Source organism: Sphingopyxis sp. TUF1 (genome assembly GCF_036687315.1).
GTDB classification, from domain to species: Bacteria; Pseudomonadota; Alphaproteobacteria; order Sphingomonadales; family Sphingomonadaceae; genus Sphingopyxis; species Sphingopyxis kveilinensis.
The window spans coordinates 2,099,904-2,156,087 of record NZ_CP144683.1; the positions used below are offsets into that span (position 1 = coordinate 2,099,904).

Here is a 56,184-nt window from a genome sequence, read left to right on the forward strand (position 1 = left end):
AACCGAACCGGGATCGCGCAACAGCGCGATCATCGCGGCGATTGTTGCGCTGGCGGAGGCGCTCGACATGGAAACCACCGCCGAGGGTATCGAATCACTCGACCAGCTCGACCTGGTCCGCAAACTCAATGTCAGTCATGTCCAAGGCTATATTTACAGCAAGCCCATATCGCACGCCGAACTGATGGCACATCGGGACGCCAAGTCTTGGACGATCAAGCCGTCGGGCCCCGCACGCCAGCGCAACGACCGGTTTTCGATGTTCCGGAAGGTGGCGGCGATCCACGACAATCATCGCTATTCGGTGGTCATCCGCAACCTGTCGGCGACCGGCGCTTTCATCGAGGGTATATTGGATGTGCCGATCGGCACGCGCTTCGTGATCGATTTCGGTGAAGGTCAGCTTGTGACGGCGACCGTCCGTCGCTCGACAAAGCATCAGCAGGGCATCGAATTCGAACAGACGATGGTGAGCGACGGCAATGGCGGGCTTTGTACCCGTCACCGCGTATCGCCCTACCTGATCGCGGCGGCGGCGCAGCAGACGAGCACGCTTGCGCTACCGGCCTTCACGACCACGGGCGACTGGAATGCCGGCTGACGCCGGAACCCGATAGGCGGCGCTTCGTTCTGTCTTCGACCGCCAACGGACGGAGACCATAATGACTGAATCCAGAATTTTTGAACGGCTGAAGGCCGACCACGACCGCCACCGCGATCTGCTCGACAAGATCGACGCGACGCACGGTGACAGCAACGAGCGCCGCAAATTGTTCGAGGCATTTCGCGTCGAGGTGACGGCGCACGCTGCGTCGGAAGAAATGTCGCTCTACGCCACGATGCTCGCCGATCCCGATCTTCGCGACGAAGCACAGCACAGCGTCGCCGAGCATAAGGAGATCGAGGATTTCCTGACCGAATTATATGAGATGGATTTTGCGTCGAGCGGATGGCTGACGCGCTTCCGAACGATGAAGGATCGCTACCTCCACCATATTGACGAAGAGGAGGAAGAAATGTTCCCCGCCGCGGAGAAGGACTTGTCCGACGCGCGGAAGAAGGAACTCATCGAAATATTCGAGAAGGAGAAGCCGAAGGAAAAGGCCAAGGCGGCCGCCGAAGAGCCGTCGAGCGAACACGCGCGGGATTAAGGCTTGTTCCAATCCTCCCTGTGGCGAAGCCATGGGGAGGTGGCAGCGCGAAGCGCTGACGGAGGGGCAGTTGCGCGACGTCGCGGCCCCTCCACCACCGCCTGCGGCGGCGGTCCCCCTCCCATCGCTTCGCGACAGGGAGGATCGCCTGACCTCGACTTTCCGCGCTTTCCCCGCCATAGGCGCGCGCCATGACGACAAGATTCGCCTTTTCCATCGCCGCTACCGACGGGGCTGCGCGTACCGGTACGATCACGATGCAGCGCGGCGAAATCCGCACCCCGGCTTTCATGCCGGTCGGCACAGCAGCGACGGTGAAGGCCATGCGCCCCGCCGAAGTGCGCGCGGCGGGCGCCGACATCATTCTGGGCAACACCTATCATCTGATGTTGCGCCCAGGAGCGGAGCGCATGGCGCGGCTGGGCGGGCTGCACAAATTCATGGGCTGGGACCGCCCGATCCTGACCGACAGCGGCGGTTATCAGGTGATGAGTCTGTCGGCGCTGACAAAGCAGAGCGAAGAGGGCGTGGCCTTCCAGAGCCACCTCGATGGCTCGCGCCATATGCTGACCCCCGAACGCTCGATGGAAATCCAGCGGCTGCTGGGCAGCGACATTGTGATGGCGTTCGACGAATGCCCGCCGAACGGCGTCGATGCGAAGCGCGCCGAGGCGAGCATGGAGCGTTCGATGCGCTGGGCGGCGCGGAGCCGCGCGGGTTTCGATACCCGCGAAGACCATGCGGCGCAATCGGCCTTGTTTGGCATCCAGCAAGGATCGCTCGACGAAAAATTGCGTGCGCGCTCGGCCGCGGCGCTGATCGACATCGGTTTCGACGGCTATGCGATCGGCGGCCTCGCGGTGGGCGAGGGGCAGGAGGCGATGTTCGGCGTGCTCGACTTCGCGCCCGCGCAGTTGCCTGCGGACAAGCCGCGCTACCTGATGGGCGTCGGCAAGCCCGACGATCTGGTCGGCGCGGTGGCGCGCGGGGTCGACATGTTCGATTGCGTGCTGCCGACGCGGTCGGGGCGCAATGGGCAGGCCTTCACGCGCGATGGGCCGCTCAACATCCGCAACGCGAAATTTGCGGAGGATGAGGCGCCGCTCGATGCGGCGTGCCATTGTCCGGTCTGCTCGACCTGGTCGCGCGCCTATCTGCACCATCTGGTTCGCGCGGGCGAAATGCTCGGTGCGATGCTGATGACGCAGCATAATATACATTATTACCAGGATTTGATGCAGGCGATGCGCGAGGCGATCGCGGGGGGGCAGTTCGCCGCATTTCAAGTCGATTTCGCGGCGCGTTATCGCCGCGCCTGATCAGTCGAGTTTGCCGAGCAGGTCGAGCATCGACTGCGGGATTGCCTCATCGACAGTTGATTCATACGCACGGCGCAACGCGCCGTTGACGTCTTGCCCCTTGGCGGAAAGCTTTTTGTCCCCGTCCTTCGCCGACGTCTCGCCACGAGGCGAACCGGTTTCAGGCGACATTATAAGTGCATCCGCTCGACATGGGACCTTTTGCTAACGGCGCGCACACCAAAGAGCAATGGCGTGTTTCACCTTTCCCATGAAACCATTTTCGGGCTAAATCGTTCCCTTACGTTGAAATATGCCGGACGCGGGCGGGGGTAGCGCCGCTGTCTGTCCTTTTTTTGGACGATCCGACCGGCATTTGGGCGGCTTTCAGGAGGAAATTTATGTCATTGGGTCAGTCGATTGCGCCGCATCTTCCCTATCTGCGGCGTTATGGCCGGTCCATTTCGGGAAGCCAGCAGAGCGGCGATGCGCTGGTGGCGCGGATGCTGGAAACGCTCGTCGCGAATCCCGATGCGGTCGATACGGGCAACGACCTGCGTATCCAGCTCTATCGGATGGTGCACGACAATTTCGGGTTGCTGGCCGAGCAGGCAGCACCCGGCGCCGATGTGGAGCGGAGCGACATGGCGATCGCAGACGCGCGGCTGCGCCGTATTCCGTCGCTCGCGCGGCAGGCGCTGCTGCTTACCGCGGTCGAAGGTTTCAGCATCGAGGACACGGGCCGGATCATCGGCCGTGACGCCGAAGCGGTGCGGGCGCTGATCCACGATGCGACCGACGAGATCGAACGCCAGACGCGCGCGCGTATCCTGATCATCGAGGATGAACCGATCATCGCGATGGACATCGAAATGATCGTCCGCGACTTGGGTCACGACGTCGTCGCGGTCGCGACCACCCACGCGGAGGCCGTCGCCGAAGCGCAGAAGCACCAGCCGGGACTGGTCCTCGCCGACATCCAGCTCGCCGACAACAGCTCGGGGATCGAGGCGGTGCAGGACATCCTGTCGGACGTGAAGCTGCCGGTCATCTTCATCACCGCCTTTCCCGAACGGCTGCTCACCGGCGACCGTCCCGAGCCGGCCTTCCTGTTGACCAAGCCCTATCAGCCCGCGACGTTGCGCGCGGCGATCTCGCAGGTCCTGTTCTTCGACGAAAGCACGGTTCCGGCCTGAGGTCGGCCGAGCCGAACAAACTCGTCATTGCAAGCGAAGCAATCCAGAGTAGCGTAAACCGCTCTGGATTGCTTCGCTTCGCTTGCAATGACGGGGTGGGGGTTGCTACCTCATTGGCGGCGGGCGATAGCGGCTTTCGATGACCATCCTCGACGCTTCCGCGCGCCAGTCCGCGCTCGACCGGCTGACTGCCAATGCGCCTTTTCTCGCGCGGCTGGCCGATCTCAACCCCGATGATGTGACGCGCTTCCTGGCCGACGGCACCGATGCCGCGCTCGCCGCGGTATCGCCGCCCGCGACCGACGACGACATCGTGCGCACGCTTCGCCAGTGGCGCGGACGGACTGCGCTGCTCCTTGCGCTCGGCGATCTGTCGGGCGAGCATGACGTCAGGACGACGACGCGCCTCCTGTCCGATTTCGCCGACCGCGCCTGCGACATCGCGCTCACCGCGGCCTTTGCCGAGCGCGTCCCTGACGAGCAACCGCGCGGGCTGTCGGTGATCGCGCTCGGCAAGCTCGGCAGCCACGAACTCAACTATTCGTCGGACATCGACCCGATCCTGATCTTCGACCCCGAAACGCTGCCACGGCGATTGCGCGACGATCCGGGCGAGGCGGCGGTGCGGATCGCGCGGCGGATGGTCGAGATATTGTCGGCGCGCACCGCCGACGGCCATGTGCTGCGCGTCGACCTGCGCCTCCGCCCGCACCCCGAAGTGACGCCGATCGTGCTGCCAGAAAACGCCGCCATCTCTTACTATGAATCCGAAGCTCTCGCGTGGGAGCAGGCGGCCTTCATCCGCAGCCGCGCGTCGGCGGGCGACCGCGCGCTCGGTGCGCGCTTCCTGTCGGCGATTCAGCCCTTCATCTGGCGGCGCAGCCTCGATTTTCGCCAGCTCAAGGAAATCGGCGCGATGAGCGACCGGATCCGCGACCATTTCGCGCAAGGGCAGGCCTTCGGCCCCGGCTATGATCTGAAGCGCGGCCGCGGCGGCATTCGCGAGATCGAATTTTTCGCGCAGGTTCACCAGCTCATCTATGGCGGGCGCGACCCGTCGCTGCGCGCCCCCGCAACCGTCGATGCGCTTGCGGCGCTCGCCGCGGCAGGCCGGATCGAGGGCGATCTCGCGGCGCGGCTGTCGGGCCATTATGCGACGCTCCGCCGGATCGAGCATCGGCTGCAGATGATCGAGGACCAGCAGACCCATGGCCTGCCGACGCAGGCCGCGGCGCTCGATGGCGTGGCGCGTCTCGATGGCCTCGCCGATGGTGCGGCGCTGCTCGCCGCTCTCGAACCCGTCGCCGCCGATGTTGCCGCCTGTTACGACCGGCTGGTCGTCGAACGCGCGGCGACGACCGGCCTGCCGCGCGACGACGAAATGCTGGCGGGCCGCCTGGCCGCGGCCGGGTTCGATCCGCCCGAGGCCGCACTGCGCACGATCGCCGAGTGGCGCGGCGGCAAGCTGCGCGCGCTGCGCAGTCCGGCGGCGCTCGAGGCGCTGGAGACGGTGCTGCCCGAACTCGTCCGTGCGATCGGCGCCGCGCCCGATCCGCAGGCAACGCTGCTCCGCTTCGACAAGCTCGTCGCGGGGCTGCCTAGTGCAGTGGGTTTTTTCCACCTGCTCGCGGCGCAACCCGAACTGGCGAAGGTCGCGACGCGCATCCTCTCGCTCGCGCCGACGCTCGCCGACGCGCTGGGCGCGCGCGTCGAGCTGATCGAGGGGTTGATCGACAAGCGCGCGTTCGAGGCACCGGCGACCAAGGCCGATCTGCTTGCCGAATGGGCGCCGGGGCTGGCGGGGCTCGACTATGAACGCTTGCTCGACCGCGTGCGCGACCGCGTAGGCGAGCGGCGCTTTGCCTATGGTGTCCAGCTGATCGCCGGGGCGAACGACCCGCTCGCTATCGCCTGCGGTTATTCGGAGCTGGCCGAGGCAGCGCTGCAGGTGCTCGCCGATGCGACCGTCGCCGAATTTGTCGAAGCGCACGGGCGGGTGCCGGGTAGCGAACTGGTCGTGCTCGCGCTCGGGCGGCTCGGCGGGCGCGCGCTCACCCACGCGTCCGACCTCGACCTCATCTACCTTTTCACCGGCGATCATCTTGCCGAATCGAATGGACCGCGTCCCCTGGGTGCGACGACCTATTACAATCGCCTCGCGCAGCGCGTGACCGCGGCGATGTCGGTACCGACCGCGGCGGGCAAGCTGTACGACGTCGACACGCGGCTGCGCCCGCAAGGGGCGCAGGGGCCGCTCGTCGTCACGCTCGACAGCTTCGCGCGCTACCAGCGCGAGGAGGCATGGACGTGGGAGCATATGGCGCTGCTGCGCGCGCGGCCGGTCTATGGGTCGGACGCCGCGCGCGCCGAGTTGCAACGCATCATCGACGATCTGCTCGCCGCGCCGCGCGATCGCGACGCCGTGGCAAGCGATGCGGCGGCGATGCGCGACAAGATCGCCGCGCACAAGCCGCCGCAGGGCCCGCTCGACATCAAGGGCGGGCCCGGCGGGCTCGTCGACCTGGAGTTTGCGATGCAGGTGATCCAGCTCGCAACCGGGCGCTGCCACGATCCCAACATCGGATCGGCGCTCGCCTGCATGAAGGTCGACGGGCTGGCGCCGGCCGCGATCTGCGACGCATATGGCCTGCTCGCGCGGATGCTGGTGATGCTGCGCCTCACGGCGCCCGAGGGTGAACCTGCGACGGCCGCCGCGCGTCAGCTGGTCGCCAGCCAGTGCGGCGAACCCGGCTGGTCGCAGCTGCTTGCCGCGCACGATGCGGCGCGGCAGGAGATTGCGAGCTGGTGGGCCTCGATTCGGCCTGCCGCCCCCGCGGAACAGGAGAAACAGACATGAGCACGCTCGCGATCGGCGACCCCATCCCCGAGGTGAAACTTCTCGATGCTGACGGCGCGGCAATCGACCTTGCCGCCATGAAAGGTGCGCCGCTGGTCGTCTATTTCTATCCCAAGGCCGACACGCCGGGCTGCACCACCGAGGCGCAGGATTTCACGCGGCTCGCGCCTGATTTTGCGCACCTGAATGCGCAGGTGCTCGCCGTGTCGCGCGACGCCCCGGCGAAGCTCTGCAAGTTCCGCGACAAATATGGGCTGACCGTCCGCCTCGCCTCGGATGAAGACGGCACGGTGTGCGAAGCCTTTGGTACCTGGGTCGAGAAGCAGAATTACGGACGCACCTATATGGGCATCGAACGCTCGACCTTCCTCTTCGGCCGCGACGGGAAACTGGCGAAAGAATGGCGCAAGGTGCGCGTGAAGGGTCATGCCGACGCAGTGCTGGAGGCGGCGAAGGCGCTTTGATGACCACGCTCGGCGAAGCCGCGCGCGCGGTGCTGACGACCGCGGACCCGCACGCAAAGCGCCGCGCCGCGCGCGGTTTGGCGCGCGCGTGGCGGCGCGGCGAGCTTGCGCACCGCTGCGACACGCCTATGCCCGACCGGCCCGCATGGCCCGACCGGCCCGAATTGCTCGCGCCCGCGCAGATGCCGCGCCGCCGCAAGGGCGGGTCGGAGCGCGGCCGGATCGCGATGCTCCACGCGCTCGCACATATCGAATTCGTCGCGATCGATCTGGCGGTCGATCTGGTCGGGCGATTCGGGGGCGAATTTCCGCGGGGGTTCGTCGACGACTGGATCGGCGTCGCCGCCGACGAGGCGATGCACTTTGCGCTGCTCGACCGGCGGCTGCGCCAGCTTGGCAGCTTTTACGGCGACCTGCCTGCGCACGCCGGATTGTGGGAAGCGGCCGAGGTGACGCGCGACGATGCGCTCGCGCGGCTCGCGATCGTGCCGATGGTGCTGGAGGCGCGCGGGCTCGACGTCACTCCGGCGACGGTCGACCGCTTCCGCGCCGTCGGCGATGAGGCGTCGGCCAGGATTTTATCGCGCATTTACAACGACGAAATCCGCCATGTGCGCGCGGGCACAGACTGGTTCCGGCAAAAGTGCGATGAAATGGGATTCAACGTCGTCGAAACGTGGCAGGCGCTCGTAAAATCGCGCTTTCGCGGCAGCTTGAAACCACCGTTCAACGACTCGGCGCGCACTCGCGCCGGTTTAACGCAAGAATTCTACGCTGTTATTGCTTCGTAAGGATTGGAGCAGCACACAGGCTTCCGCGGGGGATGAGCAATCATCCAAACCAAGAAAACCGGCACCAAGGCCCAGTTTCGGGTTTTGGCGACATGGCAAACGCGGGGTCGTTGTTTTGAAGAACATTCTACTGGCGCAAAAGTTGCACCAAGTCGCAATTTTCTGCGCGGCAGCCTGTTTCGGATTGGCCACGCCGGCCGTCCACGCCGCCGAAACCAGCGCCGATGCTGGCATCATCGTTCCCGACGAACCCGATGACGACAGCTTCACGGCTGGCACCCCGGCGGTTGGTGAAGACAGCGAAGCACGCGCGATTTTTCAGGCGTGGAAGCGCCTCGACACCGGACTGACCGCGTCGATCGGCGTTGCGGTGCCCTCGCGCCGCCCCATTGAACAGATGTCGCTTTCGTCATCCTATGGGATGCGCGTCCATCCGATCACCGGCAAGGTCGCGCGCCACAATGGCATCGACATTCCGGCCGCGCACGGCACCCCCATTTTCGCCACCGCCGACGGCATCGTCGGCCGCGCCCAGCGCCTTGGCGGCTATGGCAATTATGTCGAAATCGAACATGGCAACGCGATCCAGACGCGCTACGGCCATATGTCCTCTTACGTTGTCCGTTCGGGGCAACAGGTGAAGAAGGGCGAGATCATCGGTTACGTCGGCTCTACCGGCCGCTCGACGGGCAACCACCTCCATTATGAAGTCCGCATCGAAGGCGCACCGGTCAATCCGATGCCGTTCGTCCGCTCGGACCAGATGGCGATCGCTGCGATCACCGGCAAGAATGTCGCGATGGGCGGTCCCGAATAAAGATCAGTAAGGCTTAAAGAGGTCGGAGAGGAGAGGGCGCTCGACGGTTGAAGCCGGGGCGCCCTTTTCTTTTGCGCACGACGCCCTATCTTGCCGCCATGGCCACACAGATTTCCGACATCACGCTGTCGCCCGCCGCTGCGGCGCGCGTCCGCTGGATCGCCGACCGCAAGGGTGATGCAGAGGCAGCGCTCCGCCTCGCGGTCGATGGCGGCGGCTGTTCGGGCTTCACCTATCGCTTCGGCCTCGCCGAAAGCATCGATGCCGATGACATCGTCACCGAAACCGACGGGGTAAAACTGGTCGTCGATCCGGTCAGCATCGACCTGGTCCGCGGCTGCACCGTCGATTTCGTCGATTCGCTCGGCGGATCGTCTTTCAAGGTCGAAAATCCCAACGCGGCGTCAGGCTGCGGCTGCGGGTCCAGTTTCGCGATCTGAGCCCGCCTGTCTTCCGTTCGTGCAGAGTCCCTCGACTGCCTTGCAGGCGCTCGGGAGAGCCTTGTCGAAGCACCGTCCTTCTTTTAGGCAGAAGAAAGAACGGCCCTTCGACAAGCTCAGGGCGAACGGAAAGTGACGGCATTTCGTGTCCCTGAAAATCGCGACCTTCAATATCAATGGGATCAAGGCCCGGCTGCCGCGCCTGGTCGAATGGCTCGAAGAAACGCAGCCCGACGTCGCCTGCCTGCAGGAACTGAAATCGAGCGACGAGACGATGCCGACCAGGGAGATTGAGGCGGCGGGTTACGGCTTCCTCTATCACGGCCAGAAAGGCTTCAACGGCGTAGCTATCCTCGCCAAGGGCACGCAGCCGGTTGAGGTGCAGCGCGGGCTGGCGGGCGAGGATGAGGACGAGCAGTCGCGTTATCTGGAGGCCGACGTTCACGGCATCCGCGTCGCGTCGATCTACCTGCCCAACGGCAATCCGCAGCCGGGGCCCAAGTTTGATTACAAGCTGCGCTGGATGGCGCGGCTGCGCGAACGCGCGAAGGCCTTGCTCGCTGCCGAAATCCCGACAGTCCTTGCCGGCGACTATAACGTCATCCCGCACGACGACGACGTCTGGGACCCACGTGCGATGGCGACCGACGCGCTGATGCAGCCCGAATCGCGCGACGCCTATTTTCGCCTGCTCGGCGACGGCTGGACCGACGCGCTGCGCAGCCGTCACCCGGCTGGGCATGTCTGGACCTATTGGGATTATCAGGCAGGGGCCTGGCAACGCGACCACGGCTTCCGCATCGACCATCTGCTGCTCAGCCCCGCACTCGCCGACCGGCTGATCGATGCCGGCGTCGACAAGGATCATCGCGGCCGCGAAAAGGCGAGCGATCACGCGCCGACCTGGGCGGCACTGTTGTGAACCGTCAGGTTAGCGGCTTGTCGTAAATCTGATACACGCGGTTCACGCGCGCATCGATTGCGGCCGCGACCGCGTTCATTCCCTGATTGTCGTCGAGGACCCAGCCGATGTCGCCCTGTTCGGCGGCGTAATCGCGCACCGCGTCGCGGCGGATAAGCTCGATCATCATGAAGGCGAGCGTGCTTGCCATGCGGCTGTTCTGCAATTTCTTGACCACGCCCATCAGCGGCACGCGCAGGCGGCGGCTCTTGGGCCTGCGTAGCCACCAGAGCAGGCGCGCCCAGTTGAAGGGCAGCAGCGATCCGTCCATGTCGATCAGCAGCTGATTGATGTCGGGCAGCACGATCATGAACGCCACCGGCTCGCCGTCGAGTTCGGCGACGCGGATGAGATCCTCGAACACAATGTCCTTCAATTTCTTGCCGACAAAGGCGATCTCGCTGTCGGTCAGCGGAACAAAACCCCAATTGTCCGACCAGGCATCATTCAAGATGCCCATGATCAGCCGCGCTTCGGCGTCGAACTTCCGTTTATCGACGCGGCGGATGCGGATGCGCTCATTCTTCTCGCCCGCGGCGACGATGCGGTTGACCAGCGGCGGAAAGCCGTCGACGATATCCACGATGAAATTCTTGAGCTGCTTGACGGGATTATATCCCGCCCCCTCGATCCATGCGCGATAGAGCGGGCTGTTGTGGCCGAGCATGATCGTCGGCGGCGTTTCGAATCCTTCGATCAGCAGGCCAGGTTCATCCCAGATTGAAATTGAGAGGGGGCCGAGCGCGCGCGTCATGCCTTGTCCGCGCAGCCAGTCCTCCGCCGCGGCGATCAGCGCCGCCGCGCTCGCTTCGTCCTCGGCTTCAATCAGCCCCCAGTTGCCCGTGCCCGGCCCCATGCCCTGATCGGCGGGCTGCGCGAGCGCCAGCTCGTCGATATGCGCCGAAATGCGCCCCACCGTACGGCCGCTTCGCAGAGCAAGGAAATATTGCGCCTTGCCATGTTCGAACCACGGATTCTTGCCGGGGGTCAGCAGGCCGTAAACCTCGCCCTTCAGCGGCGGCACCCACGCCGGATCGCCGCGGTTGAGCCGATACGCCAGCTCGACGAACTCGCGCAGGTCGTTCTTGTTCCTGACCGGATGGATCGTGACCGGGCCTTCGTCGTGCGCGCTCATATTGGTTCCTGAAAAGCCAATCCTATATTTGAAGCGACGCATTAGGGCATAGAATTGGCGCTGGCGACCCGCTTTCGGCCATTTTGCTGCCACGAAGCTATGGTTTTGGAGCCGCTATGACGACGATCAATCCCTCCGCCGATCGGGTCGCGACTCCTTTTGCGCCCTTGGCCCCGAAGATTGCCAAATCCGCAATTGCGGACGACATGGCGATGCTCCGCGCGGCGTCGGAACTGACGCGCGATCTGGTGCAGCCGAGCGCGCGGATTTACTGGACCGACTTTCTCGCGTCGACTCTTATCGGCTATGCGGGCGTCGCTGCGGCGATTTTCGCGCCTTCGATCGCCTGGACGCTGGTGGCCGCAGTCATTGCGATCGTCGCGCTTTACCGCGCGGGAAGCTTCATCCATGAACTCACCCATATCCGCAAGAACGCGCTGCCGGGCTTTCGTTTCGCGTGGAACCTGCTCGTCGGCGTGCCGCTGCTGATCCCCTCCTTCATGTATGAAGGCATCCACAGCCTGCACCACAACCGCACCAAATATGGCACGGTCGAGGACCCCGAATATCTGCCGCTCGCATTGATGAAGCCGTGGACGGTGCCGCTGTTCGTCGTCGCGGCGGCCTTCGCGCCGATCGCGCTCGTCTTTCGCTATGCGGTGCTCACCCCGCTGTCGTTTCTGATCCCGCCGCTGCGCCGGATCGTCGTCGAACGCTATTCGGGGATGATCATCAACCCGCTGTTTCGCCGCAAGGCGCCCGACGGCGACTTCCGCCGCATGTGGGCGTGGCAGGAGGGCGGCGCCTGGGCCTGGTCGACCCTGCTGATCGCCGCGGGCGTCTTCGGCTGGGTGCCGCTGCGCGCGCTCGCCATCTTCGGTGCGATTGCGGCTGCGACCTTGGTGCTCAACCAGATCCGCACGCTCGTGGCGCATCTGTGGGAAAATGACGGCGCGGTGCTGACCGTCACCGGCCAGTTCCTCGACAGCGTCAACGTGCCGCCGCCGGGCCTGCTGCCCGAGCTGTGGGCGCCGGTCGGGCTGCGCTATCATGCGCTTCACCATCTGCTGCCGGGCGTGCCCTATCATGCGCTCGCCGAAGCGCATCGCCGCCTGAAGGACGCGCTGCCCGCCGATTCGCAATATCATGGCGCGAATTACGACAGCCTGCCGAAGCTGGTGGCGAATCTGGTGGCGGGTTCGGCGCGTGGGGTTGCTGCCTGAACCCAGAAAGGAAGCTCTATTGCGCCTTCGTTTCGGCGACTAACAGGGGCTGACGTCGGAGTGATCGGTCGAACAGCTTCGACGTTTTCCTGTTACCTCTGCACATCCCGATGCGCGAACGATGGCATCCAAATCCTCAAAGCCGTCCTTGGGAATGGGGCCATATTCAATGACACCACGTCCCCCTCCCCATTCAGGAAAGCGCGCCACCCCAATTCCCGCCTCCGCCATTTCTTGTGTCAAGTCACCCAGACACGACGAACTCCCGCTGACTGCAATTCGCCAATACGTTGCTTTCGGCGTCGCAGGATCACCACATGAAGAAAATAGAAGGCCGGATGCCAACATCACGGCTTGAGGGAAGTTTACGGTCCGTTTGGCCGATCCGGACACGCCCTATTCCTCGGTCCTGATCAAAATCATCTCGCCGATCAGCGCGAACAGGATGAATGGCCCCCACGCCGCCAGAAACGGCGAATAGGCGCCCAGATCACCCATCGCGAGCGCGAAATTGTCGGCGACGAAATAGGCGAAGCCCAGCGCCATGCCAATGATCGCGCGCACGAACAGCTTGCCCGATCGTGCCAGCCCGAATGCCGCCACGGCGCCCAACAGCGGCATCAATATCGCCGACAGCGGCCCCGAAATCTTGTGCCACAATACGCCCTTCAGCGCATCGACCGGGCGTCCCGCCGCCTCGAGATCGTCGATCGCCGCCTTCAGCTTCAGGAAGGGCAGCTCGTCGCCGTCGACCTGCGCCAGCGTGAACTGGTCGGGGCGCACCTCCCTTGCAGCGACGATCGTGCCCAAAGGTTCGACCGTGCCGGACCGCCTTAGGAAACGCCGCGCGTTCGTCATTTCCCACCCGCCGCCGGGCAGCGCGCGCGCTGTCGGCCGACAGCATCGACGACAGGACGCCGCCGGAGCGTTCATAGATGGTGACGCCACGCAGCACGACCGCGGGCCCCGCGGTTTCGACCGTTTCGGCGTTGATCAGGTCGTTGCCATCGCGCACCCAGATGTTGCTGCGTACCCCGCTGTCGGCGGGCACACGCTTATATTCGACCTTTTGCCAGGCGCTGAGCGCTGCGGTCGAGCGCGTGACGATGCGTTCGTTGAAGGCAAAGCTGATCCCCGCGACAAGCAGCGCGGCAAGGAACAGCGGCGCCAGCACCTGATGCGCCGACATGCCCGCCGCTTTCATCGCGACGACCTCGCTGTTCTGGTTGAGCGTGACCATCGTCAGGATCGTGCCGAGCAGCACCGAAAAGGGCAGGAAGGTCTCGATAATCTGCGGCATCCGCATCCCGACATAGCGCCACACGTCGCTGTCGCTGTTGCCCGCGACGGCCAGGATCTTGCCGCTTTCGCCGAGCAGGTCGAGGGTCTGGAGGATGAGGACGAGCGCGAAGAGGATCGCAAAGGTACGAAAGAGGAACAGCCGCCCGACATACAGCGCCATCGTGCGCGAGGGGAAGAAATGAAGCTGGTGCATCAGCCCGGCCTTTGCTGGCGCTGAAACAGGCGGACGAGGCCGCGGACCCGCGCCGCACCCTTCGCCGCGACGCGCTCGAGCGCACCGATCGGCTGGCCGCCCGGAACATGCGCGATCGTATAATACATCCAGATCGCGAGCGCCGCGAACAACAGGAAGGGCACCCAGAGCGCGATCAGCGGATCGACTGCGCCGCGCGCGCCCAGATCCTCGGCATATTGGTTGATCTTGTGCTGGGTGACGAGCAGCACGATCGACAGGAAGACGCCGAGCGACGACGTCGATCGCTTCGGCGGCACCGCGAGCGCGACAGCGATCAGCGGGATCAGGAACATCGACATCACCTCGACGATGCGGAAGTGGAAATTGGCCCGCGATTCGAGCCGCGTCTGTTCGGGCTGATTGCTGTCCTTGCCCGCGACGAACAGTTCGGGGATCGTCATTTCGCGGTCGGCGCCGCCGCGCAGGCGGAACGCCTCGATCTTGGGCAGCGGGATCGGCAGGTCGTGATTGTCGAAGGTCAGCACGCGCGGGACCGAAAATTTGGGCGATTCGTGGATCAGCACGCCCTGCGACAGGCGAAGGATGATCGTGTTGGGATCGTCGGTCGCCAGGAATTGCCCGCGCGACGCGGTCGCCGACACGCGCTGGCCGTCGCGCTGTTCGCCGCGCACGAAAATGCCGCGCAGACTGCGGCCCTCGTCATAGCTTTCCTCGATGCGCAGCGTCATCCGGTCGCCCAACTTGGTGAATTCGCCGACCTTGATCGACGCGCCGAGCGCGCCCGAGCGCAGCTCGAACTGCAACCCTTCATAGGCATAGCGGGCATAGGGCTGGATAAAGCCGACGATCGCAAGGTTCAGTGCCGCCAGGCCGACGGCATAGGCGAACGGGACGCGCATCAGCCGCCCGAAACTCATGCCGACGCCTTTCAGCACGTCGAGCTCGCTAGACGTCGCAAGCCGCCGGAAAGCAAGGAGAATCCCCAGCATCAACCCGATCGGAATGCCGAGCGAGAGATATTCGGGGATCAGGTTCGCGAGCATCCGCCACACGACGCTGACCGGCCCGCCCTCGGTCGCGACGAAGTCGAACAGGCGCAGCATTTTTTCGAGCACGAGCAGCATCGCCGACAGCACGAGCGTGCCGACCATGGGGAAAAAGATGAGCCGCGCGATGTAGCGGTCGATGGCAGGAAGCTTATTCAATCTTTCGTCGCCCCATCACCATGTTTTGGCCGCAAATGTTTCCGATATGCCGATTCAAGGGCGACAGGGACCCATATCGGCGCGCGCGGTGCGTGCGCGGATGTGGCTATAGCCTCTGGAGGTTTTGAGGTCATGTCGAAATTTGTATCGGGGCTGCTGGCCGTCGCATTGATGACCGCAGGATCCACGGCGCACGCGATGGGCCGGGTCATCTCGAACGATCTGTCCAACTGCCGCAGCGGTCCGTCGACGCTTGTTAAGATCGACGGGATCAAGGCGTCGAGCGGCAAGATTCGTGTGCAAAGCTATCGCGGAACGTCGGCCGACTGGCTGGAAAAGGGCCGCTGGCTCTCCCGCATCGAAGTGCCGGCGCGCGCCGGATCGATGACGATCTGCGTGCCGTTGCCCGAAGCGGGCGTGTACGGCATCGCCGTGCGTCATGACGTCAACGGCAACGGCAAGACCGACATCAGCAAGGATGGCGGCGGGATGTCGAACAATCCCAGCATCAACGTCTTCAACCTCGGCAAGCCGAGCTACAAAAAGACCGCCTTTTCGGTCGGCGATGCGCCGCGGACGATCTCCATCTCGATGAAATATATGTAACGCCGATGGCCAGCGTCGCCCTCCTCTCGAATCCTCGCTCGACGGGCAATCGCTCGCAATTGCCACGGGTTCGCGAGTTTTGCGCGGCGCACCCCGACATCTTCCACTATGAGGTGGAGGATGTCGCGCAGATCGGCGAAGCGATCCGCACGATCGCCATGGTCAGCCCGCGCGTCGTTGCGATCAACGGCGGCGACGGCACGGTGCAGGCGGCGCTGACCGAGCTTTATTCGGGCGGTCATTTCGGCGGCGCGCCGCCGCCGGTCGCGGTGCTGCCCAACGGCAAGACCAATCTGATCGCGCTCGACCTTGGCGCAGAGGGCGACCCGATCAAGGCGCTCCAGCGCGTCCTCGATCTCGTCCAGGCGGGCGAGCTTGGCGATCATGTCATCGAACGCCAGCTCATCGCGCTCGACAGCGGCGGCGATACACGGCCGGTGCTCGGCATGTTCCTCGGCGGCGCCTATCTCGCGGACGTTATGCTTTATTGCCGCAACCGCATCTATCCGCTCGGCCTGCCGAACGGCATTTCGCATTTCCTCGCGGCGATCCTCGGGCTGTTCGCAATCGTCTTCGGCATCGGCGGCGGGCGCTTGCCGCCCAAGCCCGAACCGATGACGGTGTCGCTCGTCCGCCAGGGCGAGTTCAAGGGCAAATTTTCGCTACTCATCGTCACGACGCTCGAAAAACTGCTGCTCAGCATCCGCACGAGCGACAGCCATGGCAGCAACGGCCATATGAAACTGCTCGCGACCGACAGCAATGTCGGCGCGCTGTTCCGGATGCTTGGTGCGACCTGGCGCGGCACGCTGGGGCAAAAGCAACTCGCAGGCGTGCATTTCCAGCAAGGCGATGAAATTCGCATCGAGGGCGAGCGGTCGAACGTCATCCTCGACGGCGAAATCTTTCAGGCCAAGAACGGCATGCCGATCATTCTCACCTCGACGCAGCCGGTTCCCTTCCTGCGCCTCGCTGCCTGAGCGCGCGATGGCCAGCCTGACCGATCTCGTCCGCGAAGAGCTGGCGGTCCCCGTGGATCCGCGCGTCGCGGCGATGGGGGCGGCGATCGCGGCCGAATATCCGGGCAGCGCGCGCGCGGTGCTGTTCTACGGCAGTTGCCTGCGCGAAAGCGTGCTCGACGGGCTGATGCTCGATTTCTACCTGATCGTCTCCGATTATGGCGACGCCTATCCCAAACGCTGGATGGCGGCGGCTAACCGGCTGATCCCGCCCAACGTCTTTCCGTTTCAGCACGGCGGGCTGATCGCCAAATATGCGGTGCTGAGCGAAGCCGATTTCCACCGCCTCAACGGCACGGAAACGCGCAACGTGTCGGTGTGGGCGCGCTTTGCGCAGCCCGCGCGCCTTGTCTGGGCAGTCGACGATACCGCGCGCGAGCGCGCCGTGGCTGCGGTCGCGCGCGCGGCGCCGGCCCTGCTCGCCGCCGCGGGGCGGCGGGAGGGCGAAGCGCCGCTCGACTGGTGGCGCCGCGCCTTTCGGCTCACCTATTCGGTCGAGCTGCGCGCCGAGCGCAGCGGGCGCGCGCAGTCGGTCGTCGATGCCGATCCCGCGCGCTACGATCGTTTCAGCGCCCCGGCGATCGCCGCGGTGCCGGCGCCGGCGCACAGCGGCGGTTGGGCGCGCCGCCGCATCGAAGGCAAGCTGCTCAGCGTCGTGCGCCTTGCCAAAGCCAGCCTGACCTACGCCGGCGGGATTGATTATCTGGCGTGGAAGATCAACCGCCACGCGGGCACCGCGATCGAGATCAAGCCGTGGCAGCGCCGCTGGCCGCTGCTCGCCGCGCTGACGCTGGTGCCGCGGCTGATCAAGGGCGGCGCGATCCGCTAGCGCGGACCGGGATGACGAAGTCGATTGGCGATCATGCTCTTACCGTAAGGAGGCTCCACGTCGTCATTGCGAGGAGCGCAGCGACGAAGCAACCTCAAGCCATCGTCCGGGGTACCACGCAAGCTGGAGATTGCTTCGCTACGCTCGCAATGACGCCTATGGATGCGAGGGGATACGCGCCAAGGCAATTCAGCTCGCCAGCCGCTGTCCCTCCGCCCGGGCCTCGCCGCAGCGCCGGATCGCCTGATCGAGCGCGGAGAGGGTGAAGGGCTTGCGCAGCACGTCATGGTCGCCGAATGAGGCAATCTCGCCGGCATCGCCAGCATATCCGGTGACAAACAGCACCGACAATGCGGGCCAGCGCTGCTTCAGCTTCGCTATCATTTCGGGTCCGGTCAGGCCTGGCATCAGAACATCGGACAGGATCAAATCGAACCCGTTCTCGCCGGCGGCAAGCTGTCGCTCGACAAGCGCTTCGGCCTCCAGCGGGTCGCTGCAGGCGATCGCGCGGTGACCCAGTTCGCTCACGGCGTCGACCGTTGCCGCGAGGACGCGCGCATCATCCTCGACCACCAGGATGCTGAGTGCATCGGCAGGGGCCGTGGACGCGACGACCTCGCCGGGCGCCTCAGCGGCGGCGACTTCCGGCCGCGCCTTGGCAATCGGCATCAGCATCGCCACCCGCGTGCCTTCGCCTTCGGTCGATGTCAGCTGCACTTCGCCCCCCGACTGGCGGCAAAAGGCAAAGACCTGGCTCATGCCCAGCCCGGTTCCCTGGCCCGCGGGCTTGGTCGTGTAAAAGGGGTCGAAAACGCGCTCGAGCACCTCGGGCGACATGCCGCACCCCGTGTCGATCACCTCGACCGCCAACCCGCCCGGCTTCTTCTTGCCATCGCTGCGGCTGCGAATCGTCAGCGACCCGTGGCCGTCCATCGCGTCGCGCGCGTTGACGGCAAGGTTGAGCAGCGCATTTTCGAACTGTTGCCGGTCTATCCAGCACGCGAGCCCCGCGGCGTCGAGGTCGAGCTTCAGCGCGATCCGGTCGCCGATCGTGCGCTCGATCAGCGGCGCAAAGCTGGTAACGCTCTCGTCGATCACGGTCATTTCGGGCCGCGCGGGTTCGGATCGGGCAAAGGTAAGCAGCCGCCGCGTCAGGTCGGCGGCGCGATTCGCGCCGTCGAGCGCGTTCGCCAGGTGGCGCTGCGCCTTGTCGGGTTCGCCCGGCAGCCAGCGCTCGGCAAGTTCCAGCCCGCCGACGACGACCGCAAGCATATTGTTGAAGTCATGCGCAATGCCGCCCGTCAGCTGGCCCACGGCCTCCATCTTCTGCGCCTGACGAAGCTGCGCCTCGGCCGCCTCGCGCTCGATCATTTCGCTGCGCAGCGCGTTGTTGGCCTGCTCCAGCTCCGCGGTCCGCGCCTCGACCGCGGCTTCCAGCTGCATCGCGCGGTCGCTTTCGGCCGCCTGTTCGCGCCGCGCCACCCGCCGCTCGCCTTCGGCACGGATCAGCGAGAAGGTCGCCCCGACTGCCAGGATCGCCGCGGCCGCACCAAGCAGCGAAAAGAGCAGGATCGCCTGATTGAGGCTCGCGCGATCGGCGGCGGCGATGCGGTTGCGTTCGCGCAGCAGTGCGCGCTCGTTGGTGATGATCTGCGTCAGCAGCTTGTCGATCTTGGTCAAGCCGTCGCCCTGGCCCGAGGCATAATATTTGGAAATGGCGGCAACGGTCTGATTGTAGTTGGCGCTGAGCGCTGCGTCGCCGAGCTGCCTGCCGCGGCTGTCCATTTCCTGCGTCAGTTGCTCGACCAGCCCGGCCTGCGCGGGGTTGTCGCGCACATTGCGCTCGAGTTGGGCCAGAAATTGCCGTGCGCGGCCCCATTGCTGTTCATAGATGCGCCCGTCTTCCTTTTGCAGGCCGACGGCGAAACGCCCGAGCGCGGCCTCGGCGCGCGCCAGCGCGGCGTCGACCGAGCGCGTCTGCGCGATGACCTCCAGGCTTTGCGCCTGCCATCCCAGCGAGCGGTCATAATCATCGTTCGCGCGCGCCAGCAGCAGCACGAGTGCGGTCACCACCCCCGCCAGGATGGTTGCCACGCCGATCGTCAGCCAAAAGCGTACCCGCTCGCGCCGCCCCTCGGTTTCGCTGTCATGATCCCGCTCGAACACCGGCGTGTCTTACCGGACAAGCGCCCGGCCGAAAAGTGGCCAGGCCGCCGTCACTTCTCCGCGCGCTCGTTTCGCCGCAAAAAAGAATCCGCTGGTCGGCCTCGGCGCTCGCTTCAACCGATAATCCCGGTGCGTTTACCCGCGCGTTCGAAACGCGACAGGATTTCGCCAACCTGGTCCGCCGAATGTTCGGCGCACAGCGAACAGCGAAGCAGGGTCATGCCCGCGGGGGTTGCGGGCGGGCGCGCGAGGTTGACGTACAGCCCTTCTTCCAGCAGCGCCTCCCACATCATCGCGCCGCGTTCGAGGTCGGGCATGATGACCGCGATAATCGCCGACTGGGGCTCTTCGGTGCCCAGCGTGAAGCCCAGATCTCTCAGCCCCTTGTGCAGCCTTTTCGAATTTTCCCACAGATGCGCGCGCTTGTTCGACCCGTGCATCAGCTTGCGGATGCTCGTCGCGGCGGTCGCGACGACGCTCGGCGGCAGCGACGCGGTGAACACATAGGGGCGGCAAACGAGGCGCAGGATTTCGAACTTCGGGTGGTTCGACACACAGAAACCGCCGACGGTGCCCACGCTCTTGCTGAACGTGCCGATGATGAAATCGACGTCGTCGATGACGCCCTGCGCCTCGGCGACGCCGCGGCCGTGCTCGCCGATGAAGCCCATCGAATGCGCTTCGTCGACAAGGACCATCGCGCCATTTTCCTTGGACACGCGGACCATCTCTTTCAGCGGCGCAACGTCGCCGAGCATCGAATAGACGCCCTCGAGCACGACGAGCTTGCCCGCCTCGGGCGGCAGGCGCTTCAGGCGCTTTTCAAGCGCCTCGACATCATTGTGGCGGAATGCGACGATTTCGGCGTCGCCCATCTTGCACCCGTCATAGATCGACGCATGGCTGTCGATGTCGAGGATGACATAGTCGCCCTTGCCCGCGATCGTCGAAATGATGCCAAGGTTCGCCTGGTATCCGGTCGAAAACACCATGGCATGATCCATGGCGTAAAATTCCTTGAGCGCGTCCTCGCACGCCTTGTGCCCCTGATAGGTGCCGTTGAGCACGCGGCTGCCCGTCGTGCCGCTGCCGAACTTGTCGAGCGCATCCTTGCCCGCGGCAATGACATCGTCGTCGAACGTCATGCCCATATAATTATAGGTGCCGAGCAGGATCGTCTCGCGCCCGTTGCAGATCGCGACGGTGGGCGACAGCACCTTTTCCATCACGAGGCTGAACGGATCGGTGACGCCGGTGGACAGCAGCGCCTCGCGCTGCTGGATCAACGGGTCGAATTTGGAGAAAAGGTCGGTCATATGATGCCCAAAATCCGTTCGCATCGAGCGAAGTCGAGATGCCCCTCGACCTCGCACTGTCCCGATGGGTGTCTCGACTGCGCTCGACACGAACGGGAAAAAGAAGTTTAGCCCTGCAGTTTCTCAACCGCGGCGATCAGCTGTCCGACATTCTCGATCTCGGCCTGCTGGTTCATGCTGATGATGATGTCGAACGTGTCTTCGACCTCGGCGACGAAATCCATCACCGTCAGGCTGTCCCATTCAAGGTCGCCGGCAAAGGTCGTGGTGTCGGTCAGTTCGACGCCCTTCTTGTTAAAGGGCTCGATCAGGCTGTAAATCTGGTCGCGAAGCGCGGTGCTCATAGGGTGCGTCCCATCGTGGAATAAGAGTGCGCGCGGGAATGCCGCGCTCCCGCCCGATTGGCAAGCGAATGCGGCGGGAACAGGGCAGCATCTTGCCGCTGGCGGCACTTCATGGCATCGCTGTGACGGGTCGCCGACGCATTGCGAACGCGGGGGAATAGCCATGGCCAGCCAAAACGCATCGACACCGCCGCCGCCGCCCGCATTTTCGTTCCCGCCAAACGCCGTGCATCTCGTGCGCACCAACCAGCAATTGACGATGCAGCTGTCGCAAATGGCCGATCAAAAGGCGTCGATCCTGATGGGCGCGACCTTTGTCGTGTTCACCCTTGCGGTCGGGCAGGCGCGCGCGGGGGCGGGGGCGCTTGCGATGCCGCTGACGATCCTCGCGACCTTTGCCTTTCTGTCCGCGCTGCTTGCCGTGTCGGCGGTGCTGCCGCGCGTCGGCAAGGCGCCGCCGATCGTTTACAAGGACGGCAAGGACCACAGCAATATCCTGTTCTTCGGCCGCTTTGCCCAGATGGAGGAGGATGAGTTCATCGCCGCGGTGAAGGCGCGGCTGCGCACCGAGGAAGATCTCTATGAAACGATGCTGCGCGATACCTATCAGAATGGCATCGTGCTGGCGCGGCGCAAATATCGCTATCTTGCTTATGCCTACCGCCTGTTCGTCGTCGGGCTGACGTTGACTTTCGTGGCGTTCGGGGTGGAGATGGTGGGGATGTGGCGGGGGTGAGATAACTTCGTCATTGCGAGGAGCGCAGCGACGAAGCAATCTCCAGCCATCGTCCCGGGGGCTCGCAAGCTGGAGATTGCTTCGCTGCGCTCGCAATGACGCCTACCGATGCGAGCGCGATAAGCGCGATGACGGTTGAGTGGGGCGCCGTTGCCTTTCGGCCACCCCCTGCCGACAATTGGCGCGCGCGCCAACGGCGCTATTGAACCGTAACAATCGCGCGCTTATCCGGGCCGGCCATGCTGCACCAGCCGACCCCTTCCACTGCGCATCCGTCGCAGGGTTTTCGCGCCGAATTTCGCGCGACGCTGGCGCTTGCACTGCCGCTCGCGGCGGCGAATCTGCTTCAGATGCTGGTTCATGCAATTGATGTTATTTTCGTCGCGCGCCTCGGCGACGCGGCGCTTGCGGCCTCCTCGCTCGGCGTAGCGATCTTCGGTCTTCTTTTGTGGACCGGATCGGGGCTGGTCGGCGCGTCGGCGCCGCTGATCGCTGCCGAGCTTGGTCGGCGCAAACATGCGGTGCGCGAGGTGCGGCGCACGGTGCGCATGGCGCTGTGGCTAAGCGCGCTGGTGTCGATCCTCTTCATGGGCATTTGCGCCGCTGGCGGGCCAATCATGATCGCGACTGGGCAGCCGCCAGCCACCGCAGAGCGCGCCGCAGGGTTCCTGCTGATCCTGATGTGGGCATTGTTCCCGATGATCGCGGCGGCGGTGCTGCGGATATTCGTGTCCGCACTCGGTCGCGCGGCCATTGCAACCGCGATCACCTTTGGCGCGCTGTTCGTCAACGCGCTCGGCAATTGGGCGTTCGTCTTCGGCCATCTGGGGATGCCCGCGCTTGGCCTCCACGGCTCGGCGATTTCCAGCGTAATGACCGCGGTGCTGATGTTGATTGCCTATGTCGTCGTCATCCAGACCGACCGGCGGCTCCGGCGCTATCGCCTGTTCGGCAACTGGTGGCGCAGCGAATGGTCGCGCTTTGGCGACATGGTGCGGATCGGCACGCCGATCAGCCTGACCATTTTGGCCGAAGCGGGCCTGTTCACCGGCGCTGCCTTTCTGATGGGGCGCATTGGCGAAGCGCAGCTGGCGGGGCACACGATCGCACTTCAGGTTGCGGCGCTTGCCTTTCAGATTCCGTTCGGCGTTGCGCAGGCGGGAACGATCCGCGTCGGGCTGGCCTATGGCGCGCACGACCATCGCGGCATTGCCCACGCCGGACAGGCGGCCTTGTTGCTCGGGATTGGTTTCATGGCCTTTACCGCGCTGCTGATGTGGCTTTTTCCGCGTCTCGTGCTGTCGCTCTACGTCGATGTCGACGATGCGCGTAACGCCGCGCTGATGGGTTTTGCGCTGCAGTTCCTGGTCGTGGCGGCGGCCTTTCAACTGTTCGACGGCGCGCAGGCGGTGGCGGCGGGCGTGTTGCGCGGGCTCCAGGATACAAGGGTGCCGATGATCATCGCGGTCTGCGGATATTGGGCTGCGGGCTATGGTACCGCCATCTACCTTGGTTTCTGGACGCCGCTTGCGGGCGTTGGAGTTTGGATCGGCCTCGCGGTCGGCCTGATCGTCGTATCGGCGGTGCTGTTGTGCCGCTGGCGGATGCGCGCGCGGCTGGGATTGCTTCCCGCGGCCGATCCCTTGCCGGACCGCGGTCCGCACCCCTTCTGAAAAATAGCGGCGGGCGCGGAAAATTTTCGTGCGCCTGTCTTGACGCTGTCATACCCCCCGCCCATATGCGGCTTGTTAGCACTCGCGCCTTGTGAGTGCTAAGCGACATCCATTGCACTTTTGGAGGGAAATCCATGCAATTTCGTCCGCTGCACGACCGCGTGCTCGTCCGCCGTATCGAAGCCGAAGAGAAGACGGCCGGCGGCATCATCATCCCCGACACCGCCAAGGAAAAGCCGCAGGAAGGTGAAGTTGTCTCGGTCGGTTCGGGCGCCCGCGCCGACGACGGCAAGGTCACCCCGCTCGACGTCAAGACCGGCGACCGCATCCTGTTCGGCAAATGGTCGGGCACCGAAGTCAAGGTCGACGGTGAAGAGCTGTTGATCATGAAGGAATCGGACATCCTCGGCGTCATCGCCTGAGCCTGATCCGTCGCCGCCGCGGCTGCGGATGGCGATTCTCGAATGAAGTTACGCAGTTTTCTGCCATTTATTGAAGGAGCATCCACATGGCTGCCAAGGACGTTAAATTTTCGCGCGACGCGCGCGAGCGCATTCTGAAGGGTGTCGACATCCTCGCCGACGCCGTCAAGGTCACCCTCGGCCCCAAGGGCCGCAATGTCGTGATCGACAAGAGCTTCGGCGCCCCCCGCATCACCAAGGACGGCGTCAGCGTCGCCAAGGAAATCGAACTGAAGGACAAGTTCGAGAACATGGGCGCGCAGATGCTGCGCGAAGTCGCGTCGAAGGCGAACGACAAGGCCGGCGATGGCACCACCACCGCGACCGTGCTTGCCCAGGCAATCGTGCGCGAAGGCATGAAGTCGGTTGCCGCCGGCATGAACCCGATGGATCTGAAGCGCGGTATCGACCTCGCGGTCACCAAGGTCGTCGAAGATCTGAAGGCGCGTTCGACCCCGGTTTCGGGTTCGTCCGAAATCGCGCAGGTCGGCATCATCTCGGCCAACGGCGACACCGAAGTCGGTGAAAAGATTGCCGAGGCGATGGAAAAGGTCGGCAAGGAAGGCGTGATCACCGTCGAGGAAGCCAAGGGTCTCGAATTCGAACTCGACGTCGTCGAAGGCATGCAGTTCGACCGCGGCTATCTGTCGCCCTATTTCATCACCAATCCGGAAAAGATGATCGTCGAACTGACCGATCCCTATATTCTGATCTTTGAAAAGAAGCTGTCGAACCTGCAGTCGATGCTGCCGATCCTCGAAGCCGTGGTGCAGTCGGGCCGTCCGCTGCTGATCATCGCCGAGGACATCGAAGGCGAAGCGCTGGCGACCCTCGTCGTCAATCGCCTGCGCGGCGGCCTGAAGGTTGCCGCGGTCAAGGCGCCGGGCTTCGGCGATCGCCGCAAGGCGATGCTGCAGGACATCGCGATCCTGACCAAGGGCGAAATGATCAGCGAAGATCTGGGCATCAAGCTTGAATCGGTCACGCTGAACATGCTCGGCCAGGCGAAGCGCGTCACGATCGACAAGGACAACACCACCATCGTCGACGGTGCGGGTGAAGCCGAAGCGATCAAGGGCCGCGTCGAACAGATCCGCGCGCAGATCGAAACCACGACCAGCGACTATGACCGTGAAAAGCTGCAGGAACGTCTGGCGAAGCTCGCCGGCGGTGTTGCGGTGATCAAGGTCGGCGGCGCGACCGAAGTCGAGGTGAAGGAACGCAAGGATCGCGTCGACGACGCGCTGCACGCGACCCGCGCTGCGGTCGAAGAAGGCATCGTCCCCGGCGGCGGTACCGCGCTGCTGTACGCGACCAAGGCTCTCGACGGCCTCAAGGGTGCCAACGACGACCAGACCCGTGGTATCGATATCGTCCGCAAGGCCATCGAGACCCCGCTCCGCCAGATCGCGGCCAACGCCGGTCACGATGGTGCGGTTGTCGCCGGCAACCTGCTGCGCGAAAACAACCAGGACCAGGGCTTTAACGCCGCGACCGACGTCTATGAAAATCTGAAGGCTGCCGGCGTGATCGACCCGACCAAGGTCGTGCGCACCGCGCTTCAGGACGCCGCGTCGGTGTCGGGCCTGCTCATCACCACCGAAGCGGCGGTGAGCGAGCTGCCCGAAGACAAGCCCGCCATGCCCATGGGCGGCGGCGGCATGGGCGGCATGGGCGGCATGGACTTCTAAAAGTCTTGAGCCGTTCGGCGCACAGCCAACGAAAAGGGGCCGGGGGAGTAATCCTCCGGCCCTTTTCTTTTCTTTCCCCTCGTCACCCGGGAATTGGGGCGACGGGACATTGCCAGTTAAGGCGATGCAACCTAGCTACGGCATCAATGATGTTTGCCTTCGCCCTCATCTTGGCCCTGCTCACCGATCCCTCTGCGGCCGCGCCTCCCGCAGCGCCGCCGCCGGTCGAACGCTGCGGCTACCGGATCGTCCAGTCCTTTCCGCACGACACCTCGTCCTTCACCCAAGGCCTCTTCTGGCACGATGGGCATCTCTATGAAGCGACGGGCCAATATGGGCGGTCACGCGTCGCGCGGCTCGACCTCCAGACTGGCAAGGCGCTAGCCGAAACCCCGCTGCCGGCGGACCAGTTCGGCGAGGGCATCACCCGCTGGGGCGACCAGATCATCGGCGTGACCTGGCAGAGCGGCATCGGGCACCGCTGGCGTATCAAGGATCTGAAGCCCACGGGGACCTTCCGCTATGACGGTGAGGGGTGGGGGGTAACGATGGTCGGCGACGCGCTGGCGCTCAGCGACGGCACACCCGACCTGCGCTTCCTCGATCCCGCAACGATGACCGAAAAGCGGCGCGTGACGGTGCGCTTCGCGGGGCGGCCCGTGGCGCGGATCAACGAACTCGAGACGATCGACGGCCAGATCTGGGCGAACGTCTGGATGACCGATTTCATCGTCCGCATCGACCCCGCGACCGGCGATGTCGTTTCGCTCGTCGACCTGTCGGGCCTGAAGGCCGACGCGGGTGCCAGCGGAACCGACAGCGTGCTCAACGGGATCGCCTGGGATGCGAAGGCCAAGCGGCTCTTCGTCACCGGCAAATATTGGGCCAAGCTCTACGAGATCGCGCTCGCAAACTGCCGCTAGCCACGTAGCGCCGTTTCCATCCGCCCCGCCGCAGCGTCATAGAAGCGCGCCCTCAGCCCGGCCGTCACAGCCTCAGGCGCGCGGTCGGGATGCCCTCCGACAAAGGGCGGGGCAGGGTCATATTCGATCGCGAGCTGAATCGCCTGCGCAACGGCGTCGCCGTGCATCCGTGCAATCAGCGTCAGCGCGAAGTCGAGGCCCGACGTGACACCGCCGCTTGTTACCAGATTTCCGTCCTCGACGACGCGGCCCGGTTGATGCTCGGCACCGACCAGCGGCAGCAGTTGGGTATAACCCCAATGCGTCGTAGCACGCTTGCCGGCGAGCAGTCCGGCGCGGCCGAGCAGGAAGGCGCCCGTGCAGACGCTAGTGACCCACCTGGCCCCCGCCGCCTGCCGGGCGATAAAATCGATCGTCGCGGCATCGCCCAGCGCTTCGGCGACCCCATGCCCGCCGGGCACGCATAAGATGTCGGCTTGCGGCGCCGACGCAAAATCATGTGTCGGCATGATCGCGAAACCGCTGTCGGTCGGGATCGGCCCGAGGTTGGCGGCGGCGCAGGCCAGCACCGCCCCCGGCATCCGGCTGAGCGCCTGTGCGGGCGCAGTGAAATCGAGCTGGGTAATGCCGGGAAACAGCAGGAAGACGATAGTGGTCGCGGGCGTGTCGGTCATCGGATGGTCCTTCGCTAATGGTGGATCACCCAGGCGCGCGGCTGACGGGCATTGCTGCCGGCCCCGCTTCCCGATGGGATTCCATCTTCAGCGCCAGTTGCGAGGCTCGCCGAATCTAGCGTTTTGGGCGCCTAACTGAAAGCCTATTTGTCCGCGCTGTCGGCGGCTGCCGGATCGGGTGCGGGCGTGTTGTCGCGGCTTTCGAGCATCGCGGCGGCATCGTCGAGCGCCTTGGCCTCGCTGACCGTTACGCCGCCCGGACCGGGCTCGTTGTCGGTACGGCTGCACCCCGCCGCAGAACCCAGCAATGCCAGCGCCACGGCCGATATTCCAAACCTGTTCATCGCTGCGCTCCCATGAAAAAGGGCTCCATCCTGCGGATGGAGCCCCTATATCAGCCCAAAGGCAAACCGACGACTTACTGCTTGTCGTTGGCTTCGGCTTTGGCGGTTTCTTCGGCGATCTTGTCGCCAGCTGCGTCGGCGGCGTCGCCTGCAGCGTTGACCGTGCCTTCGACGGCGTTGCCGGCGTCGTCGGCGGCTTCGGCGGTCGCGTCGGCGGCATCGGCGGCGCCTTCGGCCATCGCGTCGCCAGCGGCTTCGACATCTTCGCCAGCGGAGTTAGCGGTGTCCGCAGCGGCGTCCTGCGTCTTTTCCGAGCAGGCGGCGAGGCTGAAGGCGGCGGCGGCCATCGAAGCGATAATGATCTTGCGCATGGGTTTCCTTTCGAATGCAATGGCCAGCTGGGGCCATAAGGGTGAGACCTAACGGCCGATCCGCGGCTTGGCAACCGCGCTGCTGCACGGCGGGTGACCGCGAGTCGGCCGCAAAAGAAAAGGGGCCGCCGGCGCACCAACGACCCCTTCCTATCTGTCAGCCTGCAAAGGCCGGATAGAAGCTTACTTCTTGGCTTCTTCCATCGCGCCCTTGGCAGCGTCGGCCGCTTCCTTGGCGGCGTCGGCAGCTTCGGTCGCCTTGTCGGCGGCAGCGGCGGTGTCGCCGGCAGCGGCGGCATCGCCAGCCGCGTCGGCAGCAGCCGCAGCGTCACCGGCAGCAGCCGTCGCGTCGGCAGCGCCTTCGGCGGCTTCCATCGCGCCGTCAGCGGCGCCTTCGACCGTCGCCGTGTCTTCGGTCGTGGCAGCTGCGTCGTCGGCAGCCTTTTCGGCGCAAGCGGCGAGGCCGAGCGAAGCGGCGAGGACGAGCGACAGAGTGATCGATTTCTTCATCTGGGAATACCCCTCTCAATGGACTGATCGACCGGCACAGGAACAGATCGATCCCGACAATTGCCAATCGCAGGCAGAATTACTGTGTCGCCAAAAGGGGCGCAACGACCTTTTTGGTTCACCTCCCGCCTTTCATCGCAATCGCACCGACAGCCGTCAGCGTACCGCGGAAATCACGGCACAACGTCTGGTTGACCAGATATAAAGAAAGCTTTATATGTAGATTGGTGAGCGAGCTGATCGACATTTTCCGTGCCCTTGCGGATCCCACGCGATTGCGAGTCGTCGCTCTGCTGCGCGCGATGGAGCTGGCGATTGGCGAGTTGGCGGTCGTCTTAGATCAAAGCCAGCCGCGCGTCTCGCGGCATGTCCGTATCCTCGTCGAAGCGGGAATTGTCGAGCGGCGGCGTGAGGGAAGCTGGGTATTCCTGCGCATTGCGTCAGGCGGGCCCGTCGCCGAGATCATTGCCCAAGCCGACAAATGGCCGTTTTCGGCGCGGGAGATGCGAGTGATCATGCATGATGCGCGCCGGCTTGCGGCGGTGCGCGCCGAACGCGCAGCGGCCGCCGAGCGCTATTTCGCCGAACATGCCGCCGAATGGGATGCCATCCGCTCGCGCCATGTGGCCGAAAGCGAGGTCGAGGCCGCGATGCTCGCGATGATGCACAACCGGCGGCTCGGCCATCTTCTCGACATCGGCACCGGCACGGGCCGGATGGCGGAGATTTTCGCGCCGACCGCGCGGCGCATCACTGCGCTCGACCGCAGCCCTGAAATGCTGCGCATCGCGCGCGCCAAGCTGGAGGGCCAATCGGTTCCGGTCGATCTGCTTCAGGGCGATTTTCTGGAGTTGCCGGTGGCCGACGCAAGCGTAGACAGCGTCGTCATTCACCAAGCGCTGCATTTTGCGCATGAGCCCGATCGCGTGATCGCCGAGGCGAGCCGGGTGCTGCGCGGCGGCGGGCACTTGCTGATCGTCGATTTCGCGCCGCATGAGGACGAGGAATTGCGCACGCTGGCGGCGCACGCGCGCCTCGGCTTTTCGGACGCACAGATTCGCGGCTGGTTTGCCTCGGCGGGCCTGCTGCTCGAGACCACGCAGACGCTCGAAGGCGGGGAGCTGGCCGTCAAATTGTGGCTCGGCCGCCGCCGGAGCGATCAGGATCAACCCCCCGTCAGCGATGGCGGACAGAATAAAAGGCTTGCCGCATGACTTCGACCCTCGACGCGCTGGCGGAAGCGCGCCGCGCCGCCGCGTCGCCGCTTTTCGCGAATCTCGACGGCGATGTCGGCGTCAGCTTTGAATTTTTCCCGCCGAAGTCGGAGAAGATGGAGGCGCAGCTGTGGGACACGTTCCGCACGCTCGAACCGCTCGCCCCCAGCTTCGTGTCGGTCACCTATGGTGCCGGCGGATCGACGCGCGAACGGACCCATGCGACGGTCGCGCGCATCGCTGCGGAAAGCCATGTGCCGCCCGCGGCGCACCTGACCTGCGTCGAGGCGTCGCGCGCCGAGATCGACGAGGTCGCGCGCGCCTATTGGGACGCGGGGGTTCGCCATATCGTTGCGCTGCGCGGCGATGTGCCGGGCGGCGAGCCCTATCGCGCGCACCCGGACGGCTACGCCAATGCGGTCGAGCTGGTCGCGGGGCTGAAGGCGATCGCGCCGTTCGACATCTCGGTTGCCGCCTATCCCGAAGTCCATCCCGACGCCGATTGCCCGCAGGCCGACCTCGACAATCTGAAGCGCAAGCTCGACGCCGGTGCAAACCGTGCGATCACGCAGTTTTTCTTTTCGCCCGACAGCTTTCTGCGCTTTCGCGATACTGCGGCAGCGGCGGGAATCGACGCGCCGATCATCCCCGGAATTCTCCCCGTCTCGAACGTGTCGCAAACGCGGCGGATGGCCGACATGTGCGGCACCGCGATCCCGGCGTGGATGGTATCGCTGTTCGACGGGCTCGACGACCATCCCGCGGCGCGCCAGCTGGTCGCGGCGACGATCGCCGCCGAAATGTGCCGCCGCCTCTATGCGGGCGGCGTGCGCGATTTCCACTTCTACACCCTCAATCGCGCCGAACTCAGCTATGCCATTTGCCACTTGCTGGGGTTGCGGCCGGTATCCGCACGGAAGGATCAGGCAGCATGACGCCCAATGCGACACAGAGCGCCCGCGACGCCTTGGTGGCCGCCGCAAAGGAACGCATCCTGCTCACCGATGGCGGCTGGGGCACCCAAATCCAGAACCGCAAGTTGACCGAGGCCGATTACGCGGGTTCGCTTGGGCTGACGCACGACCAGAAAGGCAATAACGATATCCTCGCGCTGACGCGGCAAGATGTCGTGACCGCGATCGGTGAGGCCTATCTTGCCGCGGGATCGGACATCGTATCGACCAACACCTTCAGCGCCAATCGGATCAGCCAGGCCGATTATGGCGCCGAGGCTTTGGTAGCGGACATCAACCGCGAAAGCGCGCGGCTGGGGCGCGAAGCCGCCGACAAGTTTCAGGCGCTCGACGGCCGCCGCCGCTTTGTCGCAGGCGCCGTCGGGCCGACGAACAAGACGCTGTCGCTGTCGCCCGACGTCAACAACCCCGGCTTTCGCGAGATCGATTTCGACGAATTGAAGGACGTCTATCTGGAACAGGTGGTCGCGCTCGCCGAGGGCGGCGCGGACTTCATCCTGATCGAAACGATCTTCGACACGCTGAATGCCAAGGCGGGGATCGCCGCGACGCTGGAAGCCGAAGCGAAGGTCGGCCGCGAACTGCCGCTGATGATCTCGATGACGCTGACCGACCTGTCGGGACGCAACTTATCGGGGCACACGGTCGAGGCCTTCTGGTATGCGGTGCGTCACGCGAAGCCGCTGACGATCGGGCTCAATTGCTCGTTCGGCGCCGCACAGCTTCGCCCGCATGTGAAGGTGCTGTCGGACATCGCCGACGCGCTGGTGATGGTCTATCCGAACGCGGGCCTGCCCAACGAACTCGGCGAATATGACGAGCTGCCCGAGACCACGGCCGAACTCGTCCGCGAATGGGCAGAGCATGGCCAGGTCAACATCCTTGGCGGCTGCTGCGGTTCGACGCCCGCGCACATCGCGGCGATGGCAAAGGCGGTTGAAGGACTGGCGCCGCGGCGGATTCCCGAGGTTCCGGTCCGCACGCGGCTCGCCGGGCTGGAGCCATTCACGATGGCGGCCTAGTCGTCATCCCAGCGAAAGCTGGGATCGGTTGCAATCGAAGCCGACCGCTAGAATTCACCCGGTCCCAGCTTTCGCCGGGACGACGAGGATTATATGACCGAAACCCTTTCCTCCTCCTCCTCCTCCTCCTCCTTCGTCAATATCGGCGAACGCACCAACGTCACGGGCTCCGCGGCGTTCAAGAAGCTCATCCTCGCCGACGATTATGCCGCGGCGGTCGAAGTCGCGCGCCAGCAGGTCGAGAACGGCGCGCAGGTCATCGACGTCAATATGGACGAAGGCCTGCTCGACGCCGAATATGCGATGACGACTTTCCTGAAGCTCATCGCCGCCGAGCCCGACATTGCGCGCGTGCCGGTGATGATCGACAGTTCGAAATGGAGCGTGATCGAGGCGGGGCTGAAATGCGTTCCCGGTAAGCCGATCGTCAATTCGATCAGCATGAAGGAAGGCGAGGCGCAATTCCTCGACCATGCGAAAAAGTGCATGGTCTATGGCGCCGCGGTCGTCGTGATGGCGTTCGACGAGGTCGGGCAGGCCGATACCAAAGACCGCAAGATCGAGATTTGCGAGCGCGCTTACAAGCTGCTGATGACCATCGGTTTCCCGCCCGAGGACATCATCTTCGACCCCAATATCTTCGCGGTCGCCACCGGCCTCGAAGAGCATGACAATTATGCCGTCGATTTTATCGAGGCGGTGAAGGAAATCCGCGTCCGCTGCCCGCACGTGCATTTTTCGGGCGGCCTGTCGAACCTGTCGTTCGGGTTCCGCGGAAACGAGACGGTGCGACGCGCGATGCACAGCGTCTTCCTTTATCATGCGATCCCCGCCGGGCTCGACATGGCGATCGTCAACGCCGGTCAGCTCGACGTCTATGACACGATCGATGCCGAACTGCGTAACGCGTGCGAGGATGTTATCCTCAACCGCAAGGTCGAGGGCGAGGCCGAAAGCCCGACCGAACGGCTGATCGCGCTCGCCGAACGCTACAAGGGCACCACCGCCGCGCAGGAGAAAGCCGCCGAGGAATGGCGCGGGTGGGAGGTCGCCAAGCGGCTTGAACATGCGCTGGTCAAGGGCATCGACGCCTATATTGTGGGCGATACCGAGGAGATGCGCCTGGCCATGGACCGTCCGATCGAGGTGATCGAGGGGCCGCTGATGGACGGGATGAACGTCGTCGGCGACCTGTTCGGATCGGGCAAGATGTTCCTGCCGCAGGTGGTGAAATCGGCGCGCGTGATGAAGAAGGCGGTCGCGCACCTGCTGCCCTTTATCGAGGCTTCGAAAGAGCCCGGCGCGAAAGGCAAGGGCAAGGTCGTGATGGCGACGGTCAAGGGCGACGTCCACGACATCGGCAAGAATATCGTCGGCGTCGTGCTGCAATGTAATGGCTTCGAAATCGTCGACCTCGGTGTGATGGTGCCGTGGAGCAAGATCCTGGAAGCGGCGAACGAGAATGATGCTGACATGATCGGCCTCAGCGGTCTCATCACCCCCTCGCTCGACGAGATGGTGACGGTGGCCGAGGAAATGCAGCGCGCGGGCATGACGATGCCGCTGCTGATCGGCGGCGCGACAACATCGAAAGTGCATACCGCGCTGCGTATCGATCCCGCTTATCAGGGGCCGGTGCTCCACGTCCTTGACGCCAGCCGCGCCGTCGGCGTCGCGACCGCGCTGGTCAGCGACACCGGGCGCGACGCCTATGTTCAAGGTTACAAGGACGATTACGCCCATATCCGCGACGTGCGCGCGGGCAAGGGGCAGAGCGTGCTCCACACGCTCGAGGAGGCGCGCGCCAACTATTACGACGCCTATTTGAGCGACAAGCCTGCGCCCCCGCTTGAGCCCGGCCTCCACCGCTTCGACGATTGGTCGCTCGCAGAGCTGCGCGATTATATCGACTGGACGCCCTTCTTTCGGGCGTGGGAACTCCACGGCACTTGGCCCTCGATCATGGACGACGAGGTGGTCGGCGAAACCGCCCGGGCGCTCAAGGCCGATGCCGATGCGATGCTCGACCGCATCATCGGAGAAAAATGGCTGACCGCGCGCGGCGTCTGCGCCTTCTGGCCGTGCGCGCGGCACGGCGACGATGTCGTCATCCACCTCGCCGAGGAGGAGCGCCATGTGACGCTGCCCTTCCTGCGCCAGCAGATCAAGAAAAGCCGCGACCGTGCCAATATGTGCCTGGCCGATTTCATCGATCCGGCCGGCGACTGGATCGGCGGCTTTGCGGTCGGCATTCACGGGATCGAGCCGCATTCGGAGCGGTTCCGCGCCGACAAGGACGATTATTCGGACATTTTGCTGAAAGCACTCGCCGACCGTTTCGCGGAGGCCTTCGCCGAACGGCTGCACCAGCATGTCCGCACGACGCTCTGGGGCTATGCGCCGGGCGAGCAGCTGACCAACGAGGCGCTGATCAAGGAGGAATATCGCGGTATCCGCCCGGCGCCGGGTTACCCTGCGTGCCCCGACCATAGTTTGAAGCCGATCCTGTTCGACCTGCTCGGCGCCGGCGAGAATGCAGGACTGGTGCTGACCGAAAGCTTTGCGATGCTGCCGACCGCGGCGGTTAGCGGCTTTTATTTCGGTCATCCCGAAAGCCAGTATTTCGGGGTCGCGCGGATCGGCAGCGACCAGCTGGAGGATTATGCGCGGCGGCGCGGGGTCGACGTCGACACCGCGACGCGCTGGCTGCGCCCCAATCTGGATTGATGCCAGGTTCGTTTTAGACCCGGCGCGGGAGCGTCGTCCCCAGCCGTTTCAGGATCGGCGTCGCCATCGGGATCGTCAGCATCGTGCTGCCGATCGCCATCAACAGCAGGGCGGTGAACGCCGCGTTGGTGATGATCGCCTTGTCGAGCAGGATGTTGGCAAAGATGATCATGATCAACGCCTTGGTTTGCAACAGCCAGCCGATCAGCATCGCTTCGTCACGCGACCAGCCCAGAAGGCGCCCGGCGAGGGTGGTCGCGGTGAGCTTTCCGGCCACCGCGGCGAAAAGCAACAGCGCCGCGACCCCGAAAACCACAACCCCGCCGACGTCCCATTCGGTCCGCAGTCCGGTCGAAAGAAAAAACACCGGCATGACGGTCAGCAACACGATATTGCGGAAACGGTCCATCGCATCATGGCCGAACCACTGAGCGTCCAGTACGGCCCCGGCCAGAAAGGCGCCGACCATATAGTGCAGCCCCGACCAGTCGCCCGCCAGCCCGCACAGGATCAGCCAGATCAGCCCCACCGCCCAGCGATCCGCCCCGGCCAGTCGGGGCATCAGCCGCCGTATCAGCCATGCCGCGACGGCAAAGCCGATCAGAAACATCAATTGCCGGCCGATCCGTTCCCAATCGACAAGGATCAAGGCAAGGACGCCCCAGATCGCAACATCGTCCAGGCTGGCATAGCGCAGAATCCGCTGCCCGATCGGCTGACGAAAAATCGCCAGCTTTTCCATCAGCAGGACAAGGATCGGCAGCGCGGTGACCGAGCAGGCCATGCCGATTCCGGCGACGACCTGCCAGTGGGCGCCCGCAGCACCGCTCCACCCGGGAAAGCGCAGGATCAGGAGTGCCGCGGCGGCGCCGAAGGCGAACGGCACACCGAGCGCCAGAGTTGCGGTAACGGCCGTTTCGCGCCGATGTCTCCATGCTTGTCCGATGTCGAGTTCGATCCCCGCGATCCAGACGAACATCATCACCGCCCACCAGGCGATACCGTTCAGCGATGCGACCACTTCGGGCCGGAAAACAAAGCCATGATAGTCTGGAAACGCCGCGCCGAGAACACCGGGACCGAGCAGGATTCCGCCGACGATCTGAACGATCACCAGCGGTGCCCAATAGTCGGTACGAAAAACGCGCCAAAAAGCCCATGGCACGGCAAAGATGATCAGCAAGGCGATCAGGAATACTTCGGTATGCGTCACACCCACCCCCTGAGCGATTTGGTGGACGCTATGATCGAGACCTGCTTGCGACAAGCAGGAATAGCTATGTTAACCTCCGTCGCACCGTTGTTCCGTGTCGGGACAGCCGCCCGGTTAACCAGCTTCGCGAAGGACGGACGCGCCGGAAAGCGCTAAGCGGTGTAAATGGTCAAGTCGATCCTCCTCCGGCCGCTGTTGCCGCTGCTGACTCTTCCGCTGCTTTTGGCGCCGACGCCATCACCCGCGCAGAGTGGCGGCGCGCCCTATGATGTCGATGGCAGAGGCTTTACGCGGCTGCAGGATGCGGTCGATGCGATCGGTGAGGGCGAAGGCACGATCCGCATCGCTCCGGGCTATCACCGCGACTGCGCGGTGCAGACCACAGGGCGCATTGCCTTCGTCGCCGCCGAACCGGGCCGCGCGATCTTCGACGGCGTGACGTGCGAGGGGAAGGCGGCGCTGGTGCTGCGCGGCGACGGTGCGCGTGTCGACGGGCTGGTGTTCCAGAATATGCGCGTTCCCGACGGCAATGGCGCCGGGATTCGCCTCGAGACGAGCGACCTCGATGTCGTGAATGCGATGTTCCGCAATAGCGAGCAGGGCATTTTGACCGCCGACGACCCGGAAGCGACGCTGACGATCGACCGCTCGACCTTTTCGCGGCTCGGCCGCTGCGACCGCGGCCTCAGTTGCGCACACAGCGTCTACACCGGCATCTATGGCCGCGTGACCGTAACCCGCACGCGCTTCGAAAAGGGCAGCGGCGGCCATTATCTGAAAACGCGCGCGATCCAGGTCGATGTCAGCGACAACAGCTTCGACGATACGCAGGGCACAGGCACCAATTACATGATCGATCTGCCGTCGGGTTCGGTGGGGCGGATCGCGAACAATATGTTCGTGCAGGGGCGCGACAAGGAAAATTATTCGGCCTTCATCGCGGTCGCGGCCGAGGAGCGCAAAAATTCTTCGCGCGGGCTGGTGATCGAGGGCAACCGAGCCAGCCTTCCCGCGGGGATGGACCGTCGATCGGTGTTCGTTGCTGACTGGAGCGGAGAGGCGCTGGCGATCGGCGCGAATGAGCTGGGGGCGGGGCTTACGCGCTTTGAGAAGCGCTGAACTGACCCTCAGAACCCGTTTGTGTCGAGCGAAGTCGAGACACGCGAGGCCATGCACGACATCAACGCGTCTCGACTTCGCTCGACACAAACGGAGTATAGGTAGGGCTTAGGCCTCCCCGCGCGTTTCGATGAGCGAGGCCGCGAGCGCTTCGGCGGGGGTCTTGCCGCCCCACAGCACGAACTGGAACACCGGGTAAAAGCGTTCGCATTCGTCGATCGCGCTTTCGACGAGCGTTTCGGTAAGGTCGAGCGGCAGCGCGGCGTCGGCGCCCAGCAGCATCCCGTGGCGATAGAGGATCGTGCCGCTGTTCGACCATAGCTCGAAATGGCCGAGCCACAGCTGCTCGTTGATCATCGCCAGCGCCTCGTGCGCGACGGCGCGCTTGTCTTCGACGACGCGGATGTCGGGAAAGGCGAGGAGTTGGATCACGCCGTCATCGGCGCGCCACACCGCGCGCAGTTCGTATGCCGTCCAGCTTCCCTGTGCGGTCGCGACGATCTCGTCCTCGCCGACCATCTCGTGCGGCCAGTCGTGCGCGGCAAAATAGGAGGCGAGCATGTCCATCGGCGCCGCGTCCTGGCCGTCGTCGTCTTCGTAAATATCGTCACTCATGGTGGGCGCTTTAGCGCGTGTTTAATCGGGTGGCGAGTCATCGACGCAAAACGTCGCCCCCGCGAAGGCGGGAGCCGCCATCTGCCTTTTTCTGCGCCGCCAAGTAAACCGACAGTGGCCCCCGCCTTCGCGGGGGCGACGTCTCACTTTGCCTTGGGTACTGCCTTGGGTTTGGGCGCAGACGCAGTCTTCGTCGCAGCCTTCGGCGCCGCCGCTGCCGGCTTCGCCACGCCTTCCAACTTGTCCAGCCGCGCCTTAAGCGCTTCGGCATCGGCGCGCGCGGTGGCGGCCATCTGTTTCACCGCGTCGAATTCCTCGCGGCTGACGAAGTCCATGCGGCCCACAAATTCCTTCGCGCGCTCGCGCATGGCGGCTTCGGCCTCGCGACCGGCGCCGGCGACGGTTCCGGCGATGCCGTTCATCATCTTGGCGAGATCATCGAAAAAGCGGTTTTCGCTCTGCATGTCTGATATTCCTTCGTCGGGGACAGCCCCTTGCCTTACCTTATCTGGGTGCTGGCGGCGGCGGGAACAAGGGTTTCGGCATCGGGATTGCGCTGGTCGATCTGGAAATTCAGGATCGAGGCGAAGCTGAGCCAGACCATATAGGGGACGAGCAGCCACGCCGCAGCCTTGCGGATCGGCGCAAAGGCGAATGCAGTTGCGATCGTCACCATCAGGATGAAGATGATCAGGTATAGCGCCTTCGTCACCTCATGCTGGCCGAAAAACAGCGGCGACCAGGCAAAGTTGGCGATCAGCTGGACGAAGAAGAGCAGCAGCGCAAAGCCGCGCCCCTTCGCCCCGCGCGCGTGCAGGATCATCGCCAGCGACAGCCCCAGCATGATGTAGAGGATCGGCCAGACGACGCCGAACACCCACCCCGGCGGGGTGATCGACGGCAGGTCGAGCGCGGCGAACCACCGATTGTCGTAACCGCTGTTCGAAAGCACGCCCATCAGGCTGCCGATCAGGACGATGGCGGGCACGGTGACGAGCGCCCAGCGAAGGTAGGACATGCGAAGCTGGCCTTGCGTTGCGATTTCGGTCATGTCGGCAATATCCCCCACCGGCGAATCCGTTGCATTTGTGTCGCGATTGTGCGGCGTAGCGTCAAGCCGTTCGCTTGGTCGCCGCGATCAGAAATTCGACATTGCCCTCGGGCCCCGTGATCGGGCTCTCGACCAGGTCCGCGACGTCCCAGCCCTCGTCCGTCAGCCAGTTCCGCACCTCGGCGCAGACGCGCGCGTGGACAGCGGCATCGCGCACGACGCCCTTCTTGCCGACCTCTTGGCGCTGGGCTTCGAACTGCGGCTTGATCAGTGCGACGAGGCGGGCACCCGGTTTTGCGAACGACATCGGCACCGGCAACACTTTCGACAGCGCAATGAAGCTCGCATCGCAGACGACGATGTCGATCAGTTCGGGAATATGCTCCGCAGTCAGAATGCGCGCGCTCGTCTGTTCGTGGACGATAACACGCGCGTCCTGCCGCAGCTTCCACGCCAGCTGGTTGGTTCCTGAATCGACCGCATAAACGCGCGTGGCGCCGCGGCTCAGCAGCACGTCGGTGAAACCGCCGGTCGACGATCCGACGTCGATGGCGACCGCACCCGCCACATCCCAGCCGAGATGGGAGAGCGCATGGTCGAGCTTGATCCCGCCGCGCGACACCCACGGATGGTCGCGCCCCTTCACGCTCAGCGCGGCGTCATCGGCGATCTGCTGTCCCGCCTTGTCGATCTTGCGGTCACCGACAAAGGCCAGCCCCGCAAGGATCAGCGCCTGCGCGCGCGTCCGGCTTTCGGCGAGGCCGCGATCGACGAGCAACTGATCGGCGCGTTGTTTCGCCATCACCTTTCTCCCGTCATTGCGAGGAGCGAAGCGGCGAAGCAATCTCCAGCTATCGGCAAGACAGGGCGATAGCTGGAGATTGCTTCGCTGCGCTCGCAATGACGGCCAAGAGCAATCACTTCGCTTCCAACTTGTCCGTCAGCATCCCCGGCGTCAAAATCTGCGGCAGGACTTCGGGGTTCGCCGCGCCGGGCGCATACCAGAGGTAAAGCGGTACGCTGTTGCGGCCATGTTCGGCCAGCGTGCGCGTGATGACGGGATCGCCGTTCGTCCAGTCGCCGATCAGCGTGACCACCCCCGCCTTATCGAACGCCGCCTGGACAGCTTCGCGGTTGATGGCGCCCGCCTCGTTCGCCTTGCACGACAGGCACCAGTCGGCGGTGAAATAGACGAAGACCGGTTTGTCCGTAGCGCGCGCCTTGGCGAGAGCATCGGGCGAGAAGGTCGACCCATTGCCCTCGGTGGTCCGTTCCGCCTTCGCCACCTCGGTCACGGTCGCACCGAGGCTGACGACAAAGAGCAGGCCGGAGACGATGAGCAGCCACGACCGCCGGTCGCCGCGCTGAACCGCGCCATAGTGCGTGAGCAGCACGAGTGCCATGGCGACCGCGACGGCAGGCCAAAGGAGCTGTTCGCCGCTGCCGAGCTGGCGCCAAAGCAGCCAGGCCAGCGCGAGCGTCGTCAGCGCCATGGGCAGCGCCATCCACTTGCGGAACCGGCCCATCCACGGCCCGGGCTTCGGCAGTCGGTTCCGCAGCGCGGGCACAAAGCCGATCGCAAGGAAGGGGAGGGCGAGCCCCAGCCCGAGCCCGCCGAAGATCGGCAACGCCGCCCACGCGGGCAGCGCCAGCGTTGCGCCGAGCGCCGCGCCGAGCAGCGGCCCGCTGCACGGCGTCGCCACGAAAGCGGCGAGCGCGCCGGTCCAGAAACCACCCGCCGCGCCGCCTTGCGCTGCCAGTTTCTGCCCGCCGCCGAAGGACGGCAGTTCGTAGGCGCCGAGCAGGTTGAGCGTGATTGCCAGCGCGAGGATCAGCAGCGCGAGCACGCTCACCGGATGCTGAAGCTGGAACGCCCAGCCCACCTGTTCACCGGTGGCGCGCAATGCGATCAGTGCGCCACCGAGCAACAAGGCGGTCACGATAGCGCCCGCCGTATAAGCGAGCGCTTCGACCCTGGCCGATCGCGCGTCGCCGCCCGACCGCGCGAGGCTCAACGCCTTCAGGCTCAGGATCGGAAAGACGCACGGCATCAGGTTCAGGATCAGGCCGCCGATGATTGCGCCGCCGAGCGCGGTCCAGAACAGCCCCATGTCGACGCCGCCTGCCGCCGCGGCGATCGGTTCGCCCGCCGCGGGCACGGCGCTGGGGGCGAATGTCAGCACGAGGCCGCGCCCGTCGCCGGTTTTGAGCAGCGCCGCCACCGTCCCTTCGCGCGCGCCCTTGGCGCGCGCCTCGACGATGATGCGATCGCCGTTGCGGCTGATGCGCTGGGGCGCGGCATAGTCGATGACATCCTGCGTCTCGACGAACAGGTGCGGCGCGTCGATCGCCACGCTGGCAGGAAGGGGAATGGCAAACCGCACGCTGTCGCCGCGGCGTTCCCAGCTGCCCTGGCGGTCGAGCGGTTGGGGCAACAAGGCGCGCCAGCGGTCGAAACGGGCGCGCTCCGCGGCCCGAATCGTCCCGTCGCCTGCGGTTAGCCGGACCGATATCACCGCCTTTTCGGGAACGCACACCTTGTCGGTGCAAGCGAGCCAGTTGGCGACCCCCGACAGGGTCAGGTCGGTTCCCGGGGCGACCGACGGGTCAACGTGCATTTCGGCAAGCAACGCATAGGGATGCTCGTAAACATGGTTCATCATGCCGAAGAGGATCAGCGCGTCGGGAACGGGGTAGTGAAAGGGTGCGACGGTCACGCCGTCGGGCAGGTTCCAGTCGACCGTCAGCCCGAACCCCGCATCGCCGCCATTGGCCCAATAGCCGTGCCACGGCTTTTCGGGCGTCATGGCAAGCGCGAGCGTCGTCGTGCCGCCGGGCGCCGGCGCCGTCGATTCGGCGACCAGTCGCGGCGTAATGTGAGTCGCTTGCGCGTACGCAGGACCAACGGCCAGAAGAACCGCGGCCAGCAAGGCCATCAACGCCAGCCCGATGCGTGTCACAAAAGCCTCACTCGCCAATTTCATGCTCCGTCCGCGATCGTCCGCCTTTCGAAGGCTTGCCATATAGGCGGCTTTGGTCGAGAGCACAGCCCGCGCTGACACCCACCTAATGGAGATGCCGCCCGTGAAGCTCAAGAAAACGACCATCGCGCTTGCTGCCGCGTTCTGCCTCACCAATGCCGGACCCTTGTTCGCGCAGGAAGCGGCCCCCGCCGCGGCCTCCGATCCCAAGGCGGTGACGGCCGCCACTCCGGCCCCGAAGCTGCTGGTCGTCATCGCGGTCGATCAGCTGTCGGCCGATCTGTTCGCCGAATATCGCGGTCGTTTCCGCGGCGGCTTTGCGCGGCTCGCGTCGGGCGTGGTCTTTCCTTCGGGTTATCAGGCGCATGGGGCGACCGAAACCTGTCCCGGCCACTCGACGATTCTAACCGGCGCCCATCCGGCGCGCACCGGAATCATTTCGAATAATTATTTCGATCTTTCGGTCGCGCGCGCCGACAAGCGACTCTATTGCGCCGAGGATGAGACGGTGCCCGACACCAGCTCGGGCAGCGGCAAATATGCGCCGTCGGTCAAGCATTTGCTCGTCCCGACGCTCGGAGACCTGATGAAAGCCCGCAATCCGCAGGCGCAGGTCGTCTCGGTCGCCGGCAAGGACCGCGCCGCGATCATGATGGGCGGCCACCGCGCCGATGAAACGCTGTGGCTCGCGCCGACCGGCCTCACCAGCTATCGCGGCACGCCGCTGTCGCCGACCGCCGAGCGGGCGGGAACGGCGATTGCCGCAGCGATCAATCAGCCGCGCGAGCCGCTCGCGCTTCCCGCAGAATGCGCGGCGCACGACATCGCCATTCCGCTCGGCACGGGCGGTTCGGTCGGCACGGGACGCCTGGCGCGCGGCGCGGGTGCCTTCCGCCGCTTCCTGGCATCGCCCGAAGCCGACGGCGCCGTGCTCGCCACCGCCGCAGCGCTGCGACAGGAGCGCCGGATGGGCGAAGGCAGCGGCACCGACCTGCTGATCGTCGGTCTGTCGGCCACCGACTATGTCGGGCACGGCGCGGGGACCGAAGGCAGCGAAATGTGTCTGCAACTCGCCGGCCTCGACCGCGAACTGGGCGATTTCTTCGCGCGCCTCGATGCGACGGGGATCGATTATGCCGTCGCGCTGACCGCCGATCATGGCGGGCACGATCTCCCCGAACGCAACCGTCAGAATGGCTGGCCCGACGCGCAACGCGTCGACACGGCGTTCGATCCGGACGCATTGGGCGATGAAGTTGCCCAAAAGCTCGGGCTTCCGCAGCCTCTGCTGCTCGGCGAAAGCGGTGATTATCATCTGTCGAAAGCGCTGACCGCAGCGCAGCGCAAGGCCGCGCTCGCCGAAATCCTGTCGCGCCTCCGCGCCCATCCGCAGGTCGAGATGGTCGCGACGCGCGAAGAGCTGGCGGCGCATCCCCTCTCAAAGCGCCCACCTGATATGTGGAGCGTGATGGATCGGTTGCGCGCCTCTTTTCATCCCGACCGTTCGGGCGACTTCATCATCGCGCTGAAGGCCCGCGTCACCCCGATCGCCGAACCGGGCATCGGCTATGTCGCGACGCACGGGTCGGTGTGGGATTATGATCGCCGCGTGCCGATAATTTTCTGGCGCAAGGGGCTGGCGGGATTTGAACAGCCCAACGCGGTGATGACGGTCGACATCATGCCGACCCTGGCGTCGCTGATCGGCGTGCCCGTCGATAGCACCGTGATCGATGGCCGCTGTCTCGACCTGATTTCGGGTCCCGAAAGCAGTTGCCGACAATAAGAGAATAAGGACCAATGACGAAGGATTTAGAGGGTTTCACCGGCGCGATGTTGCTCGTCGGGTGCGGAAACATGGCGGGTGCGATGCTCGATCGCTGGCTGGCGGCGGGGCTTGACGCTGCGGCGGTGACGATCGTCGATCCTGTTGCCGTGCCGCGCCAGGGCGTTGCGCAATTTGCGTCGCTTGCCGAATGGCGCGCCGCGGGCGGCACCGCCGATTGGATCATGCTCGGCATGAAGCCGCAGCAGCTTGGGGACGTGGCGGGTGACCTTGTCGACGTCGTGAACGGCGACACGCATCTGCTGTCGATCCTCGCCGGAGTTTCGCTCGCCGATCTTGCCGCGCGCTTTCCGGCCGCGAAGGCACAGGTGCGTATCCTGCCGAATCTTGCCGCGCGCATTGGCGCGGGCGTGTCGGCAGTGGCGAGCAACGGCAATGCCGATATGGCGGCGGTGACTGCCTTGCTCGACGCGCTCGGCACCGTCGTCGCGCTGGACGACGATTCGACGATGGATCTCGTCACGGCCTTTACGGGCAGCGGTCCGGCCTTTGTTTTTCGGCTGATCGAATCCTATGCGGCGGCAGGCGAGCGGCTGGGGCTGTCGGCGGAAGATGCGCTGAAGCTTGCGACGGCGACCTTCGGCGGAGCGACCGCGCTGCTTGCCGAGAGCGGTGAAAAGCCCGGAACGCTTATCGCTCAGGTCGCTAGCAAGGGCGGCACGACGCAGGCGGGGCTCGACGTACTCGACAGCGACGGGCAGCTGGCAGCGCTGCTGACCAATGTGCTGCGCGCGGCGCGCGATCGCGGGCGCGAGCTTGCCGACATTGCGCGCGGCGAAGGCTGAACCGGCGGATCGCTAGCCTGCATCCTTGCCCAGCGCGGCGATACGCCGCCGATCGGCCGCAGGGACGAGCGCTTCGCTGACCTGCCAGAATCCCGTCACCGCCTGTTGCCCGGCGTGGGTATAAGCGCGGCTCATCGTATCGCGCAGCGCCTGGAAAATCTCGCGCTCGGCGACACGGCCGCTGTCGGTCAGGCGCAGTTCCTTGGCCCGCCGGTCGCGATTGCCGGGCCGCGTCGCCACCAGGTCGCGCGCCTCGAGCTCCTTGACCACGCGGCCGAGCGATTGCTTGGTGATGCCGAGCAGCGCGAGCAAATCCGAAATCGTCAGTCCCGGCTGGCGCGCGATGAAATAAAGCGCGCGATAGTGGGCGCGCCCCAGATCCTTTTCGGCAAGCCGCGCGTCGATGGCGCGCCACAGCGAGGCGTGGGCAAAGAACAGAAACTCGATACCGCGCCGTACCTCTTCTTCGCGCAAGAAAAGGGCAGACGCGGCGGGCACTTGTGAAAGAAAATTTTCATCCGGCATAGTCGCTACCGTTGCGCGCCGCGCCGGTCTTTGGCAAGAGGCGCGCTCCATAAACCGCCAACAACAGGTGTTTTTGATGTCCGCTCCCGCCTTTGCCCGTCTGCCGCATCCCAATCCCGTGGCCGACGACGTACGCGCGGCAGCGATTGCCGATCCGGTTTTCGGGCGCGTCTTCACCGACCATATGGTGTCGATCCGCTATACCGAGGGGCAGGGCTGGCACGATGCGCAAGTGATGCCGCGGGGGCCGCTGACGCTCGATCCGGCGACCGCGGTGCTGCATTATGCACAGGAAATCTTTGAGGGGCTGAAGGCCTATCGGCTCGACGACGGGTCGATGGCGCTGTTCCGCGTCGATGCCAACGCCGCGCGCTTCAACGCTAGCGCACGCCGCATGGCGATGCCCGAAATGCCCGAGGACATGTTCGTCGCCGCGGTGAAGGAAGCCGTCGCCGCCGACGCTGGCTGGTTCCCCCCGGTCGATGGCGGTGCGCTCTATCTTCGCCCCTTCATGTTCGCGAGCGAGGTGTTTCTTGGGGTCAAGCCCGCGGCGGAATATCGCTTTCTTGTCATCACCTCGCCGGTCGGCAATTATTTCAAGTCGGGCGCACCGGCGATCTCGCTCTGGGTGTCGGAGGATTATACCCGCGCCGCGCCCGGCGGCACCGGCGCCGCGAAATGCGGCGGCAATTATGCCTCAAGCCTGGTTGCGCAGCGGGAGGCGATCGCCAAGGGGCACGACCAGGTCGTCTTCCTCGACGCCGCCGAGCATCGCTGGATCGAGGAACTGGGCGGCATGAACATGTTCTTCGTTTTTGACGACGGCAGCCTCGTCACCCCGCCGCTGACCGGCACGATCCTGCCCGGCATCACCCGCGACGCGATCATCACGCTGGCCCGCGACGCCGGCCTGGCGGTGCGCGAAGAGCCCTATGCGATCGACCAGTGGCAGGCCGATGCCGAAAGCGGCCGCCTCACCGAAAGCTTTGCCTGCGGCACCGCGGCGGTGGTCACCCCCGTGGGCAAGGTGACGCGCGGCGACTCAAGCTTTGCCATCGGCGCGGGCGGCCCCGGACAGGTCACCGAAATGCTCAAGGGCAAGCTCGTCGACATCCAGCGCGGCCGCGCCGCCGACCCCCATGGCTGGGTCACCCGGATCTGACGCGCACGCCTTGCCATTGATGGCACGGACGCTATAGACGCGCTCGCACCGGCCGTTGGGGCGTAGCCAAGCGGTAAGGCAGCGGTTTTTGGTACCGCCATGCGCAGGTTCGAATCCTGCCGCCCCAGCCAGCCGGAGCGTCTATCCTTCGTCGCGCCTAAGCTTCGACCAATGCGTGATATTCGGCTTCGGCGAGGAAGCGTTCGGCGTCGAGGGCGGCCATGCATCCCATGCCGGCGGCGGTGACGGCCTGCCGGTACAGCTTGTCGGTGACGTCACCCGCGGCGAACACGCCGGGGATCGCGGTCAGCGACGTGCCGGGCGTCACCTGAAGATAGCCATCGTCGTCGAGCGGCAGCTTGCCCCTGAACAATTCGGTTGCGGGGCTGTGGCCGATCGCGACGAAGCCGCCATCGGTCGGCTCGTGGCTCGCGGCGCCAGTGACGGTGTCGATCAGGTCGACGCCGACGAGACCCGACACGCCCTCGCCCGCGACGAAGCGTTCGACCTGCTTGTTCCACAGCACCTTGATCTTCGGATTGGCGAACAGGCGGTCCTGCAGGATCTTTTCGGCGCGCAGCGAATCGCGGCGATGGATCAGCGTCACATCGTCGCTGTGGTTGGTAAGGTACAGCGCCTCCTCGACCGCGGTATTGCCGCCGCCGATGACGACGACCTTCTTGCCGCGATAGAAAAAGCCGTCGCACGTCGCACAGGCCGACACGCCCTTGCCGCCGAGTTCCTGCTCGCCGGGAACGCCGAGCCATTTCGCCTGCGCACCGGTGGCGATGACGAGCGTTTCGGCGAGATAGACGTCGCCGCCGTCGCCGGTCAGGCGGAACGGCCGCTCCGACAGGTCGACGTCGACGATCGTGTCCCAGATCATCGACGTGCCGACATGCACCGCCTGCGCCGTCATCTGTTCCATCAGCCAGGGCCCCTGGATCACCTCGGCGAAACCCGGGTAGTTTTCGACATCGGTGGTGATCGTCAGCTGCCCGCCCGGTTGCAGCCCCTGCACGACGATCGGCATCATGCCAGCGCGCGCGGCATAAATGGCGGCCGACAGCCCCGCAGGGCCGGACCCCAGAATGAGCATCTTCGTGTGGTGGGTGGCGGGCATGACGATCCTGTTTCTGTGCGAATGACGGCGATTGCGATACCCCCCATATCCGTTCGCATCGAGCGAAGTCGAGATGCCGCAAAGGACGGCGCCATAACGATGGGTGTCTCGACTTCGCTCGACACGAACGGGAAGAAAGGAATCGCGGCAGGCACAAATGGGAGTTGTAACGCGCGCTGGCAAGGGACAGGCTGCGCGCCAGGAGGGAGAGACGGCGATGGCAAGCTGGTGGGAGAGGCACGGCGTCCCGCGCCTGATCAAATGCGCCTGTTCGCAGGGGCAGATCATGAAGCTGAGGAGCCGGGTGGTGCCGTATGCGCGCGGGCATGTGCTCGAACTGGGCTGTGGCGGCGGGATCAACATGGAGTTTTACCGTCCGGAACAGGTCGAAAGCTTCACCGGGCTCGACCCTTCGCCCGAATTGCTGGCGATGAGCCGCGCGGCAGCTGCGGATCGCGGGATGGCGGCCGACATCCGCGGCGGCGTCGGCGAGGCGATGCCGTTCGAGAGCGGACAGTTCGATACCGTCGTCACCACCTTCACCCTTTGCTCGGTTGCCGATCAGGCCGCGGTGCTCGCCGAAATCCGCCGCGTGCTGAAACCCGGCGGGACTGCGCTGTTCCTCGAACATGGCGGTGCGCCCGATGCCGGGGTTGCGAAATGGCAGCGGCGGATCGAGCCGGTGTGGAAACGCATCGGCGGCAATTGCCACCTGACGCGCCCGATCAGCGACGCCTATGCCGCGGCGGGCTTTGCGGTCGAACGGCAGGGCGCCGCCTATATGCCAAAAACGCCGCGGCCGTTCGGCTGGGTCGAATATGGCGCGGCACGGGTTGCGGGCTGACGGTTCAACTTTTCTCCCCGACCTCTACCAAACCGTGCCCGACGCTCACCCGCTCGTCGAAGACGAAGCAGCTGCCGTGCCAGCGGCTTTCGGACGCCGGCACCTGTTCGAGATAGGCGAGAATGCCGCCTTTCAGGTGGACGACATCGTCGACGCCTTCGTGGCGCAGGAAGGCGGTCGATTTTTCGCAGCGGATGCCGCCGGTGCAGAACATCGCGATGCGCTTGCCCGCGAAGCGATCGGCATTGGCGCGCCACCAACCCGGAAAGTCGCCGAAGCTTCTGGTTTCGGGATCGACCGCGCCCGCAAAGCTGCCATAGCCGACCTCGAAGGCGTTGCGCGTGTCGATGAGCACCGTGTCCGGATCGTCGACGAGCGCGTTCCAGTCGGCGGGGTCGATATAGGGCGCTGCATCGCGCGCCGGGTCGAGCCCCGGCACTTTCAGCGTCACGATTTCCTTTTTGAGCCGCACCTTAAGCCGCTGGAACGGCATCGCGGCGGCGGTCGAATATTTGACGTCGAGTGCGGCGCAGCCGGGGAGCGCGCGGATGTGATCGAGAACGGCGGCGATGCCGGTTTCGGTGCCCGCGATGGTGCCGTTGATCCCCTCGCGCGCGAGGAGCAGCGTGCCCTTGATGCCTTCGGCGGCGCAGCGGTCAAGCAGCGGCTGGCGCAGCAACGCAGGGTCGTCGAAGGCGGCAAAGCGGTAGAGGGCGGCGACGGTGAAGGTCATGGCGGCGTCCCCTTAGACAAAAGCGCTGCCCAAGGGAATGATCCTCCCTGTCGCGCAGCGATGGGGAGGGGGACCGCCCGAAGGATGGTGGAGGGGCCGCAACCTTGGCGCCATAGCCCCTCCGTCAGCGCTTCGCGCTGCCACCTCCCCATGGCCTTCGGCCACAGGGAGGATACCGGCCTATCTGAACGGATCGCTTTGCGCCGTGGCATAATGCGCCATCGCCATCGTGGTCCATTGCGCGTTGACGCGGATGCAGCTGGGGAAGACGCTGGCGTCGGTGACGAGGACGTTGGTCGTGCCGTGGACGCGGCAATCCAGGTCGACGATGCCGTGCTGGGGGTCTTCGTTCATCGCATTGCCGCCGTGGGGGTGGCTGCTCGACAGGGTGACATCATCCTGCTCGCGGATCGCGGCGTCGAAAAAGGCGTCGATGTCCATGTCGGGCCTCACCGTCTGGCCCTTTGCGAGCGCGGGATAGCATTCGAGCGCGCCCGCGGCGAAATGCACCTTGGTCAGCGTCGCCATTGCGCGGCGGAGCAGCGGCAGATCGTCGCTGGTATCGAGGCGGAATTTGAGCTTGCCGTCGACGATCTGCCCGCGCCGGTCGGCGGGAAACAGGATGCCCGCCGAATGGACGCGGCCATAATTGCGCATCCGGTCGGCATGGTCTGCGAACCAGCCGGGCATAAGCGAGGCCATCGACATCGGCGGTTGAAAATGGCTTTCGAGCAGAAAGTCGCCGCAATCGACATAGCTCGACATCTGATCCTCGTCCCACGCATCGCCGCCGGTGCCCGGCGGCATCAGCGCGACGACGGGCGAGGCGACGTTGAGCGACACCTGATAGCCGGTATGGTCGATGTCGCTGCGATCAAGCAGTTTGGATGAGGCAATCGTGCCCGCGGCGACGACGACGCCGACGCGCGCGCGGACAAGGCGCTTCGATCCATCGGGCAAGGTGAGCCGCACCGCCTCGGCCTCGCGCCGACCGTCGATCGCGGTCTGCCACAGGATCTGATCGACCTTGGCGCCGGGCAGGATGCGTGCGCCATGGTCGCGGCACGCCGCCGGCAGATAGGTCTGCGCGACGCCCATGCGGCGGCCATAAACGCAGCCCGAATTGCAATAGCCGCAATAGGCGCAGGCATTGGGCGTATTCGGCGGCCCGAAATTCTTGTCGAACCAGTCGGCGACCGCGCGCTTGTCGCTGGGATCGGACGAGGCATCGGCATAGGCGTGCCATCCGTTGATGAGGTGCGGGCCGTTGTGGCGCCCGCTGCGCGGTTCGATGCGCGCGATGCCGAGCATCGCCTGCACCGCGTCATAGCTGGCGTGAAAGGCCGCGGGGTCGATCGGCGCACCGATCTGTGCCCATTTGGCGAGAACGTCGGCTGCGTCGGGGTGGGTGCGGCCGGGTTCGTTCACACGCAAACATATGCCATTGTTGATCGTCGACGATCCGCCGACGCAGCGCCCCTGAAAGACGACGAAATCGCGGTTGGTCGTCGTCTGCACCGCGCCATGTTTGTAAAGCTTCGCGATCATGTCGAGCTCGTGGTGGGTGATCGCATGGCTGGGATAGAAAGGCCCCGCCTCGACGATCAGCACCTTATAGCCCTGCGCCGCGATATTATAGGCGGCGACCGCGCCGCCCGCGCCCGAGCCGACGACGATCACGTCATATTCGTCCCCGACGCTGTCGGCGGTCAATATATGCGCGGGATCGATCTCGCGGCCCTGAACAGGCGTGATCGGGACGTCACCCGGCCCGCGCGCGCGGAATTTGGGGAGCGCGAAGCCGATCTGGCGGTGGACGGGGTTCGCAACATTGTCATCCTGATCGCCGGGCAGCCAATGACCGTAATAGCAGGCATAGACGATGCCGCGCAGTCGCCCCATGTCCTGGAACAGGTCGAGGCGGCTGTCGCGCATCCGGTCGGCAATCCGCTCGACGCGCGTCGCAACATCGGTTTCGGCGAACATCGGGCCGAGCGCGATTTCGGTAAGGGTGAGCGAGACGCGCATCTCATCCAGCTTGGTCCCCCCGACCTTGCCGAACAGGTCGGCGATATTGGCGACGACCTGATCGGCCGAAATCGCCATCGCCGCGCCGTCGAACAGGGCCTCGGTGATCGCCTTCAGAAATTTGAGCTGCCCCGAATTGAACGGTCCCGTCATCGTTCTTGCCCCCATCTTCCCGGCTATGCAGATGGAGGGTTATAGCGCGCGAAGGCAAGAAATATTGTACGGGATCGCCACGCGATGCGCGGCGGTCGGCGCGAAGCCGCTACGCTCCGGCAGGCAGCATCTGTGCCGGCGCGGATGCCGCAGCCGCTTCGGCGGGAAGAAACGGACGCACTGCGGCCATCCCCTGCGCGACATAAGGCTCCTTTTCGCCCACCGGGGCGACATAGTGCAGGGCCGCTTCGGCCTCATCCGTTCCCGCCCGCCGCGCAATCATCCATGCGGCCAGATATTGCGAGGCAAGGCAGCCGCCCGCCGTCGCGACATTGCCGTGGGCGACGAAGGGCGCATCGAGCACGTCGATCCCCGCCTCAATCACCCATGGCTTGGTGATGAGGTCGGTGCAGGCAGGCAGATCGCCGATCAACCCCAGCTTGGCGAGCAGCAAGGTTCCCGAACATTGCGCGCCGATCAGCTGGCGTTCGGGGTCGAGCCGGATGCGCGCGAGGAGGTCGGCATCGGCGGCATGGTCGCGCGTGCGCATCCCGCTGCCGATGATCACCGCATCGGCCTCTCGGACGAACTCCAGCGGCTTTTGCCGTTCGACCGTCACGCCGTTCATCGACGTGACCCGCGGCGTCGGCGCGGTGATGTGTGCGGCCCAGCCCTGCGCGCGCAGCCGATTGAGGATCGCTGCGGCGACGAAGCTGTCCAGTTCATTGAAACCGTCGAGCGTCAAAACAGCGATCTGCATCTTATCCTCCTGAACGAACCGAGGAGCGATCTATCACGCGAGGGCGATAAGGAAAACGCTTTTCAGATCAGCGCATTGCCAGTTGAGGATGCGGCACGGTCAGCGCCTTATTGTGCGGATGATTTCGAAGAGGGAGGGAGCCTTTATCCCCCGCCCGCCGCGCTTGGCAGCCGCGACGGGGGATGAGGTTCGTTGTGCACAAAAGAACATTAAGGGAACAAAATTCACTCGTCAACCCCCCGGCAGCGTTAATCTTTCGATCGGCCCGAGCGATTGACGTAAACGTCAATCAGCGCCAAGGCCGGGCCAGCCAAGGAAAGGGAGACGCATGTCCGAACAACCGAAATTCGATCTGACAGGGCGCGTGGCGCTGGTAACGGGGGCCTCGTCGGGGCTGGGTGCGGGTTTTGCGAAGGCGCTCGCCGCGGCAGGCGCCAAGGTGGTGCTCGCCGCGCGGCGCGCCGACAAGCTGGCCGAGCAAGTCGCGGCGATCGAGGCGGCGGGCGGGCAGGCGATCGCGGTCAGCATGGACGTCACCGACGAAGCGTCGACCAAGGCGGCCTATGACGCCGCCGAAGCAGCCTTTGGCACGGTCGACACGATCGTCGCCAACGCCGGGGTAGCGACCGAAAAAAATGCGATGGGCCTGTCGGTCGAGGATGTCGATTTCCTACTCGCCGCCAATGTCCGCGGCGTGTTCCTGACCGCAAACGAAGGCGCGAAGCGCCTCGACCAGGCCGGAAGCCGCGAGAAGCAGCATGGCCGCATCGTGCTGATCGGATCGATCACCGCGGAGAAAGTCTTTCCCGCCACCTCGGTCTATGGCGCGACCAAGGCGGCGGTGCGCCATCTGGGCAAGGCGCTGGCGCGCGAATGGGCGCGGCGCGGGATTTGCGTCAATGTCATCCAGCCCGGCTATTTCGCGTCCGAAATGACCTCAGACCTGTTCGAAAGCGAAACCGGCGCGGCGATGGTGAAAAGCTTTCCGCGCCAGCGGATGCGCCCCGCAACCGACCTGCACGCGCCGTTGCTGTTGCTTTGCTCCGACGCCGCTGCGGGTATCACGGGGAGCGTCTTCACAATCGACGACGGGCAGACCTTGTGAGCGCGCTGCTGATCGAGGCGCGCGGTGCGGTCGAGATCGCGACACTCAATCGGCCCGAGCGGCTAAACGCGTTGAACGAGGCGCTGGTCGACGAACTCAACGCCTATTTCGGCGGGCTCGCCGAGCGCCCCGACGTGCGCGTCGTGATCCTGCGCGGTGCGGGACGCGGTTTCTGCGCGGGGCTGGACATTCAGGAGGATCGGTCGGGTGACGAAACGCCGGTGCTCCGCATGATGCGCACGCAGACGCGGATCGGCAATATCTATCGCAAGATGCGCGCCTGTCCGCAGCCGGTCATCGCGCTGGGGCACGGCGCCGCGTGCGGCGGCGGGTTGTCGCTGCTGCTCGCGTCGGACGTGCGCTATGCCGCGCCGTCGCTGCGCTGCAACGCCGCTTATATCCGCATCGGGCTGGGCGGGTGCGATATGGCGTCGAGCTATTTCCTGCCGCGGCTGGTGGGCGCGAGCCTGGCCGCCGAGATGATCCTCACCGGGCGCTTCGTCGACGCCGAGCGGGCGCTGCGCGCCGGGCTGGTCAGCGAGATTGTCGATGAAGCGGCGCTACTCGACCGCGGGCTGACGCTCGCCGACGAGATGCTGGCGACGAGTCCGCACGGGCTGCGCCTGTCCAAGCAGGCGCTGAACCTCAACATCGACGCGCCGAGTCTGGAAGCCGCGATGGCGATCGAGGACCGGCAGCAGGTGATCCTGTCGGCGACAGAGGATCATAAGGAGGCGTTGTCCGCGTTTCTGGAGAAGCGCGCGCCCGAATATCGCGAGCGGTAATGCCGCCGCGCGCGCCCCATTGACTCGCCATTATATTGGCATAGTAAATGCCATATCCCTTGGGGGTGGGAGTGATGGCAGTGCGCAGGAGGACCACTAGGCCGGGTCGCATAGGCGGGTCCCGGCGTGCTGCCATCATCGCGCTTACCTGTTTGCTGGCGGTTCCATCGGGTCAGGCGCAGCAACGATCCGCACCGCCGCGCCAGCCCAATATCGTCATACTGCTCGCCGACGACTGGGGATTTTCGGACGTCGGCGCTTTTGGTTCCGAGATCGCGACGCCGCATATCGATGCGCTGGCGCGCGCGGGGATGCGCTTTTCGAACTTCCACGTCGCGGGTTCCTGCTCGCCGACGCGCGCGATGCTCCAGACAGGGGTGATGAACCACCGCAATGGGCTCGGCAACATGCCCGAGACGATCCCCGACGAGCATCGAGGCAAGCCGGGTTACGACACGGTGATGAACCTGCGCGTCGTGACGATCGCGCAGTTGCTGAAAGCGGCGGGATACCGCACCTACCTCACCGGCAAATGGCATCTGGGCAGCGACGCGAAACGCCTGCCGCATGCGCGCGGATACGACCGCGCCTTCAGCCTGGCCGATGCGGGTGCCGACAATTTCGAACAGCGCCCGATCGAGGGGCTGTACGACAAGGCGAACTGGACCGAGAACGGCCGCCCCGCGACGTTGCCTCGCGATTATTATTCGTCGACCTTCGTCGTCGGGAAGATGATCGATTATATCGAAGCGGATCGCCAGAGTGGCAAACCCTTCCTCGCGTCGATCAACTTCCTCGCCAACCATATTCCGGTGCAGGCGCCCGACAGCGACATCGCGCGCTACGCGGCGATGTACAAAGACGGGTGGACGGCGCTGCGCGCAGAGCGCGCGCGGCGTGCGGCGGCGTTGGGCATCGTGCCCGCGGGCACGCCGATGGTGACGATGCCGACGACGCGCGACTGGCAGAGGCTGGACGCCGACGAGCGCGCGGCGGCGGTGCGCGTGATGCAGGCCTATGGCGGCATGGCGACCGCGATGGACCGCGAGATCGGGCGGCTGGTCGCGCACCTCAAAAGGACGGGCGATTACGACAATACGATCTTTGTTTTTCTCTCCGACAATGGCGCCGAGCCGACCAATCCGTTCGGCTCGCTGCGCAACCGGCTGTTCCTGGCGATGCAATATGACCTTGCGACCGCGAACATCGGGCGGCGGGGCAGTTTTTCGGCGATCGGGCCGGGCTGGGCGAGCGCGGCGGCGTCGCCCTTGTCGGGGTATAAGTTCAGCGCAACCGAGGGCGGGCTGCGCGTTCCGCTGATTATCGCCTGGCCGGGGCATGGCGAGATCAAGGCGGGCGCGATCAGCGACGGGCTGGCGCACGTGACCGACTTGTTGCCGACACTCGCCGAGCTGGCGGCGGTGCCGCTGCACAACGGGCAATGGCAGGGCCGCGACGTCGAGCCGGTGACGGGACGGAGCCTGGTGCCGATGCTGAAGGGCGCGACTGCAAGCGTCCATGGCGATGCGCCGCTCGGCTATGAGCTGTCGGGCAATGCCGCGCTGTTTCGCGGCGATTACAAGCTGGTGCGCAACCTGCCGCCGACCGGTGACGGCAAATGGCGGATGTATAATCTCAGAGCCGATCCGGGCGAGGCGCGCGACCTGTCTGCGGCGATGCCCGATCGGTTCGCCTCGATGCTCGCGGACTACCGCGCTTATGCGAAAGCGAACGGCGTGCTCGACATCCCCCCGGGCTATACCGCCGACGAACAGATCAACCGTTATGCGTGGGAGCAGCAGGGGCGCAAACGCGCGATCAAGGCTGGGCTGTGGCTGGGCGGCGGATTGATGGTGCTGGCGTTGCTGGTCTGGGGCTGGCGGCGGCGGCGCGCGCGGGGTTAAGGTTTGTGGGGATATTCGGCCGTTTTGCACGGCAAGCGCCCGGCACAGCCCCCGCAAACGCCATCCAAAGGTCAGGAAAGGTCAGCCTTGTGCAGCGGCCGATCTGCCATTCCCCCGGGACATGCCGCGCCCGGCTTCTGCGCCCGCCTAGGGGCGGGAACGACCCATTTTTTGTCCATATATTGAAAGAGCTGAGGTGAAGGCTGGCACAGCGGGGTCATGTAGGACAGCGTTTTTTTTTATGTCCAGTTTGGGGTGGGCAGCGGACGTTCCTTCATTTCCGTTCGTGTCGAGCGAAGTCGAGACACCCATCGACGCCAAGCCTCGCCCGAGGGGCATCTCGACTTCGCTCGATGCGAACGGGTTAGGGGAGGGCGGCAAATGCCGCAATCGTTCGATTCCAGACTCTGCGAGCTACGATCCTCCCTGTGGCGAAGCCATGGGGAGGGGGACCGCTCGCGCAGCGAGTGGTGGAGGGGCTGCAACGTCGGCGCCATAGCCCCTCCGTCAGCGCTTCGCGCTGCCACCTCCCCATGGCTCCGCCACAGGGAGGATTAGTGGCCGCCTTCGGTCGCAAACCGACATCGCTACGAAACGGGCTTAGTCTGTCGGTGCCGGGCGCGCGGGGTCGATCAGGCGGAAGCCGATATGGTCGGTGCCGAGGCTGCGTTCCTGGAACTGACGCGCGGCGGGGCGATAGCGGGCGCAATAATTGGCGGCGCACAGGAAACTGCCGCCCTTGATGACATTGCGCTCGTTGCCCGCCGCGCTCGTCGTCCATTCCCAGACATTGCCGATCAGGTCGTGGACGCCGTG

Annotated in this window: 54 protein-coding genes, 1 tRNA gene, 1 pseudogene and 1 riboswitch (2 of these 57 running past the window's edge); of the genes and pseudogenes, 33 read left to right on the forward strand and 23 right to left on the reverse strand. The window is 65.0% G+C overall.

The features are described 5' to 3' along the window. The 3 genes from VSX77_RS09955 to tgt form a co-directional block, all read left to right on the forward strand. Positions 1–601, forward strand: the final stretch of a protein-coding gene (locus VSX77_RS09955) for an EAL domain-containing protein (RefSeq protein ID WP_338424451.1). Its footprint begins 1,586 nt before the window's first position; 601 of the gene's 2,187 nt are visible here — the last part of the coding sequence; the start codon falls outside the window, past its left edge; the stop codon is at positions 599–601. A gap of 61 nt (positions 602–662) precedes the next feature. After that, the gene (locus VSX77_RS09960; protein WP_338424452.1) at positions 663–1,151 is read left to right on the forward strand and encodes a hemerythrin domain-containing protein; all 489 of its coding nucleotides are present in this window, start codon (positions 663–665) and stop codon (positions 1,149–1,151) included. Between the two features lie 191 nt (positions 1,152–1,342). Continuing rightward, on the forward strand, positions 1,343–2,470 hold the full coding sequence (gene tgt / locus VSX77_RS09965; RefSeq protein WP_338424453.1) for a tRNA guanosine(34) transglycosylase Tgt: 1,128 nt from the start codon (positions 1,343–1,345) through the stop codon (positions 2,468–2,470). On the opposite strand, the gene VSX77_RS09970 is transcribed toward tgt, so the two are convergent. Further along, positions 2,471–2,641, reverse strand: a complete 171-nt coding sequence (locus VSX77_RS09970) for a NepR family anti-sigma factor (protein WP_338424454.1) — start codon at positions 2,639–2,641, stop codon at positions 2,471–2,473. A gap of 209 nt (positions 2,642–2,850) precedes the next feature. Between VSX77_RS09970 and VSX77_RS09975 the strand changes: the two genes are divergently transcribed. The 7 genes from VSX77_RS09975 (at position 2,851) to xth (ending at position 9,936) form a co-directional block, all read left to right on the forward strand. Further along, a complete protein-coding gene (locus tag VSX77_RS09975; RefSeq protein WP_338424455.1) occupies positions 2,851–3,645 on the forward strand; it encodes a response regulator in 795 nt (264 codons plus the stop codon). A gap of 139 nt (positions 3,646–3,784) precedes the next feature. Then, entirely contained in the window at positions 3,785–6,502 is a 2,718-nt protein-coding gene (locus tag VSX77_RS09980) for a bifunctional [glutamine synthetase] adenylyltransferase/[glutamine synthetase]-adenylyl-L-tyrosine phosphorylase (protein ID WP_338424456.1), read from the forward strand. Beyond that, a complete protein-coding gene (locus tag VSX77_RS09985; RefSeq protein ID WP_338424457.1) occupies positions 6,499–6,966 on the forward strand; it encodes a peroxiredoxin in 468 nt (155 codons plus the stop codon). The genes VSX77_RS09980 and VSX77_RS09985 overlap by 4 nt, the downstream gene beginning before the upstream one ends. Next, positions 6,966–7,757 carry a ferritin-like domain-containing protein gene (locus VSX77_RS09990; protein ID WP_338424458.1) on the forward strand — a complete coding sequence of 264 codons (792 nt, stop codon included), beginning with the start codon at positions 6,966–6,968 and terminating at the stop codon, positions 7,755–7,757. Before VSX77_RS09985 ends, VSX77_RS09990 begins: the two co-directional genes overlap by 1 nt. A 142-nt stretch (positions 7,758–7,899) precedes the next feature. After that, on the forward strand, positions 7,900–8,574 hold the full coding sequence (locus VSX77_RS09995; protein ID WP_338424459.1) for a M23 family metallopeptidase: 675 nt from the start codon (positions 7,900–7,902) through the stop codon (positions 8,572–8,574). A 98-nt stretch (positions 8,575–8,672) separates the two neighbouring features. Beyond that, on the forward strand, positions 8,673–9,014 hold the full coding sequence (erpA, locus tag VSX77_RS10000; protein ID WP_338424460.1) for an iron-sulfur cluster insertion protein ErpA: 342 nt from the start codon (positions 8,673–8,675) through the stop codon (positions 9,012–9,014). Positions 9,015–9,165: 151 nt separating this feature from the next. Then, positions 9,166–9,936: an exodeoxyribonuclease III gene (gene xth / locus VSX77_RS10005; RefSeq protein ID WP_338427253.1), complete on the forward strand. Its 771-nt coding sequence runs from the start codon at positions 9,166–9,168 to the stop codon at positions 9,934–9,936. 4 nt (positions 9,937–9,940) lie between these two features. Here xth and VSX77_RS10010 read toward each other — a convergent pair whose 3' ends face one another. Next, positions 9,941–11,110, reverse strand: a complete 1,170-nt coding sequence (locus VSX77_RS10010) for an N-acetyltransferase (protein ID WP_338424461.1) — start codon at positions 11,108–11,110, stop codon at positions 9,941–9,943. Positions 11,111–11,226: 116 nt separating this feature from the next. On the opposite strand from VSX77_RS10010, the gene VSX77_RS10015 reads away from it, so the two are divergent. Beyond that, positions 11,227–12,333 (forward strand): fatty acid desaturase family protein, encoded by a 1,107-nt coding sequence (locus VSX77_RS10015; protein ID WP_338424462.1) that lies wholly within the window; start codon positions 11,227–11,229, stop codon positions 12,331–12,333. Positions 12,334–12,729: 396 nt separating this feature from the next. Here VSX77_RS10015 and lptG read toward each other — a convergent pair. Continuing rightward, positions 12,730–13,828 (reverse strand): annotated as a pseudogene (gene lptG / locus VSX77_RS10020) (LPS export ABC transporter permease LptG). Continuing rightward, entirely contained in the window at positions 13,828–15,036 is a 1,209-nt protein-coding gene (gene lptF, locus VSX77_RS10025) for an LPS export ABC transporter permease LptF (protein WP_422397215.1), read from the reverse strand. The pseudogene lptG and the gene lptF overlap by 1 nt, the downstream one beginning before the upstream one ends. Positions 15,037–15,168: 132 nt before the next feature. On the opposite strand from lptF, the gene VSX77_RS10030 reads away from it, so the two are divergent. The 3 genes from VSX77_RS10030 to VSX77_RS10040 are packed head-to-tail and all read left to right on the forward strand — an operon-like array spanning position 15,169 to position 17,490. After that, positions 15,169–15,642 carry a DUF2141 domain-containing protein gene (locus VSX77_RS10030; protein ID WP_338424463.1) on the forward strand — a complete coding sequence of 158 codons (474 nt, stop codon included), beginning with the start codon at positions 15,169–15,171 and terminating at the stop codon, positions 15,640–15,642. 5 nt (positions 15,643–15,647) lie between these two features. After that, positions 15,648–16,622: a diacylglycerol/lipid kinase family protein gene (locus VSX77_RS10035; RefSeq protein WP_338424464.1), complete on the forward strand. Its 975-nt coding sequence runs from the start codon at positions 15,648–15,650 to the stop codon at positions 16,620–16,622. A 7-nt stretch (positions 16,623–16,629) separates the two neighbouring features. Next, complete coding sequence (locus VSX77_RS10040; protein ID WP_338424465.1) at positions 16,630–17,490, forward strand: hypothetical protein; 861 nt, start codon at positions 16,630–16,632, stop codon at positions 17,488–17,490. A 189-nt stretch (positions 17,491–17,679) separates the two neighbouring features. Here the strand turns inward: VSX77_RS10040 and VSX77_RS10045 are convergent, their stop codons facing one another. The 3 genes from VSX77_RS10045 to VSX77_RS10055 form a co-directional block, all read right to left on the reverse strand. Then, positions 17,680–19,656 (reverse strand): ATP-binding protein, encoded by a 1,977-nt coding sequence (locus VSX77_RS10045; protein ID WP_338424466.1) that lies wholly within the window; start codon positions 19,654–19,656, stop codon positions 17,680–17,682. Between the two features lie 113 nt (positions 19,657–19,769). Beyond that, positions 19,770–20,972, reverse strand: coding sequence for a serine palmitoyltransferase (spt, locus tag VSX77_RS10050; RefSeq protein ID WP_338424467.1), 1,203 nt, complete (start codon positions 20,970–20,972; stop codon positions 19,770–19,772). A 107-nt stretch (positions 20,973–21,079) separates the two neighbouring features. Then, positions 21,080–21,316: an acyl carrier protein gene (locus tag VSX77_RS10055; RefSeq protein ID WP_338424468.1), complete on the reverse strand. Its 237-nt coding sequence runs from the start codon at positions 21,314–21,316 to the stop codon at positions 21,080–21,082. A 163-nt stretch (positions 21,317–21,479) separates the two neighbouring features. Here VSX77_RS10055 and VSX77_RS10060 point away from each other — a divergent pair, with 163 nt between their 5' ends. The 5 genes from VSX77_RS10060 (at position 21,480) to VSX77_RS10080 (ending at position 26,800) form a co-directional block, all read left to right on the forward strand. Next, a complete protein-coding gene (locus VSX77_RS10060) occupies positions 21,480–22,052 on the forward strand; it encodes a Pycsar system effector family protein (protein ID WP_338424469.1) in 573 nt (190 codons plus the stop codon). Between the two features lie 239 nt (positions 22,053–22,291). Next, on the forward strand, positions 22,292–23,725 hold the full coding sequence (locus tag VSX77_RS10065; protein WP_338424470.1) for an MATE family efflux transporter: 1,434 nt from the start codon (positions 22,292–22,294) through the stop codon (positions 23,723–23,725). A gap of 134 nt (positions 23,726–23,859) precedes the next feature. Further along, positions 23,860–24,147, forward strand: coding sequence for a co-chaperone GroES (gene groES / locus VSX77_RS10070; protein WP_338424471.1), 288 nt, complete (start codon positions 23,860–23,862; stop codon positions 24,145–24,147). A gap of 86 nt (positions 24,148–24,233) precedes the next feature. Beyond that, positions 24,234–25,877 carry a chaperonin GroEL gene (gene groL / locus VSX77_RS10075; RefSeq protein WP_338424472.1) on the forward strand — a complete coding sequence of 548 codons (1,644 nt, stop codon included), beginning with the start codon at positions 24,234–24,236 and terminating at the stop codon, positions 25,875–25,877. 149 nt (positions 25,878–26,026) lie between these two features. After that, complete coding sequence (locus VSX77_RS10080) at positions 26,027–26,800, forward strand: glutaminyl-peptide cyclotransferase (protein ID WP_338424473.1); 774 nt, start codon at positions 26,027–26,029, stop codon at positions 26,798–26,800. Here VSX77_RS10080 and VSX77_RS10085 read toward each other — a convergent pair. The 4 genes from VSX77_RS10085 to VSX77_RS10100 all read right to left on the reverse strand — a co-directional run bounded on the left by VSX77_RS10085 (position 26,797) and on the right by VSX77_RS10100 (position 28,699). Beyond that, a complete protein-coding gene (locus VSX77_RS10085; protein ID WP_338424474.1) occupies positions 26,797–27,474 on the reverse strand; it encodes a DJ-1/PfpI family protein in 678 nt (225 codons plus the stop codon). The genes VSX77_RS10080 and VSX77_RS10085 overlap by 4 nt on opposite strands. Positions 27,475–27,494: 20 nt before the next feature. Then, a riboswitch (ZMP/ZTP riboswitch) is annotated at positions 27,495–27,585 on the reverse strand. A gap of 32 nt (positions 27,586–27,617) precedes the next feature. Continuing rightward, positions 27,618–27,818 carry a hypothetical protein gene (locus VSX77_RS10090; protein WP_338424475.1) on the reverse strand — a complete coding sequence of 67 codons (201 nt, stop codon included), beginning with the start codon at positions 27,816–27,818 and terminating at the stop codon, positions 27,618–27,620. A gap of 74 nt (positions 27,819–27,892) precedes the next feature. Next, positions 27,893–28,189: an entericidin EcnAB gene (locus VSX77_RS10095; protein ID WP_338424476.1), complete on the reverse strand. Its 297-nt coding sequence runs from the start codon at positions 28,187–28,189 to the stop codon at positions 27,893–27,895. Positions 28,190–28,372: 183 nt separating this feature from the next. Next, positions 28,373–28,699, reverse strand: a complete 327-nt coding sequence (locus VSX77_RS10100; protein WP_338424477.1) for a hypothetical protein — start codon at positions 28,697–28,699, stop codon at positions 28,373–28,375. Between VSX77_RS10100 and VSX77_RS10105 the strand changes: the two genes are divergently transcribed. From VSX77_RS10105 to metH, 5 genes are all read left to right on the forward strand, one after another. After that, positions 28,683–28,904 (forward strand): hypothetical protein, encoded by a 222-nt coding sequence (locus VSX77_RS10105; protein ID WP_338424478.1) that lies wholly within the window; start codon positions 28,683–28,685, stop codon positions 28,902–28,904. The genes VSX77_RS10100 and VSX77_RS10105 overlap by 17 nt on opposite strands. A 22-nt stretch (positions 28,905–28,926) precedes the next feature. Continuing rightward, positions 28,927–29,913, forward strand: a complete 987-nt coding sequence (locus VSX77_RS10110) for an ArsR/SmtB family transcription factor (RefSeq protein WP_338427255.1) — start codon at positions 28,927–28,929, stop codon at positions 29,911–29,913. After that, positions 29,910–30,848: a methylenetetrahydrofolate reductase gene (gene metF, locus VSX77_RS10115; RefSeq protein ID WP_338424479.1), complete on the forward strand. Its 939-nt coding sequence runs from the start codon at positions 29,910–29,912 to the stop codon at positions 30,846–30,848. The genes VSX77_RS10110 and metF overlap by 4 nt, the downstream gene beginning before the upstream one ends. Continuing rightward, complete coding sequence (locus tag VSX77_RS10120) at positions 30,845–31,909, forward strand: homocysteine S-methyltransferase family protein (protein ID WP_338424480.1); 1,065 nt, start codon at positions 30,845–30,847, stop codon at positions 31,907–31,909. Before metF ends, VSX77_RS10120 begins: the two co-directional genes overlap by 4 nt. A gap of 93 nt (positions 31,910–32,002) precedes the next feature. Further along, entirely contained in the window at positions 32,003–34,636 is a 2,634-nt protein-coding gene (gene metH / locus VSX77_RS10125) for a methionine synthase (RefSeq protein WP_338424481.1), read from the forward strand. Positions 34,637–34,649: 13 nt separating this feature from the next. On the opposite strand, the gene VSX77_RS10130 is transcribed toward metH, so the two are convergent. After that, complete coding sequence (locus tag VSX77_RS10130) at positions 34,650–35,849, reverse strand: cation:proton antiporter (RefSeq protein ID WP_338424482.1); 1,200 nt, start codon at positions 35,847–35,849, stop codon at positions 34,650–34,652. Between the two features lie 165 nt (positions 35,850–36,014). Here VSX77_RS10130 and VSX77_RS10135 point away from each other — a divergent pair, with 165 nt between their 5' ends. Next, positions 36,015–36,968 (forward strand): right-handed parallel beta-helix repeat-containing protein, encoded by a 954-nt coding sequence (locus VSX77_RS10135; protein ID WP_338424483.1) that lies wholly within the window; start codon positions 36,015–36,017, stop codon positions 36,966–36,968. A 108-nt stretch (positions 36,969–37,076) separates the two neighbouring features. Here VSX77_RS10135 and VSX77_RS10140 read toward each other — a convergent pair whose 3' ends face one another. The 5 genes from VSX77_RS10140 to VSX77_RS10160 form a co-directional block, all read right to left on the reverse strand. After that, on the reverse strand, positions 37,077–37,583 hold the full coding sequence (locus VSX77_RS10140) for a YbjN domain-containing protein (RefSeq protein ID WP_338424484.1): 507 nt from the start codon (positions 37,581–37,583) through the stop codon (positions 37,077–37,079). 143 nt (positions 37,584–37,726) lie between these two features. Further along, positions 37,727–38,047, reverse strand: a complete 321-nt coding sequence (locus tag VSX77_RS10145) for an accessory factor UbiK family protein (RefSeq protein WP_338424485.1) — start codon at positions 38,045–38,047, stop codon at positions 37,727–37,729. Between the two features lie 35 nt (positions 38,048–38,082). Further along, positions 38,083–38,634, reverse strand: coding sequence for a TspO/MBR family protein (locus VSX77_RS10150; RefSeq protein ID WP_338424486.1), 552 nt, complete (start codon positions 38,632–38,634; stop codon positions 38,083–38,085). Between the two features lie 61 nt (positions 38,635–38,695). Beyond that, positions 38,696–39,436 (reverse strand): TlyA family RNA methyltransferase, encoded by a 741-nt coding sequence (locus tag VSX77_RS10155; RefSeq protein ID WP_338424487.1) that lies wholly within the window; start codon positions 39,434–39,436, stop codon positions 38,696–38,698. 115 nt (positions 39,437–39,551) lie between these two features. Beyond that, positions 39,552–41,618 (reverse strand): protein-disulfide reductase DsbD family protein, encoded by a 2,067-nt coding sequence (locus VSX77_RS10160; RefSeq protein ID WP_338424488.1) that lies wholly within the window; start codon positions 41,616–41,618, stop codon positions 39,552–39,554. 85 nt (positions 41,619–41,703) lie between these two features. Here VSX77_RS10160 and VSX77_RS10165 point away from each other — a divergent pair, with 85 nt between their 5' ends. Together VSX77_RS10165 and proC are read left to right on the forward strand one after the other, a co-directional pair. Then, positions 41,704–43,401 (forward strand): alkaline phosphatase family protein, encoded by a 1,698-nt coding sequence (locus VSX77_RS10165; protein WP_338424489.1) that lies wholly within the window; start codon positions 41,704–41,706, stop codon positions 43,399–43,401. A 14-nt stretch (positions 43,402–43,415) separates the two neighbouring features. Then, positions 43,416–44,246, forward strand: coding sequence for a pyrroline-5-carboxylate reductase (proC, locus tag VSX77_RS10170; RefSeq protein WP_338424490.1), 831 nt, complete (start codon positions 43,416–43,418; stop codon positions 44,244–44,246). Positions 44,247–44,258: 12 nt separating this feature from the next. Here proC and VSX77_RS10175 read toward each other — a convergent pair whose 3' ends face one another. Then, positions 44,259–44,771 (reverse strand): MarR family winged helix-turn-helix transcriptional regulator, encoded by a 513-nt coding sequence (locus VSX77_RS10175; protein ID WP_338424491.1) that lies wholly within the window; start codon positions 44,769–44,771, stop codon positions 44,259–44,261. 76 nt (positions 44,772–44,847) lie between these two features. Between VSX77_RS10175 and VSX77_RS10180 the strand changes: the two genes are divergently transcribed. Both VSX77_RS10180 and VSX77_RS10185 read left to right on the forward strand, forming a co-directional pair. Beyond that, entirely contained in the window at positions 44,848–45,933 is a 1,086-nt protein-coding gene (locus VSX77_RS10180) for a branched-chain amino acid aminotransferase (RefSeq protein WP_338424492.1), read from the forward strand. Between the two features lie 56 nt (positions 45,934–45,989). Further along, positions 45,990–46,064: transfer RNA gene (locus VSX77_RS10185), tRNA-Gln, on the forward strand. Positions 46,065–46,090: 26 nt separating this feature from the next. Here VSX77_RS10185 and trxB read toward each other — a convergent pair. Further along, entirely contained in the window at positions 46,091–47,056 is a 966-nt protein-coding gene (gene trxB, locus VSX77_RS10190; protein ID WP_338424493.1) for a thioredoxin-disulfide reductase, read from the reverse strand. Positions 47,057–47,273: 217 nt separating this feature from the next. Here trxB and VSX77_RS10195 point away from each other — a divergent pair, with 217 nt between their 5' ends. After that, complete coding sequence (locus tag VSX77_RS10195) at positions 47,274–47,900, forward strand: class I SAM-dependent methyltransferase (RefSeq protein WP_338424494.1); 627 nt, start codon at positions 47,274–47,276, stop codon at positions 47,898–47,900. Positions 47,901–47,904: 4 nt separating this feature from the next. Here VSX77_RS10195 and VSX77_RS10200 read toward each other — a convergent pair whose 3' ends face one another. From VSX77_RS10200 to VSX77_RS10210, 3 genes are all read right to left on the reverse strand, one after another. Next, positions 47,905–48,633, reverse strand: a complete 729-nt coding sequence (locus VSX77_RS10200) for a rhodanese-related sulfurtransferase (RefSeq protein ID WP_338424495.1) — start codon at positions 48,631–48,633, stop codon at positions 47,905–47,907. 180 nt (positions 48,634–48,813) lie between these two features. Further along, positions 48,814–50,814 carry an FAD-dependent oxidoreductase gene (locus VSX77_RS10205; RefSeq protein ID WP_338424496.1) on the reverse strand — a complete coding sequence of 667 codons (2,001 nt, stop codon included), beginning with the start codon at positions 50,812–50,814 and terminating at the stop codon, positions 48,814–48,816. A gap of 109 nt (positions 50,815–50,923) precedes the next feature. Next, positions 50,924–51,574, reverse strand: coding sequence for a DJ-1/PfpI family protein (locus tag VSX77_RS10210; protein WP_338424497.1), 651 nt, complete (start codon positions 51,572–51,574; stop codon positions 50,924–50,926). Between the two features lie 328 nt (positions 51,575–51,902). Here VSX77_RS10210 and VSX77_RS10215 point away from each other — a divergent pair, with 328 nt between their 5' ends. The 3 genes from VSX77_RS10215 (at position 51,903) to VSX77_RS10225 (ending at position 55,368) form a co-directional block, all read left to right on the forward strand. Next, positions 51,903–52,679, forward strand: coding sequence for an SDR family NAD(P)-dependent oxidoreductase (locus VSX77_RS10215; RefSeq protein WP_338424498.1), 777 nt, complete (start codon positions 51,903–51,905; stop codon positions 52,677–52,679). Continuing rightward, positions 52,676–53,464 carry an enoyl-CoA hydratase/isomerase family protein gene (locus tag VSX77_RS10220; RefSeq protein WP_338424499.1) on the forward strand — a complete coding sequence of 263 codons (789 nt, stop codon included), beginning with the start codon at positions 52,676–52,678 and terminating at the stop codon, positions 53,462–53,464. Before VSX77_RS10215 ends, VSX77_RS10220 begins: the two co-directional genes overlap by 4 nt. Before the next feature lie 152 nt (positions 53,465–53,616). After that, positions 53,617–55,368 (forward strand): arylsulfatase, encoded by a 1,752-nt coding sequence (locus VSX77_RS10225; RefSeq protein ID WP_338424500.1) that lies wholly within the window; start codon positions 53,617–53,619, stop codon positions 55,366–55,368. 600 nt (positions 55,369–55,968) lie between these two features. Here VSX77_RS10225 and VSX77_RS10230 read toward each other — a convergent pair. Beyond that, a protein-coding gene (locus VSX77_RS10230; protein WP_338424501.1) for a formylglycine-generating enzyme family protein crosses the window boundary here: on the reverse strand, positions 55,969–56,184 show its 3' end. 696 nt of this gene lie beyond the right edge of the window; 216 of the gene's 912 nt are visible here — the last part of the coding sequence; its start codon lies beyond the right edge, outside the window — the gene reads right to left on this strand; its stop codon occupies positions 55,969–55,971.

Bases quoted from the DNA above. Each gene is read 5' to 3' on its own strand.
- spt (WP_338424467.1), bottom strand. From the start codon at position 20,972: ATGACCGACCTTTTCTCCAAATTCGACCCGTTGATCCAGCAGCGCGAG.
- VSX77_RS10210 (WP_338424497.1), bottom strand. From the start codon at position 51,574: ATGCAGATCGCTGTTTTGACGCTCGACGGTTTCAATGAACTGGACAGC.
- trxB (WP_338424493.1), bottom strand. From the start codon at position 47,056: ATGCCCGCCACCCACCACACGAAGATGCTCATTCTGGGGTCCGGCCCT.
- erpA (WP_338424460.1), top strand. From the start codon at position 8,673: ATGGCCACACAGATTTCCGACATCACGCTGTCGCCCGCCGCTGCGGCG.
- VSX77_RS10085 (WP_338424474.1), bottom strand. From the start codon at position 27,474: ATGACCGACACGCCCGCGACCACTATCGTCTTCCTGCTGTTTCCCGGC.
- VSX77_RS10200 (WP_338424495.1), bottom strand. From the start codon at position 48,633: ATGACCTTCACCGTCGCCGCCCTCTACCGCTTTGCCGCCTTCGACGAC.
- VSX77_RS10150 (WP_338424486.1), bottom strand. From the start codon at position 38,634: ATGACCGAAATCGCAACGCAAGGCCAGCTTCGCATGTCCTACCTTCGC.
- VSX77_RS10055 (WP_338424468.1), bottom strand. From the start codon at position 21,316: ATGAGCACCGCGCTTCGCGACCAGATTTACAGCCTGATCGAGCCCTTT.
- VSX77_RS09990 (WP_338424458.1), top strand. From the start codon at position 6,966: ATGACCACGCTCGGCGAAGCCGCGCGCGCGGTGCTGACGACCGCGGAC.
- VSX77_RS10065 (WP_338424470.1), top strand. From the start codon at position 22,292: ATGCTGCACCAGCCGACCCCTTCCACTGCGCATCCGTCGCAGGGTTTT.
- metF (WP_338424479.1), top strand. From the start codon at position 29,910: ATGACTTCGACCCTCGACGCGCTGGCGGAAGCGCGCCGCGCCGCCGCG.
- proC (WP_338424490.1), top strand. From the start codon at position 43,416: ATGACGAAGGATTTAGAGGGTTTCACCGGCGCGATGTTGCTCGTCGGG.
- VSX77_RS10205 (WP_338424496.1), bottom strand. From the start codon at position 50,814: ATGACGGGACCGTTCAATTCGGGGCAGCTCAAATTTCTGAAGGCGATC.
- VSX77_RS10145 (WP_338424485.1), bottom strand. From the start codon at position 38,047: ATGCAGAGCGAAAACCGCTTTTTCGATGATCTCGCCAAGATGATGAAC.
- VSX77_RS10155 (WP_338424487.1), bottom strand. From the start codon at position 39,436: ATGGCGAAACAACGCGCCGATCAGTTGCTCGTCGATCGCGGCCTCGCC.
- VSX77_RS10160 (WP_338424488.1), bottom strand. From the start codon at position 41,618: ATGAAATTGGCGAGTGAGGCTTTTGTGACACGCATCGGGCTGGCGTTG.
- metH (WP_338424481.1), top strand. From the start codon at position 32,003: ATGACCGAAACCCTTTCCTCCTCCTCCTCCTCCTCCTCCTTCGTCAAT.
- VSX77_RS10010 (WP_338424461.1), bottom strand. From the start codon at position 11,110: ATGAGCGCGCACGACGAAGGCCCGGTCACGATCCATCCGGTCAGGAAC.
- VSX77_RS09960 (WP_338424452.1), top strand. From the start codon at position 663: ATGACTGAATCCAGAATTTTTGAACGGCTGAAGGCCGACCACGACCGC.
- VSX77_RS10100 (WP_338424477.1), bottom strand. From the start codon at position 28,699: ATGAAGAAATCGATCACTCTGTCGCTCGTCCTCGCCGCTTCGCTCGGC.
- VSX77_RS10140 (WP_338424484.1), bottom strand. From the start codon at position 37,583: ATGAGTGACGATATTTACGAAGACGACGACGGCCAGGACGCGGCGCCG.
- VSX77_RS10095 (WP_338424476.1), bottom strand. From the start codon at position 28,189: ATGCGCAAGATCATTATCGCTTCGATGGCCGCCGCCGCCTTCAGCCTC.
- VSX77_RS10120 (WP_338424480.1), top strand. From the start codon at position 30,845: ATGACGCCCAATGCGACACAGAGCGCCCGCGACGCCTTGGTGGCCGCC.
- VSX77_RS10195 (WP_338424494.1), top strand. From the start codon at position 47,274: ATGGCAAGCTGGTGGGAGAGGCACGGCGTCCCGCGCCTGATCAAATGC.
- groL (WP_338424472.1), top strand. From the start codon at position 24,234: ATGGCTGCCAAGGACGTTAAATTTTCGCGCGACGCGCGCGAGCGCATT.
- groES (WP_338424471.1), top strand. From the start codon at position 23,860: ATGCAATTTCGTCCGCTGCACGACCGCGTGCTCGTCCGCCGTATCGAA.
- VSX77_RS10215 (WP_338424498.1), top strand. From the start codon at position 51,903: ATGTCCGAACAACCGAAATTCGATCTGACAGGGCGCGTGGCGCTGGTA.
- VSX77_RS10015 (WP_338424462.1), top strand. From the start codon at position 11,227: ATGACGACGATCAATCCCTCCGCCGATCGGGTCGCGACTCCTTTTGCG.
- VSX77_RS10090 (WP_338424475.1), bottom strand. From the start codon at position 27,818: ATGAACAGGTTTGGAATATCGGCCGTGGCGCTGGCATTGCTGGGTTCT.
- VSX77_RS10180 (WP_338424492.1), top strand. From the start codon at position 44,848: ATGTCCGCTCCCGCCTTTGCCCGTCTGCCGCATCCCAATCCCGTGGCC.
- VSX77_RS09975 (WP_338424455.1), top strand. From the start codon at position 2,851: ATGTCATTGGGTCAGTCGATTGCGCCGCATCTTCCCTATCTGCGGCGT.
- VSX77_RS10165 (WP_338424489.1), top strand. From the start codon at position 41,704: ATGGAGATGCCGCCCGTGAAGCTCAAGAAAACGACCATCGCGCTTGCT.
- VSX77_RS10175 (WP_338424491.1), bottom strand. From the start codon at position 44,771: ATGCCGGATGAAAATTTTCTTTCACAAGTGCCCGCCGCGTCTGCCCTT.
- VSX77_RS09980 (WP_338424456.1), top strand. From the start codon at position 3,785: ATGACCATCCTCGACGCTTCCGCGCGCCAGTCCGCGCTCGACCGGCTG.
- VSX77_RS10040 (WP_338424465.1), top strand. From the start codon at position 16,630: ATGGCCAGCCTGACCGATCTCGTCCGCGAAGAGCTGGCGGTCCCCGTG.
- VSX77_RS09970 (WP_338424454.1), bottom strand. From the start codon at position 2,641: ATGTCGCCTGAAACCGGTTCGCCTCGTGGCGAGACGTCGGCGAAGGAC.
- VSX77_RS10135 (WP_338424483.1), top strand. From the start codon at position 36,015: ATGGTCAAGTCGATCCTCCTCCGGCCGCTGTTGCCGCTGCTGACTCTT.
- VSX77_RS10035 (WP_338424464.1), top strand. From the start codon at position 15,648: ATGGCCAGCGTCGCCCTCCTCTCGAATCCTCGCTCGACGGGCAATCGC.
- tgt (WP_338424453.1), top strand. From the start codon at position 1,343: ATGACGACAAGATTCGCCTTTTCCATCGCCGCTACCGACGGGGCTGCG.
- VSX77_RS10060 (WP_338424469.1), top strand. From the start codon at position 21,480: ATGGCCAGCCAAAACGCATCGACACCGCCGCCGCCGCCCGCATTTTCG.
- VSX77_RS09985 (WP_338424457.1), top strand. From the start codon at position 6,499: ATGAGCACGCTCGCGATCGGCGACCCCATCCCCGAGGTGAAACTTCTC.
- VSX77_RS10030 (WP_338424463.1), top strand. From the start codon at position 15,169: ATGTCGAAATTTGTATCGGGGCTGCTGGCCGTCGCATTGATGACCGCA.
- VSX77_RS10080 (WP_338424473.1), top strand. From the start codon at position 26,027: ATGTTTGCCTTCGCCCTCATCTTGGCCCTGCTCACCGATCCCTCTGCG.